Annotated in this window: 56 protein-coding genes and 1 pseudogene (1 of these 57 cut by a window edge); 18 read left to right on the forward strand and 39 right to left on the reverse strand. The window is 33.9% G+C overall.

The window, feature by feature from the left end; translation table 11 throughout:
- The 5 genes from VI621_RS05985 to VI621_RS06005 all read right to left on the reverse strand — a co-directional run.
- Positions 1-121, reverse strand: partial view of an SsrA-binding protein gene (locus VI621_RS05985; RefSeq protein ID WP_324217472.1) — the 5' portion only. Its footprint begins 20 nt before the window's first position; the window shows 121 of its 141 coding nt (coding positions 1-121); its start codon is at positions 119-121; its stop codon lies off the left edge, out of view.
- Between the two features lie 88 nt (positions 122-209).
- Positions 210-434 carry a hypothetical protein gene (locus tag VI621_RS05990; RefSeq protein ID WP_324217473.1) on the reverse strand — a complete coding sequence of 75 codons (225 nt, stop codon included), beginning with the start codon at positions 432-434 and terminating at the stop codon, positions 210-212.
- Positions 435-567: 133 nt separating this feature from the next.
- Positions 568-2,418, reverse strand: a complete 1,851-nt coding sequence (locus VI621_RS05995) for a M56 family metallopeptidase (RefSeq protein ID WP_324217474.1) — start codon at positions 2,416-2,418, stop codon at positions 568-570.
- 4 nt (positions 2,419-2,422) lie between these two features.
- The gene (locus VI621_RS06000; RefSeq protein ID WP_324217475.1) at positions 2,423-2,779 is read right to left on the reverse strand and encodes a BlaI/MecI/CopY family transcriptional regulator; all 357 of its coding nucleotides are present in this window, start codon (positions 2,777-2,779) and stop codon (positions 2,423-2,425) included.
- Positions 2,780-2,891: 112 nt separating this feature from the next.
- Complete coding sequence (locus tag VI621_RS06005; protein WP_324217476.1) at positions 2,892-4,106, reverse strand: MFS transporter; 1,215 nt, start codon at positions 4,104-4,106, stop codon at positions 2,892-2,894.
- Positions 4,107-4,220: 114 nt separating this feature from the next.
- Between VI621_RS06005 and VI621_RS06010 the strand changes: the two genes are divergently transcribed.
- The 4 genes from VI621_RS06010 to VI621_RS06025 are packed head-to-tail and all read left to right on the forward strand — an operon-like array spanning position 4,221 to position 6,854.
- The gene (locus tag VI621_RS06010; RefSeq protein ID WP_324217526.1) at positions 4,221-4,823 is read left to right on the forward strand and encodes a DUF1684 domain-containing protein; all 603 of its coding nucleotides are present in this window, start codon (positions 4,221-4,223) and stop codon (positions 4,821-4,823) included.
- The gene (locus tag VI621_RS06015) at positions 4,823-5,482 is read left to right on the forward strand and encodes a TatD family hydrolase (RefSeq protein WP_324217477.1); all 660 of its coding nucleotides are present in this window, start codon (positions 4,823-4,825) and stop codon (positions 5,480-5,482) included. The genes VI621_RS06010 and VI621_RS06015 overlap by 1 nt, the downstream gene beginning before the upstream one ends.
- The gene (locus VI621_RS06020) at positions 5,466-6,182 is read left to right on the forward strand and encodes a tRNA threonylcarbamoyladenosine dehydratase (RefSeq protein ID WP_324217478.1); all 717 of its coding nucleotides are present in this window, start codon (positions 5,466-5,468) and stop codon (positions 6,180-6,182) included. Before VI621_RS06015 ends, VI621_RS06020 begins: the two co-directional genes overlap by 17 nt.
- A gap of 18 nt (positions 6,183-6,200) precedes the next feature.
- On the forward strand, positions 6,201-6,854 hold the full coding sequence (locus VI621_RS06025) for an HAD family hydrolase (RefSeq protein ID WP_324217479.1): 654 nt from the start codon (positions 6,201-6,203) through the stop codon (positions 6,852-6,854).
- 30 nt (positions 6,855-6,884) lie between these two features.
- Here the strand turns inward: VI621_RS06025 and VI621_RS06030 are convergent, their stop codons facing one another.
- Together VI621_RS06030 and VI621_RS06035 are read right to left on the reverse strand one after the other, a co-directional pair.
- A complete protein-coding gene (locus tag VI621_RS06030) occupies positions 6,885-8,171 on the reverse strand; it encodes a deoxyribodipyrimidine photo-lyase (protein ID WP_324217480.1) in 1,287 nt (428 codons plus the stop codon).
- A 14-nt stretch (positions 8,172-8,185) separates the two neighbouring features.
- A pseudogene (locus VI621_RS06035) lies at positions 8,186-8,658 on the reverse strand (SRPBCC family protein).
- A 138-nt stretch (positions 8,659-8,796) separates the two neighbouring features.
- Between VI621_RS06035 and VI621_RS06040 the strand changes: the two are divergent.
- Complete coding sequence (locus VI621_RS06040) at positions 8,797-9,642, forward strand: DUF2911 domain-containing protein (RefSeq protein ID WP_324217481.1); 846 nt, start codon at positions 8,797-8,799, stop codon at positions 9,640-9,642.
- Between the two features lie 57 nt (positions 9,643-9,699).
- Here VI621_RS06040 and VI621_RS06045 read toward each other — a convergent pair whose 3' ends face one another.
- From VI621_RS06045 to VI621_RS06140, 20 genes are all read right to left on the reverse strand, one after another.
- A complete protein-coding gene (locus VI621_RS06045) occupies positions 9,700-11,400 on the reverse strand; it encodes a sodium:solute symporter (protein WP_324217482.1) in 1,701 nt (566 codons plus the stop codon).
- Positions 11,401-11,538: 138 nt separating this feature from the next.
- On the reverse strand, positions 11,539-14,034 hold the full coding sequence (locus tag VI621_RS06050) for a PIG-L family deacetylase (protein ID WP_324217483.1): 2,496 nt from the start codon (positions 14,032-14,034) through the stop codon (positions 11,539-11,541).
- 158 nt (positions 14,035-14,192) lie between these two features.
- Entirely contained in the window at positions 14,193-14,684 is a 492-nt protein-coding gene (locus VI621_RS06055; protein ID WP_324217484.1) for a hypothetical protein, read from the reverse strand.
- A 264-nt stretch (positions 14,685-14,948) separates the two neighbouring features.
- Positions 14,949-16,679: a hypothetical protein gene (locus VI621_RS06060; RefSeq protein ID WP_324217485.1), complete on the reverse strand. Its 1,731-nt coding sequence runs from the start codon at positions 16,677-16,679 to the stop codon at positions 14,949-14,951.
- A 198-nt stretch (positions 16,680-16,877) separates the two neighbouring features.
- Positions 16,878-18,065 carry an AI-2E family transporter gene (locus VI621_RS06065; protein WP_324217486.1) on the reverse strand — a complete coding sequence of 396 codons (1,188 nt, stop codon included), beginning with the start codon at positions 18,063-18,065 and terminating at the stop codon, positions 16,878-16,880.
- 173 nt (positions 18,066-18,238) lie between these two features.
- Positions 18,239-18,628: a hypothetical protein gene (locus VI621_RS06070; protein ID WP_324217487.1), complete on the reverse strand. Its 390-nt coding sequence runs from the start codon at positions 18,626-18,628 to the stop codon at positions 18,239-18,241.
- Positions 18,615-18,977: a hypothetical protein gene (locus tag VI621_RS06075; protein ID WP_324217488.1), complete on the reverse strand. Its 363-nt coding sequence runs from the start codon at positions 18,975-18,977 to the stop codon at positions 18,615-18,617. The genes VI621_RS06070 and VI621_RS06075 overlap by 14 nt, the downstream gene beginning before the upstream one ends.
- A gap of 10 nt (positions 18,978-18,987) precedes the next feature.
- Entirely contained in the window at positions 18,988-19,275 is a 288-nt protein-coding gene (locus VI621_RS06080) for a YtxH domain-containing protein (protein ID WP_324217489.1), read from the reverse strand.
- Between the two features lie 58 nt (positions 19,276-19,333).
- Positions 19,334-19,984, reverse strand: a complete 651-nt coding sequence (locus tag VI621_RS06085; RefSeq protein ID WP_324217490.1) for a porin family protein — start codon at positions 19,982-19,984, stop codon at positions 19,334-19,336.
- Between the two features lie 19 nt (positions 19,985-20,003).
- Entirely contained in the window at positions 20,004-20,441 is a 438-nt protein-coding gene (locus VI621_RS06090) for a hypothetical protein (RefSeq protein WP_324217491.1), read from the reverse strand.
- 307 nt (positions 20,442-20,748) lie between these two features.
- Positions 20,749-20,973 (reverse strand): hypothetical protein, encoded by a 225-nt coding sequence (locus tag VI621_RS06095; RefSeq protein WP_324217492.1) that lies wholly within the window; start codon positions 20,971-20,973, stop codon positions 20,749-20,751.
- Between the two features lie 79 nt (positions 20,974-21,052).
- Complete coding sequence (locus VI621_RS06100; RefSeq protein WP_324217493.1) at positions 21,053-21,829, reverse strand: MlaD family protein; 777 nt, start codon at positions 21,827-21,829, stop codon at positions 21,053-21,055.
- A gap of 2 nt (positions 21,830-21,831) precedes the next feature.
- Complete coding sequence (locus tag VI621_RS06105) at positions 21,832-22,620, reverse strand: ABC transporter ATP-binding protein (protein ID WP_324217494.1); 789 nt, start codon at positions 22,618-22,620, stop codon at positions 21,832-21,834.
- A complete protein-coding gene (locus tag VI621_RS06110) occupies positions 22,617-23,453 on the reverse strand; it encodes an ABC transporter permease (protein WP_324217495.1) in 837 nt (278 codons plus the stop codon). Before VI621_RS06110 ends, VI621_RS06105 begins: the two co-directional genes overlap by 4 nt.
- Positions 23,422-24,678, reverse strand: coding sequence for an AI-2E family transporter (locus VI621_RS06115; protein WP_324217496.1), 1,257 nt, complete (start codon positions 24,676-24,678; stop codon positions 23,422-23,424). Before VI621_RS06115 ends, VI621_RS06110 begins: the two co-directional genes overlap by 32 nt.
- Positions 24,679-24,867: 189 nt before the next feature.
- Positions 24,868-25,401 carry a mechanosensitive ion channel domain-containing protein gene (locus VI621_RS06120; protein ID WP_324217497.1) on the reverse strand — a complete coding sequence of 178 codons (534 nt, stop codon included), beginning with the start codon at positions 25,399-25,401 and terminating at the stop codon, positions 24,868-24,870.
- Positions 25,402-25,414: 13 nt separating this feature from the next.
- Entirely contained in the window at positions 25,415-25,999 is a 585-nt protein-coding gene (locus VI621_RS06125) for a Maf-like protein (RefSeq protein WP_324217498.1), read from the reverse strand.
- A complete protein-coding gene (locus VI621_RS06130) occupies positions 25,992-26,921 on the reverse strand; it encodes a geranylgeranylglycerol-phosphate geranylgeranyltransferase (protein ID WP_324217499.1) in 930 nt (309 codons plus the stop codon). Before VI621_RS06130 ends, VI621_RS06125 begins: the two co-directional genes overlap by 8 nt.
- Positions 26,922-26,949: 28 nt before the next feature.
- Positions 26,950-27,477: an HAD-IIIA family hydrolase gene (locus VI621_RS06135; RefSeq protein ID WP_324217500.1), complete on the reverse strand. Its 528-nt coding sequence runs from the start codon at positions 27,475-27,477 to the stop codon at positions 26,950-26,952.
- Positions 27,461-28,234: a Rossmann-like and DUF2520 domain-containing protein gene (locus VI621_RS06140; protein WP_324217501.1), complete on the reverse strand. Its 774-nt coding sequence runs from the start codon at positions 28,232-28,234 to the stop codon at positions 27,461-27,463. The genes VI621_RS06135 and VI621_RS06140 overlap by 17 nt, the downstream gene beginning before the upstream one ends.
- 267 nt (positions 28,235-28,501) lie before the next feature.
- Here VI621_RS06140 and ccsA point away from each other — a divergent pair, with 267 nt between their 5' ends.
- Positions 28,502-31,636 (forward strand): cytochrome c biogenesis protein, encoded by a 3,135-nt coding sequence (gene ccsA, locus VI621_RS06145; protein WP_324217502.1) that lies wholly within the window; start codon positions 28,502-28,504, stop codon positions 31,634-31,636.
- A gap of 71 nt (positions 31,637-31,707) precedes the next feature.
- Here ccsA and VI621_RS06150 read toward each other — a convergent pair whose 3' ends face one another.
- Together VI621_RS06150 and VI621_RS06155 are read right to left on the reverse strand one after the other, a co-directional pair.
- Positions 31,708-32,493, reverse strand: coding sequence for an anti-sigma factor (locus tag VI621_RS06150; protein ID WP_324217503.1), 786 nt, complete (start codon positions 32,491-32,493; stop codon positions 31,708-31,710).
- Entirely contained in the window at positions 32,494-33,024 is a 531-nt protein-coding gene (locus VI621_RS06155; RefSeq protein ID WP_324217504.1) for a sigma-70 family RNA polymerase sigma factor, read from the reverse strand.
- Between the two features lie 180 nt (positions 33,025-33,204).
- Here VI621_RS06155 and VI621_RS06160 point away from each other — a divergent pair, with 180 nt between their 5' ends.
- Complete coding sequence (locus tag VI621_RS06160; RefSeq protein ID WP_324217505.1) at positions 33,205-33,795, forward strand: glutathione peroxidase; 591 nt, start codon at positions 33,205-33,207, stop codon at positions 33,793-33,795.
- Between the two features lie 60 nt (positions 33,796-33,855).
- Here VI621_RS06160 and VI621_RS06165 read toward each other — a convergent pair whose 3' ends face one another.
- Positions 33,856-34,353, reverse strand: a complete 498-nt coding sequence (locus tag VI621_RS06165; protein ID WP_324217506.1) for a GNAT family N-acetyltransferase — start codon at positions 34,351-34,353, stop codon at positions 33,856-33,858.
- Positions 34,354-34,473: 120 nt separating this feature from the next.
- Here VI621_RS06165 and menD point away from each other — a divergent pair, with 120 nt between their 5' ends.
- The 4 genes from menD to ygiD all read left to right on the forward strand — a co-directional run bounded on the left by menD (position 34,474) and on the right by ygiD (position 38,508).
- On the forward strand, positions 34,474-36,135 hold the full coding sequence (menD, locus tag VI621_RS06170) for a 2-succinyl-5-enolpyruvyl-6-hydroxy-3-cyclohexene-1-carboxylic-acid synthase (protein WP_324217507.1): 1,662 nt from the start codon (positions 34,474-34,476) through the stop codon (positions 36,133-36,135).
- A gap of 88 nt (positions 36,136-36,223) precedes the next feature.
- On the forward strand, positions 36,224-36,565 hold the full coding sequence (locus VI621_RS06175; RefSeq protein WP_324217508.1) for a DUF2853 family protein: 342 nt from the start codon (positions 36,224-36,226) through the stop codon (positions 36,563-36,565).
- A gap of 126 nt (positions 36,566-36,691) precedes the next feature.
- Positions 36,692-37,540, forward strand: a complete 849-nt coding sequence (locus VI621_RS06180; protein ID WP_324217509.1) for a CvfB family protein — start codon at positions 36,692-36,694, stop codon at positions 37,538-37,540.
- Positions 37,541-37,674: 134 nt separating this feature from the next.
- The gene (gene ygiD / locus VI621_RS06185) at positions 37,675-38,508 is read left to right on the forward strand and encodes a 4,5-DOPA dioxygenase extradiol (RefSeq protein WP_324217510.1); all 834 of its coding nucleotides are present in this window, start codon (positions 37,675-37,677) and stop codon (positions 38,506-38,508) included.
- 4 nt (positions 38,509-38,512) lie between these two features.
- Here ygiD and VI621_RS06190 read toward each other — a convergent pair whose 3' ends face one another.
- Positions 38,513-38,941: a PH domain-containing protein gene (locus VI621_RS06190; RefSeq protein WP_324217511.1), complete on the reverse strand. Its 429-nt coding sequence runs from the start codon at positions 38,939-38,941 to the stop codon at positions 38,513-38,515.
- A 67-nt stretch (positions 38,942-39,008) separates the two neighbouring features.
- Between VI621_RS06190 and VI621_RS06195 the strand changes: the two genes are divergently transcribed.
- From VI621_RS06195 to VI621_RS06225, 7 genes are all read left to right on the forward strand, one after another.
- Positions 39,009-39,851: a 1,4-dihydroxy-2-naphthoyl-CoA synthase gene (locus VI621_RS06195; RefSeq protein ID WP_324217512.1), complete on the forward strand. Its 843-nt coding sequence runs from the start codon at positions 39,009-39,011 to the stop codon at positions 39,849-39,851.
- A gap of 81 nt (positions 39,852-39,932) precedes the next feature.
- Positions 39,933-40,448 (forward strand): PH domain-containing protein, encoded by a 516-nt coding sequence (locus VI621_RS06200; RefSeq protein WP_324217513.1) that lies wholly within the window; start codon positions 39,933-39,935, stop codon positions 40,446-40,448.
- On the forward strand, positions 40,448-41,950 hold the full coding sequence (locus tag VI621_RS06205; protein WP_324217514.1) for a PH domain-containing protein: 1,503 nt from the start codon (positions 40,448-40,450) through the stop codon (positions 41,948-41,950). Before VI621_RS06200 ends, VI621_RS06205 begins: the two co-directional genes overlap by 1 nt.
- Positions 41,951-41,992: 42 nt before the next feature.
- A complete protein-coding gene (menA, locus tag VI621_RS06210; RefSeq protein ID WP_324217515.1) occupies positions 41,993-42,913 on the forward strand; it encodes a 1,4-dihydroxy-2-naphthoate octaprenyltransferase in 921 nt (306 codons plus the stop codon).
- Positions 42,914-42,930: 17 nt separating this feature from the next.
- Positions 42,931-43,608 (forward strand): metal-dependent hydrolase, encoded by a 678-nt coding sequence (locus VI621_RS06215; RefSeq protein ID WP_324217516.1) that lies wholly within the window; start codon positions 42,931-42,933, stop codon positions 43,606-43,608.
- Positions 43,609-43,714: 106 nt separating this feature from the next.
- Positions 43,715-44,917, forward strand: coding sequence for a tetratricopeptide repeat protein (locus VI621_RS06220; protein ID WP_324217517.1), 1,203 nt, complete (start codon positions 43,715-43,717; stop codon positions 44,915-44,917).
- 56 nt (positions 44,918-44,973) lie between these two features.
- Positions 44,974-46,023, forward strand: a complete 1,050-nt coding sequence (locus VI621_RS06225; RefSeq protein ID WP_324217518.1) for an o-succinylbenzoate synthase — start codon at positions 44,974-44,976, stop codon at positions 46,021-46,023.
- Here the strand turns inward: VI621_RS06225 and VI621_RS06230 are convergent.
- The 8 genes from VI621_RS06230 to VI621_RS06265 form a co-directional block, all read right to left on the reverse strand.
- Positions 46,020-47,108 carry an AI-2E family transporter gene (locus tag VI621_RS06230; RefSeq protein WP_324217519.1) on the reverse strand — a complete coding sequence of 363 codons (1,089 nt, stop codon included), beginning with the start codon at positions 47,106-47,108 and terminating at the stop codon, positions 46,020-46,022. The two genes, VI621_RS06225 and VI621_RS06230, sit on opposite strands and share 4 nt — an antisense overlap.
- 92 nt (positions 47,109-47,200) lie before the next feature.
- Positions 47,201-47,674: a nuclear transport factor 2 family protein gene (locus VI621_RS06235; RefSeq protein WP_324217520.1), complete on the reverse strand. Its 474-nt coding sequence runs from the start codon at positions 47,672-47,674 to the stop codon at positions 47,201-47,203.
- Positions 47,675-47,815: 141 nt separating this feature from the next.
- Positions 47,816-50,239 (reverse strand): phenylalanine--tRNA ligase subunit beta, encoded by a 2,424-nt coding sequence (pheT, locus tag VI621_RS06240; RefSeq protein ID WP_324217521.1) that lies wholly within the window; start codon positions 50,237-50,239, stop codon positions 47,816-47,818.
- Positions 50,240-50,524: 285 nt separating this feature from the next.
- On the reverse strand, positions 50,525-51,388 hold the full coding sequence (locus VI621_RS06245) for a bestrophin family protein (protein WP_324217522.1): 864 nt from the start codon (positions 51,386-51,388) through the stop codon (positions 50,525-50,527).
- A 27-nt stretch (positions 51,389-51,415) separates the two neighbouring features.
- Complete coding sequence (locus VI621_RS06250; protein ID WP_324217527.1) at positions 51,416-52,726, reverse strand: TolC family protein; 1,311 nt, start codon at positions 52,724-52,726, stop codon at positions 51,416-51,418.
- Between the two features lie 4 nt (positions 52,727-52,730).
- Positions 52,731-55,826, reverse strand: a complete 3,096-nt coding sequence (locus tag VI621_RS06255) for an efflux RND transporter permease subunit (RefSeq protein ID WP_324217523.1) — start codon at positions 55,824-55,826, stop codon at positions 52,731-52,733.
- 1 nt (position 55,827) lies between these two features.
- Positions 55,828-56,895 (reverse strand): efflux RND transporter periplasmic adaptor subunit, encoded by a 1,068-nt coding sequence (locus VI621_RS06260; protein WP_324217524.1) that lies wholly within the window; start codon positions 56,893-56,895, stop codon positions 55,828-55,830.
- Between the two features lie 136 nt (positions 56,896-57,031).
- A partial coding sequence (locus VI621_RS06265; protein WP_324217528.1) for a hypothetical protein occupies positions 57,032-57,207 on the reverse strand: 176 nt, incomplete at its 5' end.

Consider the following 57,207-nt stretch of genomic DNA (forward strand, 5'->3'; position numbering starts at 1 on the left):
TTACATAATATTTCCAGCCTATAATTGCTTTTTGCCATTTTTTGGCTTTGGCTAAATCCAATCGCTGTTTGGTGAAACTCGGTAAAATGAGTTTGTTTATTTTAGCTAAAATTTTGAACATAAGGTTATTATTTTAAACAAAGGTATAAAAAAAGACTGTTTCGTTTGAGACAGTCTTTTTCGATTTTATTATTTTCAATTCTATTGCTTTAGCTCTTATCCTCTTTATTATTTGCGATCGCAAAATTTCTTGACTTCTTTTCATATACTGCATACGATTTGTCACTTGGATTGACAATCACGGTTTTAACGGTAATTTCATCGCCTAACTTGAAACTTCTGGATACCATTTGGTAATCTAAAAGAAACTCGCCACAAAAGTAATTTCCGTTTTCATCTATTTCTATAATTCCTGTATAAATTCCTTTTGACATAATGTTTCTTGTTTTATGCAAAACTAGTCAATTTCCTTTTTATAACAAAAATAATCATGATTGCCTGTTTCCTGAGGATGTTATTTTATAAAAAAAAGACTGTCTAAACAATAGACAGCCTTTTGGTGTTTTATTATTTTTGTTTTTTGAGTTCTGCTTTTGCTTGTTCTAATTCTAATTTGGATTTTTCCATTTCCAATTTAGCTTTCCTCATTTCCTCTTTGGCTTGTTCCATTTCTTTTCTGGCTTGATCCATTTCAGGTTTATTTCTTTCCATTTCTATTTTAGCCCTTTGTATTTCTTTTTTAGCTTTCTCGATTTCGGGTCTTTGTTTTTCCATTTCTATTCTCGCCATTCTCATTTCATCTTTATTTCTTTTCGTCTTTAATATGGTGAAATCTTTTTTGTCTTTTGTTATTATTTCAATAACATTCTCCCCATCTTTATCGTCTCCGGTTTTATTTCTTATTACATTAACACTTTCGATGAAATTAGGGTCAACATCAGATAAGTCTTCTAAATCTGCATCAACTTTTTTTCCATTGATGATAATGATTGGTTTTTCGTTTTTTCCGTTTCTGATCAACATTTTTTTAACCATCTTTGGCGCTCCTGGAATGTTCGGTACGTCTGGAGCGTTCGGTGCGTTCGGAACGTTTGGTGCATCCGGAACATTTGGTGCATCCGGAACATTTGGTGCATTAAGAGCGTCTGGCGAATCTGGGATTGGAGGTTCGGGAACATCAATATCCACAATATCATCTTCATTAAATGAAAATTCAAAATCTTTATCCTCATTTTGAGAAGATATTTTCATTTCTTTTGGCGAACCAAAGCCTATTTTATTATCACTTCTATAAAAATGAATTGGTTTTATTGGTTCTTTTCCTTCTATTTGAGAAACGCCTTTACTTCCATTTTTATCTTTATATTCCACTTTAATTGCTGTGATTTCGCCGTTGGAATTTCGTTTGATTTTTGAAAATTTTAAAATTATGCCATGTTGTTTTTTTATAATTTCGGCATCTTTTTTCATTTCTTCATCCGTAGAATTTTTGTTGATATCCACGTAAATTACATTTCTTGTTTTTGTAATTTCCTGTTTGGCATTTAATTTCTCTTGCGCGATTACTTTCACCTGAAAGAAAATTACAAAGGCAGCTAATACCGGAAGCATTAAGGCATACTTCCAGGAATTCCTCTTTTTTGATTGATTTTTGTTTAACATAACGATTCGTTTTTTGATTAATGATTGATAAAAATGATTGGTGATGGCAACACAATTTTCGTGTGTTGTTATTTTTAAAAGCGTGATTTGATAGGCTTTTTTGTCGGCTATTTTTTTAGAAGCTTCGCTGTCGGCAATGAATTCTAGATTTTGTAAGATGGCTTTTTTATACAACCAAACAAAAGGATTGTACCAGAATGCAACACAAAATAATCTCGAAATCAAAACGTCAACAGTATGATTTTGTGAACTGTGCACTTTTTCGTGTTCTAATATATTGTCTAATTCGGACTGACTGTATAAAGAGGAATTGTAAACGATATAATCGAAATAGGAAAAAGGAGAAACGTTTTCGGCCACATCAATGAATTTAAAATCAGCTTGTTGCTGAATGCTTTTCCCTTTTAGAACTTTGGATAAGCTATAAAAATCGAAAGCAAATTTCAATAAAAAAACTGCTATACCAATAGCATACCCAATTCCCAAAACCAGATACCAATTGATTTCGAAAGTTTCTTGTTGGTTGGGAGTTGACATAGGAATATTTGACCATCCTAAATTTGTGGGAGTAGGTTCTATCCAAATTACTTTTGTAAAAACGATTATTGGCAGGATGACTGAAGTAATTAAACCGGCCAATAAAAACCAACGATTACTGGTGAAGAATGTTTCTTTTCGTAATAAAAAATAGTAGGCCAAATAAAACATTACGATTAAGCCGCTGGACTTGATGAGATAAATAAATAGCGTTTCCATAGCTTTACTTTTTTTCAATCATGGCTAAAATCTCCCGTAATTCTTCGGCTGAAATCTTCTCTTCTTTGGCAAAAAATGATACCATATTTTTGTATGAACTATTGAAATAATTATCAATTGCCGTGTTCATGAAACGTTTTCTGTAGTCTTCTTTCGAGATTATCGGGAAGTATTGGTGGGTGTTTCCAAAAGCATTATGAGACACATAACCTTTCTCTTCCAAATTACGCACAATGGTTGAAAGGGTGTTGTAATGGGGTTGGTCCTCAGTTATTTCTGCCATGACTTCTTTTACAAAAGCTTTTTCAAGCTTCCATAAAATATGCATGATTTCTTCTTCTTTGTTGGTTAACTTTTGCATGGTTGTAAGATTTAAAACAAACTTACAACTATATTTTTAGTTACGCAACTATAAAAGCAGTTGTTTAACTAAAATTTAAGTTTTAAAGAAAAATTAAGGAGAGAAATAGCCATTAATTGGGATCTGTTTCCAATAACCTTTGCAACCATATACAACAACCGGCAGCAACAATTCCGAAACTTCCCATCACAAACCAATTGATTTGGTAACCAAAATGACCAATGACTTCCATTCCCATCTTCGAACTTACGATGTGTGCCATGCTAAAACTCATCGTGTACAAAGCCATATAGCGACCTTCGTGACCGCGTGGCGCTCTGCTCATGGCAAAAGAATTCGAGAAAGGGAAAGCAAACATTTCGCCAATAGAAATAAAAATCATACTAATAACTAAAATTCCCGCCCATAAATTAATCATTAAAGAATAAAAACTGATGGCCATTAGCAAAGAACCCCAAAGAATAATCTTTAATTTTTGGACTTTTTTTCTTTCAAAATAACTCACAATCGGCATTTCCAGTGCGAAAATCAATAATCCGTTCAAGGTCATTAATAATCCTGTTTGTAATTCGGTTAGGCCAAACATTTCATGATGGTATAATGGCAAAGCCGTAAAAAGCTGAAAGAAAATCATCGCCGTTACAAAACTTATGAAAAGGAAAACCCAGAATATTTTGTCTTTAAAAACGGATGCCACTTCCAATTCTTTGGGATGAAAATCCAAATGAGCCGCTTTTTTCTTTTCTTTTACCAATAAGGCAAAGATCAAAATCGCTAAAATACAAGAAGAACCATCAATCCAAAATAAACCTTTGTAACCGATTCCCATAATAATTAATCCACCCAAAGCCGGTCCAGCGGCAAATCCAAGATTAACTGCCAATCGTACTAAAGTCAAGGCACGCGTTCTATTTTCAGGTCTTGCATAAACACCAAGCGATACGAACATAGCAGGTCGAAACATGTCGGCCAAAACCATAATGCTAAACATTCCGATGCATAATCCCCAAAAGGAAGTGATAAATTGGATGACAAAAAATAACAATCCGCTGGTAAATAAACTAAAAACCATCACTTTATAAAACCCAATTTTATCCGATAATTTTCCGCCTAACCAAGAACCCAACATCGATCCAAAACCGAATGCAACCATGATCCAGCCCACCTCTCCATAAGAAAAATGTAAATCTTCCTTTAGATATTTAGACAAAAAAGGCAAAACCATCGTTCCTGCTCGATTGATGAATGTAATAATGGTAAGTATCCAAATTTCTCTCGAAAACCCTTTAAAATTATTGATATAGCGGTAAAAAGCGGTTTTGAGCATTGATTTTGACTTGTGGAGTTACAAAGCCGTAAAGTTACAAAGTCTGGACATAAATTTGAATTAAATTAAACGTTTTGTCTTTGTCTTTTAGTTATTTTTGCAAAAATAAAAATGATGAAAACCAGTTTAAATATATTCTTTCTTCTCGTTTCATTTTTTGGCTTCAGCCAGGAAAAATTTGAGGTGTCTTCTGTTGAAGCTTTTCAAAAAGAACTGAATCTTGAATTTGCTGATTCAATAAAAAGTCCTTTAACAGGGGAAGACAGGCTTCAATTCAAAGCATTGGATTTTTTCCCGATAGAAGAACGTTTTTTTGTTACAGCCAAATTCGTTAGAACAAAAAAAGAGAAACCTTTTGAAATGAAAACATCAACAGAGAGAAAGCCTTTATATGTAAAATATGGAGAATTGTCCTTTTCTATTGATGGGAAAGCTTACAAATTGAATGTTTACAGAAATATAGCTTTGTCTCAAAAGAAAGAACACAAAGATCATCTGTTTTTACCTTTTTCAGATTTAACTTCAGGAAATGAAAGTTACATAGGCGGAAAATATATCGATTTGAAAATTCCGAAAGGCAATACGATGATCATCGATTTTAATAAATCCTACAATCCGTATTGTGCCTATAATCACAAATATTCCTGTCCGATTGTGCCTTTGGAAAACGATTTGAATATTGAAATTAAAGCAGGTGTTAAGAAGTTTCACGACTAATGCAATTCTTTAATTTACATACACACAAATTCACGAATCAACCGGATGTGTTGGAATTGGTCAATCAATATCCACAAGATTTTGTTGAAAATATTCCGTTTTATTCCATCGGAATTCATCCTTGGTATATTGTGGAAGAACAGATTGAAGCCGATTTGCAACTGATAGAAAGTAAATTACAGGAAAAAAATTGTCTGGCTATTGGCGAATGCGGATTGGATAAACGCATAGAAATCCCATTGGACTTACAGCAGTCAGTTTTTGAAAAGCAATTGGCTCTAGCCGAAAAATACCAAAAACCAGTTGTGATTCATTGCGTTGCCGCTTTTCAGGAAGTGATTGAAATCAAGAAACGATTAAATATTTCGGTTCCAATAATTATTCACGGATTTTCGAAAAATGAACAGATTGCCAAACAATTAATTGCCAATGGATTTTATCTTTCATTTGGAAAATATTTATTGCGAAATCCGGAATTGGAAACCGTTTTTCAAAGTATTCCAAATGATAAATTTTTCTTGGAAACCGATACGGTTGAAGAAACTATTGACGAAGTATATGCTTTGGCAGCAAAATATAAAAATATCGATATAGAGTCATTGCAAAATATAATACAACAAAATTTTAATACGATTTTCAAAGATGGCAGAATGGACTGAAAGAGCGGAACTTTTATTTAAAGCGGAAGGTTTAGATAAATTGCGAAATGCGAATATATTAGTGGTTGGTTTAGGTGGCGTTGGTTCTTTTGCCGCTGAGTTTTTAGTGAGAGCAGGAGTAGGAACCATGACCATTGTTGATGGTGACGTAGTGGATATTACGAACATTAACAGACAATTGCCAGCTTTACATTCAACAGTTGGTCAAGCCAAAATCGCAGTTGTCGGTGATCGTTTGATGGATATAAATCCGGAATTGAAACTGACATGCGTGCAGGAATTTCTTTCCCCGGAACGTGCTTTCGAAATAGTTTCGGAAGATTTTGATTATGTCTTGGATTGTATTGACAGCATTACTCCAAAACTGAATTTGATTATTGCCGCCAAACGAAAAAGGGTAAAAATAATTTCAAGTATGGGTGCTGGCGGAAAAATGGAAGCTTCAAAAGTGAAAGTGGCCGATATTACCAATACTGTAAATTGCTTTTTGGCAAAAACAATTCGAAGACGATTGAAAGAAGTGAAAATTGATAAATTAAAAGTCGTTTTTTCATCAGAAATTCAAGATGATGCGAGTTTAAAAATGACCGATGGTTCCAATTATAAAAAATCTTTTTACGGAACAAACAGTTATATGCCCGGATTATTCGGATTATATGCTGCCGAAACCGTGATTAGACATTTACTTAAAAAAGAATAAACTTAGCAATTCAAAAAAATGATAAAGACTGTAATTTTCGATATGGATGGTGTAATTGTTGACACGGAACCGGTTCACCGCTATGCCTATTTTCAGCATTTTGATGAATTAAATATTCCAGTAACTGAGGAGATGTTTACTTCATTTACAGGAAATTCTACCAGGAATGTTTTTCAAAGAATTAAGACCATTTTCAATTTAGAAGATGAGGTAGAAGACTTAATTCAAAGAAAAAGAGCCATTTTTAATGATGCTTTCGATTACAAAGAAGATTTGGAATTACTGGAAGGTGTCGAAAAATTAATCAAGGATTTACACCAAAACGGAATGCAGCTAATATTGGCTTCATCGGCTTCAAAAGTGACGATTGAGCGCGTTTTTAAACGATTCGGATTGCATCAATATTTTACCCATATCGTGAGTGGAGAAGATTTTCCGAAATCAAAACCACATCCCGCTATTTTTGAGCATGCGGCCTCGTTATCGATTGCATCAAAGGAAAACTGCATCGTCATTGAAGACAGTACCAATGGAATAATAGCGGCAAAAGCAGCCGGAATTTATTGCGTTGGGTACAATAGCATTCATTCAAAATTACAGAATTTATCGGAAGCAGATATTGTGATAAATCATTTTGAAGAGTTGAGTTTTGAAAAAATCACTCAATTGTAATTTGATTGAACTGATTTATAAAACTGAGTATTACGCAACTGCTTCTTTATAAATTTTCAAGCAACGCTCTCGTGCTTCTTTATGATCGACAATGGGTTTTGGATACGAGAATTCCTGTAATTCTGGAATCCATTTTTTGATGTAAATTAAGTCTTTATCAAACTTTTTAACTTGTTCCGTTGGATTAAAGATTCGGAAATATGGAGCGGCATCCACGCCGCTTCCCGCTGCCCATTGCCAATTCCCGACATTACTGGATTGTTCATAATCCAATAATTTAGTGGCAAAATATGCTTCGCCCCAGCGCCAGTCAATCAGCAAATGTTTACACAAAAAACTTGCTACGATCATTCGCACGCGATTGTGCATGTGCCCGGTAGCATTCAGTTCCCGCATTCCGGCATCTACAAAGGGATAACCAGTTTTTCCGTCGCACCATTTTTGAAATTCGTCTTCGTTATTGTTCCATTTTATGGTATCGTATTTTGGTCGGAAACTTTGTATATTGGTATGTGGAAAATGCCACAGAATTTGCATGAAAAACTCTCTCCAAATCAATTCATTTAAAAAGGTTTCATTTTCATCCTGAATAGCTTTTGCCACTATTTTTCGAATACTCACCGCACCAAAACGCAAATGGGTTCCCAGCATCGAAGTTCCGGCAATAGCAGGGAAATTGCGAGTATTTTCATAATTATGAATTAATTTTTCTGAGATATTGTAAGGAGCAACTTTAATTTTGGATAACTCGAATCCAATATCATTTAAACTCAAAAAAGGGTAGGAGTGATAGGCAATATTCGACAGTAAATCCTCTGATTTGTAATGTTCCAGTTTTGTTTTTTTGAATTTCTCTTTCCATTTTTTTGAGAAAGGCGTGAAAACAACATAAGGCGTTTGGTCGTCTTTTACGACTTCGCTTTTTTCGAAAATAACCTGATCTTTGAAAGTTGTAAAACCCACATTTTTGGATTCTAAAAAACTTGAAATAATATTGTCCCGTTTTTTGGCATAAGGTTCGTAGTCGTGATTGGTAAACACGATTTCAATCTTGTTTTCTTTTATTAATTTTTCAAAAACAGTAATGGGTTCGTCATGAAAAACTGCTAGAGTTTTTCCGTTTTTTTGCAACTCGGAATCCAATTTGTCCAATAATTCATGGATGAAGCTGACCCGCGCATCGTCTTTTGGGAGTTGTTCCAAAATAGTACGATCGAAAATAAAAATAGGTAAAACTTCCTTTCCGCTATTCAAAGCTTCAAAAAAACCAGTATTGTCATCGATGCGTAAGTCACGTCTGAACCAGAATATATTCATTTTATTAGATTTTTTTAAACGGTTTTAAATTCTCCGAAAAGCTCAATTAATTTATTCTTTCGGTATTCGAAAATCTCATTCAGTTTTGGTTTTACCAAAAAAAGGGATGCGCCATTTGACCCAAAATCCCCATTGGTAATTTGTAATCTACAATATCTTCCATTTCTACTCCGCCGGGAATTTCTCTTATAAAATGTTTATGATGCCAAAGCGAATAAGGGCCAAAACGTTGTTCATCGACAAAATATTTTTGGTGTTCCATATGAGTGATTTCTGTGACCCATTTAGTAGGAATTCCCATTACAGGCGTAACAATATATTGAATAATCTGACCGGCAAACATCGGTCTTTCATCTCCGGATAGTGTTTTAAAGCCCATATAAGGTGGAGTTATAACTTTTAAATTCTTTGGATCAGCGAGAAAATTCCAAGCTTCTTCAAGGGTGATTGGAATGTTTTGTTTGCTGTGTAAAGTGTATACTTTCATTTTATGAATTTTATGTAAAAGTACGATTGTTTATTGTTTAATTAAAAAAGTTAAACATTATTAATTTCAAATTAAGGAATAATTAACATTTTTGAATAACTGAATTTGTAAATTTGAGGACTAACTAAATATTTAATTATGAAAAAAATAATTATTGCTTTAACAATTTTGATGACAACTTATGCTTCACAAGCACAAGTAAAAACACCCCAAGCCAGTCCAAAAGCCGTTGTAAATCAAGTTGTCGGTTTAACAGAAGTGGAGATTGATTACTCAAGACCAAGCGCAAGTGGAAGAGCTGTTTTTGGAGATTTAGTTCCTTTTGGAAAACTTTGGCGAACGGGAGCAAATGCAAACACAACGATTTCATTTAGTGAGGATGTTGTTATTGATGGTAAAACATTAAAAAAAGGTAAATATGCTTTGTATACTACGCCAAGAGCTGATAGTTGGGAGATAGTTTTTTATTCAAATACCGATAATTGGGGAAATCCAGAAGTTTGGGATGAAACAAAAGTTGCTTTAAAAACCAATGTAAAGCCAGAAACTTTAAACAGAAATATTGAAACATTTACCATTGGCATTAACAATTTAGATAACAATTTTGCACATTTAGAATTGAGTTGGGAAAAAACATTGGTAGCTGTAAAGTTTGATGTTCCAACGCAAAAAGCGGCAATAGCGAGCATTGAAAAAGCTTTGGCCGGACCAACTGCAGGGGATTATTATTCATCAGCACAATATTATTTCCAATCTAACGGAGATTTAACAAAGGCGTTGGCTTATGTAAATAAAGCTTTAGAAATGAATAAAGACAAGCCATTTTGGTACAGCAGATTGAAATCGTTGATTCAGGCTAAATTAGGGGATAAAAAAGGGGCCATTGAAACCGCAAAATTATCTCTTGCTGCTGCGAAAGCAGCAAAAAATAATGATTATATTAAAATGAATGAAGACAGTATTTCAGAATGGAGTAGGAAATAATAGTTTTTTAAAGTTTTAAAAAAATCCCGTTTCGTCATTTTGAAACGGGATTTTTTTTTATTCTGTTTGAAGATTATCTTTTCTGAAAACAATCATCTGGAGTATAACTGATAATATTATGGTGAGCATTGCCCCAATAAAATTGAGCCATAAAAAACTCACAACATCCATATAAAAAATATAAAATATAGTCAATTGAGAGATTACGGCTCCACAAAAAATAGCTTTAGCCTGTACATATTTAACATAGAAACCAACCAAGAATATTCCTAAAACGGTACCGTAAAACACAGAACCAACGATATTTACCAATTGAATTAAATTTTCGAAAAGGGTCCCGACGCAGGCAAAAAGAATAGCAATTATTCCCCAAAGTAAAGTGAAAAATTTAGTGGCATTTACAAAATGCTTTTCGGATTTATCCTTAGAAACATTTCGTTTATAGATATCAATCGCAGTTGTTGAGGCCAAAGCATTTAACCCCGAAGCTGTAGAAGACATAGCTGCCGATAGTATTACGGCAAGCAATAATCCGATAAGTCCTTTAGGTAAATAGTTTAGAATGAAGTGAATAAAAACATAATCCTTGTCGTTGGTTTCTGCTTTTTTATCAGCTTTTGTAATGAGTTCTTTGGCTTGATCGCGCAAATCTTTTTCTTTGCCAGAAATCGCAATTAGTTTGTTGCGTAAAATTGGATTGTCATAATTCTGATTAAGATGATCGATATACAAAAGATTAAATTCTTTCTTTTCTTCGGATAAATCGCTTAGTTGTTTTTCAAGTTTATGATATTCTGCTTTATAAGGCGACTTTTCAATTGCTATTTTGTTGTTTGGATTGAAATTTAAAGGCACAGTATTAAATTGAAAAAACACAAATACCATAACACCGGTTAGTAAAATGAAGAATTGCATCGGAACTTTCAAAAATCCGTTCATGATTAATCCCATTTGACTTTCTCGAATAGACTTCCCGGATAAATAACGACCAACCTGAGATTGATCTGTTCCAAAATAGGAAAGTGCCAGGAAAAATCCACCTGTAATTCCGCTCCAGAAAGTATAACGTGTTTCCGGATCAAAGGAAAAATCGACAATATTCATTTTGTCATTAGCGCCAGCAATATGCATGGCATTTCCAAAGCTCATATCGTTTGGCAATAAATGTAATATCAGGAAAAAAGTAACAAACATTCCGAACATAATCACAAAAATTTGTTGCTTTTGAGTCACGTTCACTGCCTTTGTTCCTCCGGTAAAAGTATAAATGATGACTAATGTGCCGATGATAATATTTAGATGGGTTAAATTCCAACCTAATATAGAGGAAAGTATAATTGAAGGTGCATAAATTGTTAAACCAGTCCCTAAACCACGTTGGACTAAAAAAAGTATAGCCGCTAGGGAACGTGTTTTTACATCAAAACGCTGTTCGAGGTATTCATAAGCGGTGAATACTTTTAATTTGTGATAAATAGGAATAAAAGTGGTGCAAATGACTACCATGGCGATTGGTAAACCAAAATAGAATTGGACAAATCCCATTCCGTCGTGATAGGCCTGGCCGGGAGTAGACAGGAAAGTTATCGCACTCGCTTGTGTTGCCATTACCGAAAGACCAACGGTCCACCAAGGCGTTTCATTATTTCCTAAAATATATTCTTCAACGTTTTTGGCACTTCCTCTGGTTTTCCAAACGCCATAAATAACGATGAATAGCAGTGTTACTCCGAGTACAATCCAATCAATTTGCTGCATAGTTTAGGAGAATATTTGCATGATTAAATAAAAAACTAAAATATATATGGCATTGGATAACAGAACCCAAGTGTAACTTTTTTTCCAGATAGTTGATTTATCGTTGTTCATTTTGAAATGTTTTTTTGCTCTTAAATTTTATTTAACAGAAATCATATTTGCCATTAATCGGAATGCTCCTGAAACACCTTCTGGTAATTCTCTAAAGAAACTTAAACCGGTATAAATATAATGTCCTTTGCCATATTTTGCCACTAGCAATACTCCGTTTTTTGGAGCTTCTCCTTTGTCATTTGAGGATAAAATAGGAGTGAAAGCTGCATCCCATTCGCTTGGATAATATAAACCTTGTTCTTGTTTCCATCCATCAAAATCTTTTGATGTGATTTTATTTGGATAATTTAGAATTGAATGTTTAGGAGTTAAAAATCGTACTTCTGCATTTTCTTCTGTTACTCGATCACGAGAAATTTTCAGAGAATAAGGAGCTATGTTTTTAGTCACTAAATCATCTGAAGTGTTATATTGAACAATCATGGTTTTTCCTTCTTTGACAAAATCTAACAAAATATCTTGTTTTAAAGCCAATATCTGAATCGTATTGTAAGCTCTGATTCCAGTTATGATAACATCAAAAGGAATTAGATTTTCTTTTGAAATTTCTTCGGGTTTTAGGATAGCAACTTCATAGCCCATTTGAGTTAAACTCTTTGGAACTTCATCGCCAGCACCCATAATATAGCCAATTTTTTCGTTACCGGTTTTTATATCCAATTTGATGAATTTGGCTTCCGAAGGTTTCAGAACCTGTTGTTTCGAAATGTGTTCGTAGTTGATATTAATTTGTTCTTTATCAAAGCGTTTTCCGTTAATTATTGCAATGCTTTTCATTGTAATTTCATCTGCAGTTTTTGGTGGCGTAACTTCGAAATAAACAGTCTGTTCTTCTCCTTTTTTATTCAATGTAAAAGGGATTGTTGTTGGATTAACTTTCCAGTTTTCAGGTAATTCTAAATGTAAATCACCTTGGATGACGTCTTTTCCAGCTTTGATTTTTATGCCAATAGTTTTTGATCTTCCATTATTAAAAATGGCCACTTTATCCAAAATACTTGTCGTTACATCCGGAACAATATCTAATGGATTATAGACTTCGCCTTTCACATCGTCATTATATTTAAAAATAATATTTCGTTCAAAAGGAATAGAAACACCATTTATAAAAATAGTAAATGCTGCTTTTATTTCACGGATAACATCAGGAATTCCGATATTTTTTTGATTCTCCACGCGATACATCCCGACTGTTCCTTTTTCTTTTAACCAATAGGCATTGGTATATTCTATTGTCGAAGGCAATTGGATTTCGATGTTAATGTTATGTAGAATGTTATTTTTCAATTCAATATTTTGAACATTGTTTTTCTGCTCCGGAAAAGTTGTAATACTCATTAATTGCATTGGAATAGCACTTCTATTGATAGCTTCCAATTTTAATTTAACAAAACTGTTTGGCGCAACACCTTGATTTTCGGCTACACCTTCAAGATATAATCCTGAACAAGCGGCAATTATTTTTTTAATTTCCTCAGTTTTAATGGTTTTCCAACGTTCCTCTTCTAAAGATTCTATCATAGAATACGCTTTCACTAAATTTGGAATACTCGCAGATGGATTTTTGAAATCAAAAGTTGCCTGAACTTCATTCAATAATTGTCCGATTGCATTTCCATTTTTTACACGGTTCCAAGTCGTATCAATTCCTTCAAAAATGTTGGTTTTATCTTTTGCAGTTTCCCCTTTGATAAGTTCTAAATATTCTATTTCTTCACCACGACTTCCTGTACTTCCAAAACCTTGCGATTGATGACGACTGCGACTTAATGCGGCGATTTCCTGATTGGATTTCCCGATGGATTGATAATAAACACCAGTTTGAAGTTGAATTAAATTAGATTTATCTGCTTTTTCAAATTTTTCTTTGCTTCCATAAAACCACCAAGAAGTATTGAATAACATGCGCTTAGGTTGCCATGATTTTACTAAATTTAACTGATTTGGAAAAGCTTTCGGATTATTCGCCAAATCGAAACTTTCCAAACTTAGCATTGCCGAAGCGGTATGATGTCCGTGAGTGGTTCCAGGGGAACGATGATCGAAACGATTGATGATAACATCGGGCTGGAATTTTCTGATAGCCCAAACTACATCGCTCAAAACCTGTTCTTTGTCCCAAATGCGCAAAGTTTCCTCAGGGTTTTTTGAATAACCAAAATCATTAGCACGCGAAAACAATTGTTCTCCTCCATCAATTTTTCTGGCTTCAATGAGTTCCTGGGTTCTAATAACACCGAGGAGTTCTCTTAATTCCGGGCCAATTAAATTTTGACCACCATCGCCACGAGTTAATGATAAATAACCTGTTCGAGCTTTCTTTTCATTTGATAAATAAGAAATCAAACGGGTATTCTCATCATCGGGATGTGCTGCGATATACAATACGGAACCTAGAAAATTTAACTTTTGAATTTGATTGTAAATATCAACAGCGTTTGGTTTTGAAGGCTGCTGTGCCAATAGTATTTGAAAAGAAAAAAGAAATAATAGAAGAGATAGAATGTACTGTTTTTGCATTTTTTAAAATTTTATTTGCAATCACTTCAAATGTAACAATTAAATCAATTTTGAGAAATGTTTTTCATTTTCTTTAACAAAAGGATGAGGAGAATTGATATAAACTAAAAAGGGAGAACCTGATGGCTCTCCCTTTTTTTATTTATATGCAATAGGAATTAATTTTTTCCTTTTCCATGACCGTTTCCGTTGTTACCTTTACCGCCACCTTTATGACCTCTATTTCCATTGTTACCATGATTTCCATTGTTTCCACCATGGTTGTCATGTCTTTTGCCTATTGATCTTTGAGGACTACCTTTATATCCTTTATAATATTTTACTTTATGTTTTTTATAATAGGTATATGGTGCCGGACCATGGTAATCATTAAGAACTACTTTATAACCATTGTATAAATCATAACCTCTATACTGTCTTGGTAAATATCTTGATCTTACCCATTTTCCTCCACCAAAATAAATAAATTGACTGGCTCTTACATCATAATAAGATTCTACATCTGGCAAATAATAGTAATCTACTTCTGAATAACCAACAGGACCCCATGATGGAGGCGAACCTAAGTTTACATTTACGGAAACTTGTGATTGCATCGAGCTTGATACCAAAAGTATTATTCCTACGGCGATTAATTTTAATGTTTTCATATTTCAAAATTTAATTAATATTCAATATATATTTACTGTTCAAGTTAATATCTGATTTGTAATAGCCAACAACTGTGCCAAGATTTTTATTAGTCTTCAATTAAGTTTAAAGATTCATGCTTTAATAACATATTCATCATTAAATAAAAAGCCTGATTATTTTATCTTTTCCTGTTGTAACATTAGGGTAAAGATGAAAAATAATCAGACTAATGGTGTTATACAATTATCGTTATTAATTGTATAATTCACACTTCAAATGACTTATCTATAGATAACAGTTTGTGGTTTAGAAATTTCAAAATCCTGAAAACCAAAGTCTTCTGAGTTGATAGAATTGGTTTTAAATATATTGTCACCGCTTCCTGGAATCACAGGATAAAAGGCAAGTGATAATTGGAAAGAACTAAAAACTAAATAGTCGTTTCTAATGATAACTCCAACTCCAAACTGGGAATATGCTTTACTTTTTTTAAACCCGGATTCTGCATTTCCTAACATTCCAATTGTATAATTTGCATAAGGATTGAATCGGAATCCCCAAATATTATAAGGAGAGTAGGATTGTGTCTGAAAAGTAAAGAGAAATTTTTTGGTACCATATAAGGTATTGGTATTAAAGCCAGGAATTCCATTTCCCTCATTTATGGTTAGCCGATCGGCATTTGAAGCCAGGCGTTTATTTCCAATTATAAGTTGTGATTTTACAAATTGCCGGAATTTCCAGTCACCAAGTTCAAATAGATTAGTAAAATAATTGGCCTGAGCAGAAAAAGCATTTTGTTCTAATTTTGAATGATTAAAGAAAGTTCCGTATTCAAAATTAGAGCTCAAATAACCCCATCTATAATATTTCCCTAAGGAAACCCTCGCGCCAAGATAAAGCCGTCCAATATTGTTTTTTTTCTGATAGCCACCTGTAATTCCAAAGACTCTTCCCACGGGAACATCTTCAATAATACGATAATTAAAAAGGAATTTATCTTCGACGTATTGTCTCGAAGAGATTCCGATTCCAAATAAATAGAAGTTTTCGCTTGAAAAAACATTCAGACTGTCATAAGCAATAGTAGGGCTTTCGAGATAATTAATTTTTAATAACCGGCCCGCAGTTATTAAATTGGTTGTTCGAATATCTACTGAATTTCCTTTGAAAAGACGAATCGCATCTCCGGCCCAAAAATCCTGTGTATTGTATTTGAAATTTTGTTTTGCATATACATTACTGCTGTCCGGCAGCATCTCGGTTCTAAACTGCTGGTCAAAATATATTCCGGCACCCCATTTTGCAAAAGGCGAAAAAAACGGACGATCAATATTGATACTTTTCCCGTAATTATCATCTAAATCAATTTGATAACTTAATGTAGTTTTAATGTAAGAGTTTAAAATATTTGGAATAACATATTTTGTACTATACGCAGTTTGGCCATCTTCATATCTTTTTTTGTAATTGTTTTCAAATTGGTGACCGGTTCCTAAAAAATTACGTTCATTTAAATCTAAAGCAATTTTAGTATTCGAACCGGAAATTTCCGGAATTAAACTCCATGAATCCAAAACTCTGATATAAACATCAACAGAATCTGAATTTTTAGAAATTAATTTTGGAGTAATTGCAATCGCACGGATATATTTTTGACTTCTGATTAAACGTTCGGTTTCTTTGACTAATAAAGAATCTAAAGGCTTATTTTTTTTAAAAAGCAATAGATTCCTAATTGTGAGTTTTTTAGATTTGGCATGAAGATGATTCCCTGCTTTTGACATGAATTTTTTAGGATGAGCAGTTGTGTCCGTTTCTGAAAAACCAAATGGATCGAGGGTAACTATATTGATGTTTCTAATGATTTTGCCTTCAAAAGTCCGGAATCTTTTTCGTACTACTTTTGCTTTTGTTTTTCTCTGTTTTGCTCTAATAGGTTCAAAAACTAAACCGTGCATGAACTTCGTAAACTTATTTTTTTTGGAATAAGTCTGGATATCTTTGTACATCTTTGAACTGTCTTTTTTTGTCTCAACTACTTGTGAGAAAGAAAACTGACAACTGCAGATTATCAAAAGAAAAAGAATAAATTTTTGTTTTTGAAGCATTTATAAAAATGTCTTTATAATGGTTTAATAAATTAAAATGGGTTCTGATTTTCTTCAGGATATTTTTATTGTAATTTTATTTTTAGAATTTTATCTTCTTCATTTCTCATCCGTTTCGGTAGTGGTTTCTGTAAAAATGGGTGCTTTAACATCGGTAATAATTTGGCTGGTTTCACTTGATGATTCCGAGTCAAAAAGCGGTAATTTTATGTTGTGCCAAGTATATGTTTTTGGCAAATCATCACCCATTAAATAGCCCCAAGGTTCTAAAGGTTCAATTCTGTCGAAAATTACTTTTAGTATGGCAATAATGGGAATTGCCAAAAACATGCCAGACACGCCGGAAATGGCTCCGCCAATAATAATTCCAACAATAGATGCAAATGCGTTAATCTTAACTTTCGAGCTAACAACTAGTGTTACAAGCAGATTATTATCAATAAGTTGCACAATCACAATCACAATAATAACCCCTAAGATTAATGATAAGTCGGGCGAGCCAGTAAGTGTGGCAACAATACTTAATAATCCGGCAAACAAAATTCCAATGTAGGGAATAAGGTTTAGCAGTCCTGTGATTATTCCTAATACGATGGCATATTTCATCCCAATAATCATAAAACCTATTGTTGTTAATGCAGTAACTGTAAGCATCTGAATAATCAGGCCTATAATATAGCTTTGGATTGAAACTTTTATTTGAAATAAAATGTCTTTCAATTTTTTATGATGTTCGGGTTTGAATAATTTAGATAAAAACTTTATGAAATGGGTTCTGTATAAAAGAAATAGGAAAGTGTAAATGGGAATTAGGGTTAAATTCAAAAGTGTACCCGTAAATGACATTAATGTACTTCCAATAATATTTTTCCCTGTTTCTATGGAGTTTTTCGTGGCATCATCAATTAGTTTTTTTTGTTCTCCTTTACTTAAATTGAAATTATCACGAACCATTTCCTGAATATTACTAAAATGTATCGAAAGATTGTTTTTTATCGTATCCCAATCATTTGCAATATCACTAATCTGCCATGATATAAAAGTTAAAATTCCTATTACGACCAAAATGAATAAAAATACAGAAAAAATTACGGCAATAACATGAGGAAATCGTAGCTTCGATTTTAAAAAATGAGCCACGGGTCTCAGTAAAATGGCAAAAAGTAATGAAAGTAAAATGGGAATAACGATGCTCTGTCCAAAATATAAGATGGTAAAAATAGCCATCAAACTGACTAATGTAAAAGCTAATTTTGCGTAAAAAGGAAATCTTAACGTATCGTTCATAAAGCTGATTTTAAAAAGCACTAATTTACAAAATTTAAATGTAGTGAATTTTAATAAAAACCGAATAATAAGCGATTGTTAAGTCAACTATTTTCCAATGGTTTTAATATTTATATATGAAACGGGAATGAATTCTAAATGTAGATTAATAAAATCTAAAACAATATTTTATTTTAAGATTTTATTTTCATTTTTGTTAAAACATTTTTCAAAAATGATATTCCAGAATCTTTTATGGCTTCCGTATTGGTTGATGTTACTTTAGAAATTCCGGTTTGCACCAGTGAGGCAACAACTTTATTTAACAAACCACCAGATGCACCCACAATTAATGAATTGGATAATAATCCGGTTGCGATTCCTAAGGATCCCTTCACAATTTCATTTTTAAAAATAGGGGATGAGAATGTATCGCTAATTTTATCTTTGATAATATTCATCGGGTTCAAACTGGAAACAGTGAACTGGAAATGTTCTTTTAACAAAGTTCCTTCAGAGGCATGAATGTTTTCTAAAAGTGCAATTGCTTCCGCTAACGATTTTGTGTCTTTAATTACCTGCATTTTCCTTTTCTTTAAAAATTTGATTAATGATGTAATTATTGAAAGTTTTTTCTAAATAAGGTTTTCTAATTATAAATAATATAATAGCGAGAAAAGCATAAAAACCTGCAACAGCAAAAAAACCATAATACGATTTTCCTAAAACATCGCCAATATATAAGGCAATGCCAATGGTAAATAATATGAAAAATAAAGCAATAATAACAAAAACAACAATGCGTGATGCTAATGATGCAAAAACATCAGTAGATTTATCAATGGCTTTCAATTTATATAGTTCAATACTGGTTTTACCGTATTGTTCTATTTTATCAATAAGCATTTCTATTAATATTACTTTATCTTTCATAAGTTTAAAATTATTTTACTGAATTTGCAGTATTTTCAAAAGATTTTTTAGTGTTTTGTGCTAAATCTTTTCCTTCTTCATAATAATTCAATCCTTCACTCTTAACTGTTTCCAATTTAGAATTCAATTTGTCAATTAAATCATTGTATTTGGTTTTCAATTCCTCTGCAGTGTCTTTTCCTTTGGTAACAATTTTTTTACGAGTATCTGTACCTTTTTCTGGTGCAAATAAAATCCCTAAAATTGCGCCTGTTGCTAATCCTGCTAATGCTCCTAAAACTACTTTTCCTGTATCCATGATGTTTATTTATTAAGAATTAATTTTAAATTATTGTTTTTAATTGTTTACTTTTTTATTAGAATGCATAACCTAATGTAAGTTGTAATACCTGATTTTTATATCTTGGTTTTGTTGAATCGCCATCGCTATCAGATTTGCTGATATCCCATCCTGCACGAGCTGAAATGATAAAATCACTAAGATTTACATCAGCACCAACTACAAATCCAAAGATGTTTTTCTTGTAATTGTCACTATTAATATCATCTTCCTGAGTTGTTGATGTATTACCGTTGAAGTCGTTTTTGGTCTCCAACAAATAAGAATATTGCGGCCCAGCAAGAATGGTAAGGTTGTCTATCGGTTTTAATTGCAATTGTAAAGGAAGATCTAAATACGTTGTTGTTCTCGTATATTCATAACTTCCCAAAATGTTGCTTCCGGTTGCTTTATATCCTTTTTGAGAATACATAACTTCAGGTTGAAAACCAATATATCTTCCTAATGGAATTGATAAAAATGCTCCACCGGCAAAACCAGTTTTGTTTTCCGCTACAAAGTCATTGCCTTCTTCATCATAAACATTAGATAAATTGACACCGGCTTTAACTCCAAATTTAAAACCCCCTCGAGAATCAGATGAAGTTGTGCTTGTTTCTTGAGCTAAACCATTAGCACTAGCTAAGATAGCAAAAATTATTGTAACTGAACTTAAAATCTTTTTCATATTTTTAGTTTTTTTAAAATTATTTTTTAGCGTTGAATTCGTTAAATTCTACTTCAAGTTCATTAATTTTATAATCTAAATCTGTTTTAAAAGCTTCCCAGGTTTCTGCAGTATATTCAGAATAATTATTCAATTTTGTTTCTAACTCCCTGTTTTTTTCTTCAAGTTGAACCACTTTTTGATTATACTTGGCTTTCTCATTTGCATTTCCGTCAATTACTTTGACTTTTAAATCTGCAATTTTCAATTCGTTATCTGTAATTTTTTTATCAATTTTCATTTTAAATGCTTCGTAATCTGCAAGAGAATCTTGTTCTGCTTCAATTAATTCTTTTTTTGCATTTAAAACATCTTCCTGTGCATCATCGATTTTTTCTTCATTATTTTTGCAGCTGGTTAAAAAGGTTAACGAGGTAAAAGCAAGTAAAGCGAAGAATGTTATAGTCGATTTTTTCATTATAAGTGTTTTTTAATTAATTAAAGTAAATGTGAGTTATTCTCTACATTACAAAGATGCGAAAGAATCAAAACTAATTTGTTACACTTTTTTTCCTATAAGTTACAATATTCACACATTTGTATTTTTAGCTTTTTATTTTAAAAAAAAGTCCTGCTATTTTCTTCTGTTAAAGAAGAAAATAGCAGGACTAACTGTATTTAAATGGATTACTTTGAGATCTTTAAAAAACCAAGCAGTCACAATATAATTTCAATGTTTTGAATAGAATTCAAGAAGATTGAAATGACTTGGCATGTAAATCAAATTATAGCAAAGGTTTCTTTTTTGGATGCTCCAGAATATATTTTTTCAAAAGCTGATCTAATGAATTATAATATTTCTGAAGATGTTCCGAATCCATTTCAGGGTTTTTTTCAACAGGAATTGTATCTGGCATTTCAGACAAATATTTTGACAGTTCCGGATATTTTTCCTGAATCAACGTGGTGATTTCAAGAATTTTGGCATTTAAATCTTTTACGCTTTGCATGACAGTATCTTTAAAAGGTTTGACAAATTATTTAATTCTTATATAAAAGTACGGCTTATCTGATTACTAAATTTATTTATTAGTTTTTTTCTTCAGCCTCTTTTTTGGCTTTTTCAGCAGCCTTATCTGCGGCTTTTTTTGCTTTTGCTGCTTTTTCCTCAGCGTCTTTTTTGGCTTTTGCTGCCGCTTTTTCTTTTTTATTGAAATAACCTTTTAAAAGGAAATTATGTTTGGCTGCTTCCATGTTTTCATCCAAACCTTTGGTACTCTTTTTTAGATTAAGAATAGTCTGGTCTATATTTTCAGCCATTCCTTTATCCTGGATTAATCTTCCCAAAGTTCCTTCTCCTTTGTTTATTTTTATCAAAATATCATTGATACCGTCGGTTGCCATAGCTGCGTTATCAGCGGTGATCTGAAGACTTTTCATAATAGCATCAGTTTCCACTGGTTCAGAGGAAGCAATTAATTGTCCGTCTTTTACAACTACGGTTGACGAATCGCCTTGCGACAGGACAACTACTTTATCGCCAATAATTCCTTCGGATCCAATTCCGGCCTGAGTATCGGTCTTAATAAATTTCTGTACTTCTTTTTTGATAAGCATTTCAACTTTTACCGTTGAATCATTAATAATTACAATATTATCAACCGTTCCAATATTAATTCCAGAGAATCGAACCATATTTCCGACTTGTAAACCACTTACATTTCGAAAGTCAGCTTTGAGTTTGAAAACTGGATCAAAGAGATTTTTTTGTTTTCCGATAATGAAAATTCCTAAAACGAATAATGCAATTCCGGTAATAATGAACAATCCTAGGCGAAATTTGAATGCGGGTGTATGTGATTCCATTTTTATATCTTGTTTAAGTTAATTGTGTTTTGATTTTGAAAATATGAGTTGACTAATTCATCCGAAGTATTCTCGAATTCCTCGAGATTTCCTTCTTTATAAACTACTCCATCCTGTAACATTATAATTCGATTGGCAACGGTTCTGGCGCATTCTATATCGTGAGTAATGATGATGGAAGAGGTTTTATATTTCTTTTGAATATCATTGATCAGTAAACTGATTTCATGAGAAGTCACCGGATCTAAACCCGTTGTTGGTTCATCATAAAGAATTATCGAAGGATCGACAATTATGGTTCTGGCCAGACTGATTCTTTTTTTCATTCCTCCGGAAAGTTCCGATGGCATTTTGTACATCGAATCAGGCAAACCAACATTCTCCAGTACTTCTTTTACTTTATCCTCAATTTCTTTTTCGGACAGGTCTTTTTTTATTCTTCGTAAAGGAAATTCCAAATTTTGTCTTACCGTCATTGAATCATACAAAGCACCACTTTGAAAAAGAAAACCAACTTGTTTTCTCATTTCATCCAATTCTTTGCTTTTTAAGCTGTTTACCTCTTCTCCAAGCACATTGATTTGGCCTTGATCAGATTGTAATAAACGAATGATACATTTAATTAAAACGGATTTCCCAGTACCTGATTTTCCAAGTACAACCAGATTTTCTCCTTTATAAAGTTGTAATGAGATGCCTTTTAGCACTTCAAGACTTCCAAATTTTATCTGAAGATCTTCAATATTGATTACCGCTTCTTTTTCTTTATTTTTTTGTTCTGAATTCATCATAAGAGGTCAGTTATTTGAACTGCAATTAAATCTACAATAATTACTAGTAGAGAGGCCATTACTACTGCTGAATTGGCTGCAATACCTACGCTTTCTGTACCACGACCGGCATTAAAACCTTTGTAACAACCTACAAAACCTATTACCGCTCCAAAAAAGAATGATTTGATAACAGCTGGTATGAAATCCATAAATTCAACATTCCCGAAAGCCTGTGAGATAAATAAAACGAAACTTACATCTCCTTTTATATTGGCTCCTCCCCAACTGCCTAAAATACCCAAGGCATCTGCATATATGGTTAACAAAGGAATCATTAAAGTTGCAGCTAATATTCTGGGCACCACCAGAAATTTTACCGGATTGGTCGAGGAAACTTCCATGGCATCAATTTGTTCAGTCACACGCATAGAACCTAATTCGGCACCCATACTTGAACCTATTTTACCAGCACAAATTAAAGCCGTAATTACTGGTCCCATCTCTCGGATAATTGAAATAGCGACCATTCCCGGTAACATGGTCACAGCGCCAAAATTCACTAAAACCGGACGTGATTGTATCGTAAGCACCAATCCGATAATAACTCCTGTAATAGAGATTAGCGGAAGCGATTTATTACCAATCTGGAAACACTGATGAAGGAATTCCTTAAATTCAAATCCTCTTGAAAAAGTGTTTTTAAAGACATCAACCACGAATAGTGTTACATCAGAAACATTATTTAAAAATAGAGTGAATTTATTTTTTCTATGAATTGTATTTTCACTTAAATCTATTGTTTTCTTTCGGGCGTATGCTTTAATCTTCTTTATCGGTACCGTTTTTTTCATTTTTTGCTGCATTGTTTTCGGTTAAAATCGTATTGGTTTCCTCTTGAATCGTATTGGTTTCCGTAAAAGTAGGAACTGTAATTTCTGCTGTTATAGTAAAGGTATCATTTGATTTTTCATAATCATAATCGTACAAAGGAAATTTAATTTTATTCCAGACATATGTTTTGGGTAAATCATCACCCATTAGATAGCCCCAGGGTTTTAAATATTCGATCCTGTCGAAAATTACTTTTAGGATAGCGATTATCGGAATGGCTAAAAACATCCCGGCAACCCCGGCAATTGCGCCGCCGATGATAATTCCAACAATGGAAACAAAAGCATTTATTTCAACTTTAGAATTTACAATCATAGGAACAAGTATATTATTATCAATCAATTGCACTATTATATTCACAACGATCACACCAATAACGATTGATAAATCCGGTGTGCCGGTTAGTGAAGCAATGATGGTTAAAATCCCTGCAAACATAATTCCTATGTAAGGAATCAGGTTTAGGATTCCTGTAACGATACCCAATAAGATAGCATATTCAACACCGATGATCATAAGTCCCAAAGTCGTTAAAACTGAAACCGCAATCATTTCTATAATCAGTCCAACAATATAACTTTTTACAGCCATTTTGATTTGAGTTAAACAATCATGTAATTGAGCGTGCTGTTCTTTTTTGAATAATTTGGAAAAAAACAACATGAAATGCGTTCTGTACAAAAGAATCAAAAAGGTGTAAATCGGTACTAAAATTATGTTTAAAAGAGTATCAGTAAAAGAGATTAAAGTGGTTCCAAGCATTTCTTTACCTTTTTCCATGGAATCCTCCGCCGCGTCATCAAGGTATTTTGCTTGTTCTCTTGAACTTAAATTAAAATTTTCTCTGATAAATTGTTGAATATTTCTAGCGTGAATTGAAATGTTTCTTTCGATTTTATTAAAATCATCCGCTATATCACTAATTTGTAATGATATGAATGCAAAAACACCTAAAATTATTAATACAAAAAGGAGTACTGTGATTATTGCAGCCAAAACATGAGGGAAATGCAATTTATTTTGAATGAAAATTACGGTTGGTCTTAGTAATATCGCAAATAAAAAGGCCAGCATAATCGGATTTAATATATTCTGTCCAATATAGAAAACATAAAAAACACCAATTAAACCCACTATAATAAAGGTAAGTTTAGCGTAAAACGGAAATTTTAAGACTTCATTCATAACATTTTTGCATTTAAAATATAAATTGATTTTCTTTTAATAAAAATCTATAAATGCAACATACAAAGATGAAAACTTAATGGTCGTTAAGTGTTATAAAATTTTTATTTAAATTTACATAATTCACACTTTTAATGTATAATTGATATGTTATGATAACATATAATGAGGATATTTCTAATAGAATAATTAGTCTACGAATTCTGTTTCATCAAAAGAATGGTTTTTCATGATTGAAATTCCTTTTTGTAAAAGCAGATTATTAGGATAGGTGATCATTTCGCCATCTTTGGTTTTTAAATACACATGAAAGGCGCGAATATCTTCTATTTCGGCTTGGATAGGGAAATCTTTATCATGAATCCGAATGATATCACCAATTTTAAAAGGAAACGAAAAAAACAATATAATTCCGGAAGTGATGTTACTCAAAATAGACCATTGGGCAAACATGGCAACACCAACAACAGTAGTAATGGAAGAAAGAGCAATGAAAATATCTTTGGTCTGAACGCCCCAAATAATGATAAGGGCAAATATAGCTAGGATATTAATCAGCAAATGAATGTATTTGAGCACCAAATTGGTCCGATGTTCAATAATTTCAGTTGATTTAGCATACCGTCTCACTAATTTTGAAACGATAATTCGTAGTGAAATCACTAGAAATATCAAAATTCCAGTGTTAATGATCTCTGCGGTATAATCGTTTATAAAAGCCATGTTCTTTAATAAGTTATGCTAAATTACTCAAATATTCATACACTTTATGAACAGGCATTCCCATAACATTGGCGTAAGAACCTTCAATTTTGGAAACACCGATAAAACCTATCCATTCCTGAATGCCATAAGCGCCGGCTTTGTCATACGGCTTGTAATTTTCAAGATAATATTGAATGCTTTCATCACTCAAATCATTGAAAGTGACTTTGGTAGTTTCCGAAAAAACTTCCACTTTGTCTTTTGTTTTAAAGCAAACTGAAGTAATCACTTTATGGGTTTTATTAGATAAAGATTTTAGCATGCTAAAGGCATCATCATAATCTTTTGGTTTTCCCAATGCTTTGTTTTCATGCCAAACAATGGTGTCACTTGTAATCAGAATTTCTTTTTCATTCAATTCCCCTTCAAAAGCATCACTTTTTAAAACAGCTAAATAGTCTGTAATATCTTCTTCAATGAGATTCGGAGGATAAATTTCGTCAACCTCTTTCAACCGGATTTCGAAATCCAAATCCAAATCCCTGAAAAACTGCTGTCTTCTTGGTGAACCTGATGCCAGGATGATTTTATATTCTTTCAAAATGGTACTAAGCATGATGTTTCATGTTATAATTGATTACTAAAATAGAAAGAATTCCGAAAAACATGATCCATTTTAAAACCACGCTCAAATGATTGAAATCTTTTGGTTTCTCGGCCGACCAAATCTTAACGGTGAAATAAAGCAGCGGACTTAAAATGAAAATTAACCCGTAAATAGTACTCATCAGTAAACCATTGGCAAATAAATAAGCATTGATATAATAAAGAATCGCAATTATCGGGATAAAACTCAGTGCAAAAACAATTTTTGATGTTCTTGCAACGCCAAGTATTATTGGTAAAGTGCTCATTCCCTGATTATAATCCCCATTAACATCCTCAAGATCTTTTACGATTTCACGAATAAAATTAATAATAAAAGCAAAAATGGCATAATCTATAAGAATCCTAAACAGGATGGCCATAACGGGTCTGTTTTCTTCGTAAGTTGCAGGAAGTAAGTTAAATACACCTATGAGGAGAACACTGGTTGAAAGCAGTAATGCAATAATAATATTCCCAATCAATAAACTTTGTTTCATGCTTGTGGCATAAAAATAAAGGGTGGCGGCAATCAGGATAAAAACTGCTGCAAAGCTTGGTCTTTGTATGACATTGGATAAATAAAAACCAATACCAACACCAATTATATTTAAAGCCACATAATAATTATAAGCATTACTTTCCGAAATCTGTTTACCAATAATTACATTATTAGGTTTATTTTCACCATCAGTATCCTGATCAAAAATGTTATTGATGATGTATCCGGCAGCCGCAATACAAACAGTGGAAATTACAAACAAAACATATTGCCAGTCGGCCAGAGCCAATGGAACATTTTGTGATTTCAAAAAGCCGTATCTAAAAATAAGCTGCATTAATGCCAGCATCAAAAGGTTTTGGTAACGTATTAGTTTCAAAAAGTGAATCATCGTATTGTTTAAAATTTAAAAATAAGTATTAATCGTGTTTTCCATTATAGTACAAGTGCCATTTCCCCTGAACTTTCATGACTTGCTCTATAACATCCCGAACAGCGCCTTTACCACCGTTTTTATGTGAAATATAAGTTGAAATCGCTTTTATTTCAGGACTTGAATCTTGTGGGCAAGTAGGCAAACCTACCAATTGCATCACATGATAATCCGGAATATCATCGCCCATGTAAAGCACTTGCTGTGGTTTAATGTCATATAATTCAACATACTCCTTAAAAGTTTCTACTTTATCCGGTGTAGCCAAATAAATATCAGTAATCCCTAAATTCCTAAGGCGAATTTTTACACCATCATTGTTTCCGCCAGAAATAATACAGACATTATAACCGCTTTCGATGGCGGCTTTCATCGCAAAACCATCGCGAATATTCATAATCCGAAGCATTTCTCCGGTAGGTGTAATATGCACAGAACTGTCCGTAAGAACGCCATCTACATCAAAAATAAATGTAGTAATGCCATTCATAATTTCCTTATAACTTTTCGCCATTATTTTGTATGGATTGTGTTAGTATTTTGTAAATATTTTTTTGATTTTCATCAGATAAAAACGATAAATGAGCATTAATTGTTTCATTATCATTGCGTTTAGCCGGTCCGGTTTGCGCCTCTATTGGTGAAAGCGTCATTACTTTATCTGCTGTTTCCTGAATTAAAGGTTTTAAGATGTCAAACGGAACCTGATTTTCGGTACAAATATCATTTCCAATTTGGTACAGGTGATTCACAAAATTATTTACAAAAACCGCAGCAATATGCAATGCTTTTCTTTGTTCGGTATTGATGGCAAAAACGGAATCTGAAATCGTTTTAGCCACTTTTTCCAATAATTGAAAATCAGTTGCATTTTCACTTTCCAGACAAATGGGAATGTTTCTAAAATCGACCGCTTTGTTTTTGCTAAATGTTTGCAACGGATAAAAAACGCCTTTCCGATTGTTGTCATCTAAATTATCCAATGCAACACTGCCAGATGTATGCGCCACCAAACGATTTTTAAATGGCAATTGAGAAGAAACTTCCGCAATGGCATCATCAGAAACAGCAATGATATACAAATCAGCTTCTGCTAAATCATTAAAATCATTTGTAATTTTATCCGAATCGAGTAGGTGAGCCATACTTTCTTTTTGTCTTGAAAATACTTGAATCAACTCAAATTCAGCTCCCGAATTTTGGGTATTTTGGAAAGCGGCAATCAAATGCTGCGCTACATTTCCGGAACCGATAATACTCAATTTTATCATTTGGCTAAAATATTAAAAAAAAACCTCATTTCTAAATTTGAAATAAGGTTTAAATTTTCTTTAGAACTGTTTTTTGTAATAATCAGTTTTATTGGCTTAATGTTTGACGACTTTGAGAAAAAACCTATTTTCTAAATTGTTATACTACAGAATTTTCTCAACATGGATTAATTCTTAATTAACTCTTAAATCAGCCAGAAACGATACAATCAATCAACATTTTTTAGTTACTTTTGTGACACTTAAAAAATATATAATTCCACACCCATGGATAAAAAAATATTCTCCTTTTTGTTCTCTACACGATTAATGGCTTTTTTGTTTTTATCATTTTCAATAGCAATGATTTCCGGAACTTTTATCGAAAGCAAATACAATACTGATACCGCTCGAATTTGGGTTTATAATGCCTGGTGGTTTGAAGGAATCATGTTGGTTTTTGTAATCAATTTCATTGGAAATATCAAGCGATACAATTTGCTTAGGAAAGAAAAATGGGCAACCTTAATATTACATCTTTCATTTATATTTATTATTACAGGTGCATTTATTACGCGTTACATCAGTTATGAAGGGATGATGCCAATTCGAGAAGGCGCAACAGAAAATCAGGTTTATTCCGATAAAACGCATCTTACGGTTTTTGTAGATGGCGATTATAAAGGGCAAGCCCGTCGCAGAATTTTCGAAAAATCACTGTTGCTTTCTCCGGTAACCAACAATAATTTTTCGATTTCTGAAAAATTCGATAAAACGCCATTCAAAATAAGGTACAAAAACTTCCTTATGGGCGCTACAGAGACCATCAAAGAAGATGCAAAGGGAGTCTTACACCTAAAAATGGTCGAATCTGGTGACGGAACAAGACATGAACATTATTTGAAAGAAGGCGAAGTTCAAAATGTTCACAACGTTCTTTTCGCATTAAATAAATACACAAAAGGAGCTATTAATATTACTATTGCTGACGGAATTTCTACGATTCAAACTCCTTTTGAAGGGGAGTTTATGAGAATGGCGGACAAAATGAAGGGCAAAGTAATTAAGGATTCTCTACAGCCTTTAATGATGCGCTCGTTATATAATGTAGGCGGATCGCAATTTGTTTTTCCTGAACCTGCTATCAAAGGGGTTAAAGCTTTTATGTCAAAGAATGATTTTAAAGCTAAAAATCAGGATGATGCTTTAGTGGTGACCTTAGAAGCAGAAGGAAAAGAAAAGGAAATTACATTAGTTGGTTCTAAAGGAAAAATTGGAGAACCACAAATGGTCAAAATCGGAAATTTAGAGTATACTCTTTTCTTTGGAAGTAAAGTATATACATTGCCTTTCAAAATTAGACTAAATGATTTTATTGCAACCAAATATCCCGGGACAGAAAAAAGTTATGCGGCTTTTGAGAGTCAGGTTACGGTTCAGGATTCTTCAAAAAGCTTCGATGCGAGAATATTCATGAATAATGTTTTGGATTATAAAGGGTTTAGATTTTTTCAGGCCTCTTTTGACCAGGATGAGAAAGGAACCGTTTTATCGGTAAACCATGATTTCTGGGGAACCTGGATTACTTACATTGGTTATTTTGCATTATTTTTTGGAATGATGGCGATTATGTTTACCAAACATTCTCGTTTTGCAGATTTAAAACGAAAACTGGAAGTTGTGAAAACTAAAAAATCAAAGTTAATCACTGTATTATTATTGTTGTTAAGTTTTAGCGGATTTGCCCAAAACCATAAGGAGAAAGCAATTTCGGTAAAACAAATCGATTCTATAATTCAAAAATACAAAGTTTCTGAAGCGCATGCTGAAAAATTTGGAAGACTGGTTGTTCAGGATGTAGGTGGTAGAATGAAGCCCGTAAACACTTTTTCATCTGAATTATTGCGAAAAGTGAGTCACAAGGATATGTATAATGACATGAATTCCGATCAGGTATTTTTGTCAATGACACAATTTCCTAATGCCTGGTTTGAAATTCCATTAATTTATATAAGCAAAGGGAACGACAGCATTCGTAAAATTATTGGTATTGATGCTAAACAAAAACTGGCACCTTTCATTGCTTTTTTTGATGAAAAAGGAAATTATAAATTATCTCCTTACTTAGATGAAGCCTATAAAGTAGCTAATCCAAATCAATTTCAAAAAGATTTTGTTGAAACTGATAAAAAAGTCAATTTGCTAAATTCTGCTTTAAGCAGAAGCATTCTGAAGATTTTCCCTATTCCGAATGACCCAAATAACAAATGGATTTCTCATTTAGAATTGAATCATGCAGGATTAAAAGGGATGGATTCTACTTTTACAGCACAAATTTTGCCTTTGTATCTGCAATCGCTTGAAACCTCAAACTCGAAAAATAATTATAAGGAAGCGGATTTCTATCTGGAAGGAATCAAGAAATACCAAAGGAAATTCGGTAGCAAAGTAATTCCAAGCGAAGAAAAAATTTCGTCAGAAGTTTTGTACAATAAGTACGATGTTTTCAAGAGATTGTTTTATTTGTATATGTTAGCCGGGATTTTTATGTTGATTTTAACTATTGTAAAAATCTTCAAGGAGAATAAATTCATGGCCGTTTCAGTGAATATCATGCATGTAATAATAGGATTGTTATTTGCAGCACATACTTTAGGTTTAATCGCGCGTTGGTATATTTCAGGACATGCGCCATGGAGTAACGCCTATGAATCTATAATCTATGTAGCTTGGGCAACGATGTTCTTTGGATTGGCATTCGATAGAAAATCAAAATTAACAGTGGCGTCATCCGCATTTGTTACAGCAATGATTTTGTGGGCAGCGCATATGAACTGGGTTGATCCAGATATTGCGAACCTGCAACCCGTTTTAAATTCTTATTGGTTGATGATTCACGTTGCGGTAATTGTAGCGAGCTATGGTCCATTTGCATTGGGAATGATTTTAGGATTGGTTTCTTTGATTCTGATTTTCTTTACCAATGAGAAAAACAAAGAAAAAATGGCGTTGAACATTAAAGAAATCACCTATATCAACGAAATGGCTCTAACGATTGGTTTGATTATGCTTACCATCGGGAATTTCCTTGGCGGACAATGGGCCAATGAAAGTTGGGGTCGTTATTGGGGTTGGGATCCTAAAGAAACCTGGGCTTTAATCAGTATTATGGTCTATGCCTTTGTGATTCACTCTCGATTTGTTCCAGCGTTAAGAGGAAAATGGGTCTTCAATCTAATGAGTATTTATGCTTTTATCTCTATTTTGTTTACTTATTATGGGGTAAATTTCCACCTGGTTGGATTGCATTCTTACGCTAGTGGAGAAGCCAATTCATTAGACTGGATTTGGATGTCATTATTAGCGATTACTATTATAGGAGCCATTACGTATCCAAAATATAGAAAACATTATAAGAAATAATTGAATATTAAAGTCATAAAAAAAAGGTTCAACTTTACGGTTGAACCTTTTTGCTTTTATAATATTGTGAATTATACTTTTCCTAAAGTATACAATTGTCCCATTGTAGGAGTAAGGCTTCCGCCGGTTGGCTCCAATGTAATTCCAAAAGCTTCGGCATCGCCAGTTTTACTAACTTCGAAAACCTTTTGAGCATCAGCAGTGAAATTTTCCAATAATCCGATACTTGTTGGCGTAAGCGGATTTAATTTTAATGCCCAAACCTGATAAACCATTCCTTCCGGCGGTTCCGGTAATCCGGCGGCATCTATATAAACCACTTGGGTTTCTTTGTTCCAATACACTTTTGCGGAAGCATTAGGATCCACCGTTTGGCCAGCAAGATTCACAACCGTATTTTTGTTGTCACGAATTACAGCCAAAGTTGATTCACTTTGTTTGTTTTTCAATTCCAAGTTAACAACGGCTTCCTGCAATTTCGATTTTTCTCCCGAAATAGTCACTATTTGTGTATTAGTCTCATTCATTTGATTGTATTGGTATCCAACTCCCGCCAATAATAAGATTGCCGCGGCCCAACCAGTATAGGTTAACCAATTATTCTTCGGTTTTATATCAATCACTTTTCCGTGTTTGATTTCTAATTTTGATTTTATTTTTTCAAAATTATCCGCAGAGAGAAAAGGAGAAAAACTGGTAGAAAGATTAATGATTGCTTTTTCTATCGCAATAATTTCATCGTTAATTTCTTTATTGTTTTTCGCCATTTGGTTCACCTCTTTGTTTTCGGTTTCATTTAATAAACCGTAAACGTAAAGCTCCAAAATCCCTGATTCTATATAGGTGTTCGTTTCCATTTATACTTGTAAAAAGTTTCTTAAATCATTGATGCAATTTCTATTCTGAGTTTTTACGGTTCCCAACGGAATTTCCAACTCATCGGATGCTTCTTGCTGTGTGTATCCTTTAAAGAATAACAAATTGATGATTTGAATGCATTTTGGTTTTAGTTTTTTTACAAACTCCTGAATTCCTATGGTATCAATTTTGTTCGTGAGTTTGTTGCTGTCATCCAATAGATGTACGAAATTATCAGACGATAGGTTTTTTTGACTGTTGTTATAACCTTTAGAACGCAATTTATCGATAGAAGTATTTCGGGCAATATTAAGTATCCAGGTATAAAATCGGCCTTTACTTTCGTTATAGCTGTCGATGTTTTTCCAAATTTTCACAAATACTTCCTGGAGCACATCTTCGGCTTCTTCTTTGTCTTTTACAAGATTACTAATAACGGCAAACAAACTTTTGGAATACATGTCATACACATGCGTAAAAGCACGATCGTCTTTTGTCAATATCAACGGTAATAGTTCTTCTTGAGTCATAGTAAGAGTTTAGTAAATACAAACTTAAACTAATCTGTCTAAAAATAAAAGAAAATAAATTTCTCAATGGATATAAGTAGAAACTGACTCATTTATATTTAACAAAACTTTAAATCAAATGACAATTTATCAATTCGATTAAATGACTGCTTTTGACTACTTTTATAAAAAAATATAAATATGAAATCAATATTGATTGCTGCTTGCAGCGTACTATTTTTGTTCAGTTGCCAAAATCAGGCGCAAAGCAAAAAGGCTATTAATGCAAATTCTAAATCCACTGTTATGACTAAAGAAAGCATCCATCAATTTAAAGTAAAAGATTTATCCGGAAATGAATTTGATTTTGCTTCGCTAAAAGGGAAAAAAGTACTGGTTGTTAACACCGCGTCAGAATGCGGATTAACGCCTCAATACGAACAATTGCAAAAACTGTATTCGGAATATAAGTATAAAAATTTCGTTATTGTTGGTTTTCCGGCTAACAACTTTGGTTCACAAGAACCGGGAAGTAATCAGGAAATTGCCACTTTTTGTCAAAAAAATTACGGGGTAACTTTCCCGATGATGGAAAAAATTTCTGTAAAGGGAGATGATATGAATGAAGTCTATCAATTCCTGACTCAAAAAGCAAAAAATGGTTTAGAAGATTCTGAAGTACAATGGAACTTTCAAAAATATTTATTAAATGAAAATGGTGAATTGGTAAAAGTAATTTCTCCAAAAACATTGCCTACAGATGCAGCAATTGTAGATTGGATTAAAGGCTAATTTTCAGATGAAAGTAAGTATTAAAAAAGAGATTTTTGGGAAACCGGAAATCTCTTTTTTTTATTCTAAAATCAACTGCATCAACGATAAATCCAGCCATTTATTAAATTTGAAACCTACTTCGCGACAGATTCCAATTTCGTGAAACCCAAATCTTTTATGGAAACCAATACTGTCTTTATTATCCGCGTCTATGGCACCAATCATGGTGTGATAACCGTCTGTTTTGGCTAATTTGATCAGTTCAGTCAATAGTAATTTTCCGGCTCCTTTTCCGATAAATTCTTGTGCCACATAAACAGAATGTTCCACCGTAAATTGGTAGGCATCTTTTTGACGAAATGAACCATAAGAAGCAAAACCAATTACTCCTTTTTCAAATTCAGCCACAATTATGGGTAAGTTTTTGGCTTGTTTTTCTTCAAACCACAATTTTTGGGTTTCAAATTCACGAGGTTCATAATCATAAATCGAAGTGCTGTTAAGTATCTCGTGATTAATGATTTCCAATATCGTATCTAAATCGGCAAATACAGCGGGTCTGATTTTTATTTTCATTGTAATTGTTTTATTTCCAAAGCTTCATTCAAAGATAGAAAATTTTTGCTCAGTTTTTGTAGGCAAAATGCTTAAAAACAGTCTCAACTTTGTACCTTTATACTATATCAAACAAGAAAAATGATTTATCCTAAAATACCTTTAGCGCAAAGCATTATCCAAATATGTCTGGCCAAAGGACTAACCCATATCGTAATTTCTCCGGGATCCCGAAACGCGCCTTTAACCATTGGTTTCGTCAATAATCCGGAATTTCATTGTTATAGCATTGCCGATGAACGTTGCGCTGCCTTTTTTGCCATGGGAATTGCCCAGCAAATCAAGAAACCGGTCGCTGTTGTCTGTACGTCGGGTTCGGCATTGTTGAATTATTATCCCGCTTTTGCAGAGGCTTTCTACAGCCAGATTCCTTTGGTGGTTATTTCGGCGGACCGACCTCCTGAAAAGATTGATATTGGCGATGGACAAACCATTCGTCAGAAAAATGTATTTGCAAACCATTCTTTATATAATGCGAATTTAACTGAAGAAGCGTCGTTTGAAAATGATTCTGAAATTAATGAAGCCATCAATAAGGCTGTTGCTAAAAAAGGCCCCGTTCATATCAATGCTCCTTTTGAAGAGCCATTGTACCAAACGATTTCCCATCTTTCTGTTGATGCATTGATTTCGCCTTTTGATAAAATATATGATGACCTTTCAGTTGATGATATTATAGCCTTTACCAATATTTGGAACACTTCAGAGAAGAAATTGATTTTAGTTGGCGTAAACGAACCTGATGAAATCGATGAGGATATTATTGATTTGTTAGCCAAAGACACTTCAGTAGTGGTGATGACCGAAGCGACTTCAAACCTGCATCATAAAACATTTTTGAATAATATTGATACGATAATTACGCCTTTTTCAGAGGAAGATTTTGAAAATTTCAGACCCGAAATCCTGATTACTTTCGGCGGAATGGTAGTTTCCAAAAGAATAAAAGCCTTTTTGCGAAAATACAAGCCGCAACACCATTGGCATATCGATTCTTTGAGGGCCTATGATACTTTTGGATGTTTAACGAAACATTTTGAAGTCAATCCAAATGATTTTTTCAATCAATTTTTACCTTTTACTAAAGTAATAGAAAGTAATTATCATTCCGATTTTCAGAAAATTGCAGCATTGCGAGAAACGAAACATCAAAAATATTTGACTACTGTTCCTTTTTCGGATTTTAAAGTTTTTGAACAAGTGATTCCTTCTTTGCCAAAAGGTTCTATGTTGCAATTAAGCAACAGTTCCGCGATTCGATATGCACAATTATTCGATATAGATCCATCGATTACTGTTTTTTGTAACAGAGGAACTAGCGGGATTGACGGCAGTACATCAACAGCTATTGGTGCGGCTTTCGCCAAAGAAAAGCAAACCGTTCTCATCACGGGAGACATCAGTTTTCTATACGACAGCAATGCCTTGTGGAACGAATATATTCGAAAGAATTTTAAGATTATTTTGATTAATAACGGAGGTGGAGGGATTTTTAGGATTCTGCCCGGACATGAGGAAAGCGAAGTATTCAACAAGTTTTTCGAAACATCTCATTGCTTAACTGGTGAACAATTGGCCAAAATGTATCATTTTGAATATTTTACGGCTAGTGGAGAAGCAAGTTTAGAAAGCAGTTTGGTAGATTTTTACAACCAAAATGACAGACCAAGTATTTTAGAGGTTTTTACGCCTACAACTATAAATAATTCAGTTTTGTTGGACTATTTCAAACATTTAACATGATTTTAGTACGAAAATAACAGTGTGATTTTAATTAATTTATTAAATTTGAGAGAAGTTGATTTAATAACAATACATTAAAATTTAAATTATGAGTAAAAGAGATGAATTAATTGTAAAGTACGCAGCAGATTTAAAAGAAAAATGTGGAGTAACGCCAAACATGGATTTGTTGACAAAAGTGACCGTAGGTTGTGGCCCTTCTATCTATAATGCAGATTCCTCGACGGTTTCGGGTTCTACTAAAGCAGAATTGGATACTGTAAAAAACAACTTTTTAATTAAAAAATTAGGACTGAAAGACGGCCCGGATTTAGATAAAGGAATTGACACGGTGATTGAAAAATACGGTCGTTCCAACACAAGTAAATACAGAGCTGTAGTTTATTATTTATTGGCAGTTCATTTCAAAAAAGAATCGGTTTACAATTAATAAAAAGCCATTTATAAAAATAAAAACGTTTCAGAAATGAAGCGTTTTTTTTTATGAAATAATTTTTCGTTTTCCCATTTTCAAACTTTGTACCTTTGCACCCAGAACCATTGCACCTCAAAAGAAATGATTGAAATAGGAAAATACAATACGCTTACCATTTTACGTGATACCAAAGTCGGTTTGTTTTTGGGAAATCCAGAAAAAGATCCAGAAGGAATACATGATATACTTTTACCGAACAAATACGTTCCAAACGAATTTGAAATAGGAGAGGAAATCATCGTTTTCGTTTATTTAGATCACGAAGAACGTCCCGTTGCCACTACGCTGGAACCTTATATATTATTGAATGAATTTGCGCTTTTGCGTGTAAATTACGTCAACCAAATCGGTGCATTTATGGATTGGGGAATGGAAAAAGATATTCTGGTTCCGTTCAAAGAACAGGCGCGTCCGATGGAAAAAGGGAAGCGTTATTTGGTTTATCTTTATATGGATGAAAAAACCAATCGTTTGGTAGCATCCAGTAAAACCAACCAGTTTTTGAAGAATGATACAATTACGGTTGAAAAAGGAGAAGAAGTGGATTTAATTGTTTCACACATTACCGAATTGGGGATTAACGTCATCATCAACGAACAGCATAAAGGGTTGTTGTATAAAGATGAAGTTTACGATGATGCCATTCGCACAGGAGACCGTATGCGCGGGTATATCAAAACAATACGACCTGATAATAAAATAGATGTATCGCTTCAGATACAAGGGTACGAAAGTATCGAACCGAATGCTAAGAAAATTCTTGACGAACTCAGAGCCAACCGTGGTTTCTTGCGTTTGAACGACAACAGCCATCCGGAAGATATCAAAACGGTTTTAAAAATGAGTAAAAAAACCTTCAAAAAAGCGATTGGTGCTTTATATAAAGACAAACTGATCGAAATTAAAGAAGACGGAATTTACCTGCTATAAATCACCTCCTTTATTAGTTAAATTTTTTGTAAACAGGATTATATCCTGAAATTTAACTATACATTTGTATATACAAATATTGTATTGAAGTGAATAGATCTGAATTTATAAAAACTATAATAGGAGGCACAGTTATGGCATCATTACATCCGTTTTATAATTGGACACACGATTTAAAAGAAGAAGATACAAAACATCCGGTTTTATTTATCGGGCACGGTTCGCCGATGAATGGAATTGAAGACAATGAATTTTCAAGGACTTGGACCAAATTTGGCAATGAAATTCCAAAACCCAAAGCAGTTTTAGTGATTTCGGCACATTGGCTAACAAGCGGAACTCATATTACTGCCATGGAAAATCCCAGAACCATCCACGATTTTGGAGGTTTTCCACAAGCACTTTTTGATGTAGAATATCCTGCAAAAGGAAGTACTGAACTTGCAAAAGAAACTGCAAATTTAATTCATACAACAAATGTTGGTTTAGACCATGATTGGGGTTTAGACCACGGAACCTGGACCGTTGTAAGACATATGTATCCCAATGCGGATATTCCGGTTTTGCAATTAAGTATCGATTATAATAAACCGCCACAATACCATTTCGATTTAGCAAAACAGCTAAAAGCCTTGCGCAAAAAGGGAGTTTTAATTATCGGAAGCGGGAATATGGTACACAATCTTCGAATGGTGGCTTGGGATAAACTTCAGGAACCGGAATTTGGTTTTGATTGGGCCATTGAAATGAATGCGATTTTTAAAGAAAAAATAGGCAATCGTGATTTTCAGTCTTTGATTGATTACGAAAAACTAAATACAGCGGCAAAACTCGCTATTCCAACGCCGGATCATTATTATCCTTTGTTATATTCAATCGCTTTGCAAGACGATAAAGACGAAGTGAGTTTCTTTAATGATAAAGCCGTTGGCGGTTCGTTGACGATGACTTCGGTTAAATTAGGATAAGAGTTTATGTTATTTCAATTTTCGGATTAATTCTTAATAACGCTTCAAGAAATTCTTTTTTCTCTTTTGGCGAAATATAAATATCATCGAATTGATTGTAATAAACAATTAATCCATTGATGTCTAAACCGGGTTTCATGGTCACAGGGACAATCCAGCCGGAATGATTTTTTATTTTTCTGATTTTATCAATTTCAATTTTACCACGAAACGGACCTGAATAATAATACAGTTGATTTTGCTTGAGGACATATTTGGTGTCCAATAAAATCCAAATTAATGATGCAATAATTGGTATAATGATCGCATAAAAGATATAAATTGATGATTCAGTTTCCTTTTTTGGAATAAAAAGAGTTACGGTTAATAAAAGAACCAGTATCCAAAAGAAAGTTAGGTTAAACCTGTTTTTGGCGGAAATAAAGGTTTTCATCTTTTTAAGTTTTGTTTATTAGAAAAATCTAAAAAATGACTTATTTTTACGCTAAAATAACACAATTATGAATACCATAAACTGGAAAACGGTAAAAGAATTTGAAGATATAACCTATAAAAAATGTGATGGCGTAGCGCGTATTGCTTTTAACCGTCCAAATGTCAGAAATGCATTTCGACCAAAAACTACCAGCGAATTATACCAGGCTTTTTATGATGCTCAGGAAGACACTTCTATCGGAGTAGTTTTATTATCCGGTGAAGGACCTTCAACCAAAGACGGAATTTGGTCTTTTTGCAGCGGTGGCGATCAAAATGCACGCGGACATCAAGGCTATGTTGGAGAAGATGGACAACATCGTTTGAATATTCTTGAAGTACAACGATTAATTCGGTTTATGCCAAAAGTAGTTATTGCAGTCGTTCCAGGCTGGGCAGTTGGCGGCGGACACAGTTTACACGTGGTTTGCGATTTGACTTTAGCAAGTAAAGAACATGCGATTTTCAAACAAACTGATGCCGATGTAACCAGTTTTGACGGAGGTTATGGTTCGGCTTATTTAGCAAAAATGGTGGGACAGAAAAAAGCACGTGAAATTTTCTTCTTAGGAAGAAACTACTCTGCTCAGGATGCAATGGATATGGGAATGGTAAATGCTGTAATTCCTCATGAGGAGTTGGAAGATACCGCTTTTGAATGGGCTCAGGAAATTCTGCAGAAATCACCAACATCCATTAAAATGTTGAAATTCGCCATGAATCTTACTGATGACGGAATGGTAGGGCAACAGGTTTTTGCAGGCGAAGCCACACGTTTAGCCTATATGACCGAAGAAGCTAAAGAAGGCAGAAATGCATTTTTAGAAAAAAGAAAACCGAATTTTGGAAAAGATAAATGGTTGCCATAAAAAAGGGTTCAAAGTTTAAGGTTTAAAGTTGTTTGGATTATGAACTTTAAACTTTTTAAACATTAAATTAAAATTTATAAATTGGAAAACTTTACAAACGAAACCATAGATACTACCCAACTTCCAAAATTTGAAGAAGTGCAATTCACGGCTTTGCATCCTAATTACTGGATTGTAACTTTGATAAATTTGCTTATTTTCTTTTTAATTCTGGGAACAGGAGTTGGAATGGCGTTATTTTTTAATGAACAACTTTCAGAATTTAGATTTGGAATTATCATCGTTTTTATAGTTTTGATGCTTCTTATTGTTTTGTTTTCAAGAATCAGTTTCCGAAAAAAAGGTTTTGCTTTCAGAACTCATGATGTACTTTTCAGAAGTGGAATTATTGCTTCGAATACTGTCGTAATCCCTTATAATAGAGTACAACACGTAGCTTTACATGAAGGATTTATTTCCAGGTATTTTGGATTGGCAAAAATAGAAATCTTTACTGCCGGAGGAAGTTCAAGTGATATCGAAATTCCCGGAATTGAAAAAGAGCAAGCCGAAAACATCAAGCAACTTTTGATGGGAAAAATTCAAAAACAACTGTAATGGAAACTAATTTCAGTGCACCGCAACGTCAGTCTCCCATTGGGGTTTTGGTGATGTTTTTTGATACTTTACAGCAATGGGCCAGAGGTTTATGGCCTGTTTTAGTAGTTTGGATTTTCAAGTTTGATGAAATCAATAAAGGATACCTTTTTCTGGGAACAATAACGGTTTTATTGGCAATTGGTCTTGTTGCTTATTTGAAATACCTGAATTTCACCTTTTATTTAGACAATGAAAATGAGGAATTTATAATCAATGAAGGTGTTTTTAATAAAACAAAAACGGCAATCCAACTGAATAAAATTCAGCAGGTCAATATTAATCAATCTCTGATTCAAAGACTAATTGGGGTATATGAATTGGATGTCGATACCGCCGGAAGCACCAAAAAAGAAGGGAAAATTAAGGCAGTATCACACCAGCTGGCTTTAGCATTAAAGACACATTTGTTGGATAATGAAAAAAGTAAAACAGTTTCCGAAGAAGAGAATAAACCAATTACAGATTCAATAATCGACAATCAGCCTTTTATAAAAATCAGTTTTTTAAGTTTATTGAAAGTCGGAGTTACCTCCAATTATATCAAAAGCATTGGTTTGATTCTGGCTTTTTTTGTGACAATGTACGAGAATGGGAAGAATTTTATGCGAAATTCCGATTTTGATGAAAAAAAATTTGATGCTTATATTGACAAAAGTTTAGCCGTTCAGTCTATTGTTATTATTGTGGTTCTGATGCTTTGCGCTATTTTGGTCATTAATTTGATTCGGGTTATCGTAAAGTATTTTAATTTTAAAATTACCAGACAAAGTGGTTCTTTGTTACTTTCATACGGTTTATTGAATGCCAAAAGCACCATTATTAAACCAGAAAAAGTTCAAATAACGACCGTTACCAGAAATTATTTCCAAAAGAAAATGAATATTTTGGAGCTTAAAATCAAACAAGCCACGAGCGGAGAAAAAGAAGAACGTAAGTCAGCACTTGAAATTCCGGGTTGTAACGAACAAGAACGTGACGAAATACTGAAATTACTCTTTCATAAAATTCCGGAAAAAGGAGTTATGCTGAAACCTAATTTTCGTAAGCTTGTTTTTTCGATTTTTCTATCAATAGTAGTACCTTTAACTGGATTTTTTGCTTTAGCGAATTATGCGGTGCCTGAGCTTTTAGAATTTGCTTATTTAACACCTATTTATATCATATTTGTCGGATTAGTGGTTTATTTTGGCTTCAGGAATAACCGATTGTTTGTCAATGATAATTTCATCATCAAACAAAGCGGAGCTTGGGATATTGATAATGAAATTTTAGAGCCGGGTAAAATCCAGGCCATAACAACATCGCAATTATTTTGGCATAAAAAGGCAAATATTGGCTCCATTACGATTCATACGGCTGGAGGAAATGTGGCTTTTAAATTAGGCGATTATGCTAAAATTAAGCAGTATGTCAATCTTTGGTTGTACGAAATAGAAACATCTGATAGTAATTGGATGTAAAAAAAAATTACCGAATCAACAAATTACCAAATCAACAATAATATGAAACATTGGATTGAAGCTGCACGATTAAGAACATTACCATTATCGGTGTCAGGAATAATATTAGGAAGTTTTTATGCGATGTCACAAGCGATGTTCAATTGGAAAATTGTCATTTTTGCTTTGACAACCACTTTAGGATTACAAATTCTTTCCAATTTTGCCAACGATTATGGCGATGGTATAAAAGGTACTGATAACGAAGACAGAGTAGGGCCCAAACGCGCAATTCAAAGCGGTACCATCACGCCTCAAGCGATGAAACAAGCAATGATAATCACTTCTATTTTGACTTTATTGTCGGCTATTTTATTGATTTATTTTTCATTTAAGGAACAATATTTATTATACTCCTTTATTTTTCTTTTCCTTGGGATTTTAGCCATTGCATCGGCTATTCGCTACACGGTTGGTAAATCGGCTTATGGTTATAATGGTTATGGCGACATATTCGTGTTTGTTTTCTTCGGATTGGTAAGTACGTTGGGGATTTATTTTATGTTTTCCAAACAAATTGACTGGTTATTACTTCTTCCGGCAATTGCCATTGGATTTTTAAGCGTAGGTGTTTTGAATTTGAATAATATGCGTGATGAAGCTTCCGATAAGAAAGCAGGCAAGAATACCATTGTCGTGAAAATGGGTGGCGCAAAAGCGAAAATCTACCATTATTTTTTAGTTGTTTCTGCAATGATTTTGGTTTTGGTATTTGCATTTTTAATGGATTTTCACTTTGATCAATATATTTTCGTAGTTGCCTATTTTCCTTTAATGAGTCATTTAATTACAGTTTATAAAAATAAAGTGCCCCGAGCTCTAGATCCGGAGTTAAAGAAATTAGCGATAAGCACCTTTCTGCTTTCATTCTTATTATCTTTATGTTTGATTTATTTTCTTTCCGATTTAATCGTGAACAATTAATAAACTAAAAATCGCTTATGAAAATTACATTTTACGGTCACGCATGCTTAGGAATTGAAGTCAGTGGCAAGCACATTTTAGTCGATCCGTTTATTTCAGGAAATACAAAAGCGGCACATATTGATATCAATCAATTAAAAGCAGATTTTATTCTAATCACGCATGCCCATCAGGACCATATCCTCGATGTGGAGGCGATTGCAAAACGAACTCATGCCGTAATAGTTTCCAATGCTGAAATAGCAAGTCATTACAGCGCAAAAGGATTCAACTGCCATCCAATGAATCACGGCGGAAGCTGGAATTTTACTTTTGGAACCGTAAAATATGTAAATGCCATTCACTCCAGCTCTTTCCCTGACGGAAGTTACGGCGGAAATCCAGGCGGTTTTGTCATCGTGGGCGAACATAAAAACATTTACATTGCCGGAGATACTGCGCTAACAATGGATATGAAACTCATTCCAATGCGCACCAAATTGGATTTGGCGATTTTACCCATCGGAAGCAATTTTACTATGGATGTTGATGATGCCATTATAGCTTCAGATTTTGTCGATTGCGATAAAATTTTAGGCTATCATTACGATACTTTTGGTTACATCGAAATCAATCATGAACAAGCCATCAGGAAATTTTTCGATAAAGGCAAAGATTTAATGCTTTTGGAAATTGGAAAAAGTATAGAGCTGTAATTTTTTCAGGAGCTAATCCCGCTCTCCGCTATATCTTTTCCTGGCTAAAGAAGCCAGAAAAAGGATGCCGCTGCGATCAGGGCTAAAAACTAAAATAATCAAGAAAATGATTAAAAAATACTATTTCATACTACTGCTTACCGCAACAATTCAATCTGTTTTCTCACAACAAGACGGTTATTGGGATAAAGATCGCGTTACATCAAGAGAAATTATCGTAAATGCCAGAGACATCGTAGTCGTAAAGTCCGAAGATTTACCAGTTGGTACCACAGAAATCGTATATAGAATTACTGTTTTGGACGAAAATCAGCAATTGGCCAATAGTTTAGTTTCTGTATTAAAAGCAATTCCGGATCCAACAGGAATAAGTCAGGGTTCAGCCGGAGCGGTATTCCTTTTGTCAAAAGTGGCAGGAAATGACCGATGTAAATATGCCATTTTTACCAAGAATTCATCGGCTCAAGCTTATAGAGAAAATGGGAAAACCGATAAAGCATGTTTATATCAAAATAACCCCGTAAACAAAGATGCTAAAATACTTTCCGTAGATAAATCAGCTTGTTTACAACCCAATACCACCAACATTTGGTTTGCATTCGAAAGTAAAAACTGGATTATGAACCAAAAAATAATTTTGGAAATTGTACCTTGGGTAGATACAAAATTAAGCAGAGGCTGGAATCTTGTCAATAGAAAAAAGATTCTTGACCAGTGCGAAACCACAGAAACGGCCAAAAAACTTCAAAATCCGGACGATTATTGTATTTGTATTTTGGATAAACTGCAAAAAAAATTCAAGTTTCAGGAATTCCAAAAATTAATGGATAGTGAAAAAGCAAAAAGCTTTAAAGATTTTGGCAAATCCTGCCTAACCGAAACAGATGCCGAAAACATCATATATAACAATTTAAGAGAGAAAGCTTCCTATATAGCAAAACAAGGTAATTACGGAGAAGCAATCAATACATTGATGCCTATTTTCGATTCAGGAAAGGCAATGGTTTTAGATTATAATGCTATCGGCACCTATTATATTTTTACCAAACAATATGACAAAGCGATTAAATTCCTGAAAGACGGAGAAAAACTGGACAATTCAGAATTGCTTTTAAAATTGAATCTGGCGCATGCCTATCTGCTAAACAATAATTACAAAGAAGCCAAATCATTTTACAGGAGATACAAATTGCAAAATGTAACTGATAGTTTGAGTTGGAATGAAAAAGTAAAACTGGATTTCGAAGCTTTCAAAAAAGCAGGTTTGCCATCAGATGATTTCAAAAAAGTTTTAAGGGTTATCGACTAAATCCAAAATTCCAATATCACCCTGAGATTGGTCGAAGGGATAAAATTCTAATTCGATTGAAAGCAACTTATCACAAATACATTCTCCATTTCAAGATACCTTCAGGAACTTCCCGTGGAGTTTTAACGGAAAAGGAAACATGGTTTATTGTCCTCGAAAAAGAAGGAAAAAAGGGAATAGGCGAGTGCGGAATTCTCCGAACATTAAGCATTGACGACAGACCCGATTATGAAGAAAAGTTGCAATGGACCTGCGACCATATTCACCTCGGAAAAGATACACTTTGGGAAGCATTAATTGAGTTTCCGTCAATACAATTTGGAGTCGAAATGGCGTTCCAGTCCTTAGCCAGTAAAACCCCATTTTTATTGTTTCCTTCTGACTTTACAAAAGGCGAAAAATCTATCCCGATTAATGGTTTGGTCTGGATGGGAGAACCCGCATTTATGAAGCAGCAAATTGAAGAGAAATTAGCACAGGGATTCCATTGTATTAAACTCAAAATAGGCGCCATAGATTTCGATAAAGAATTACAGTTATTGCACTTTATTCGACAAAATTTTACTCCGGAACAGGTCGAAATTCGTGTAGATGCGAACGGTGCTTTTAATCCAAGCGTTACTTTAATTAAATTGAATCAATTATCTGAATATAAGATACATAGTATTGAACAGCCGATACAAAAAAATCATACTGACAGTATGTCAGAGCTATGTAAATCCACTCCAATTCCTATTGCTTTAGACGAAGAGCTTATTGGCGTGGTTTCATTGGAAGAAAAAGAACAATTATTGCAAAAAATAAGACCTCAATACATCATTTTGAAACCCAGTTTTATCGGTGGTTTTCGGGGTACAAAAGAGTGGATTTCGTTAGCGGAAAAACATAAAATCGGTTGGTGGATTACCTCTGCTTTAGAGAGTAATATTGGTCTAAATGCCATCGCGCAATGGACTTTTTTACAACACAATAAGATGCCTCAGGGATTAGGAACCGGAGGTTTGTTTACCAATAATTTTGACTGTCCTTTGGAAGTTTCACAAGGGCAATTATGGTATAATAAAGAGCGTGATTGGGCTTTTAGTTTTGATGCACTAAATGACTAAGATGGCGGTTTTTTTAGGCTACCATCACCTAAAAGCAAGGACAATATTTTTAAACTTTCAGTACGGTCAGCAATCAATTTTACGATACTAATAAACGGTATAAATAAAATCATTCCGGCCGCTCCCCATAAAATACCACCGGCAATTACCATTACAATGATGACGAGCGTATTAATTTTTAAGCGACTTCCTACTGCAAAAGGGAATATGATATAGGCTTCGAGTATTTGAACAATGCCAAAAACCAATATTACACCCAATGGATGCCACACTGAATTAAATGTGATCCACGCAATAGTAATTGGCAAAAGTGAAGATATCATAATCCCGACATACGGAATAAATGTTAGTATGGAGGCGATAAAACCAAACAGAAATGGATGTGGAATACCAATTATTGCAAGTCCTATGCTATTCAAAATTCCAACTATCAGATAAACCAATAGCATGCCTTTGATAAAATTATAATAAGCGTGAATGGTTTCAACAAGAATTTCGTGAATGATTACTTTTTTTTCTAAAGGGAAAATCTGATATAGGATATTTGCCAGTATTTGTCTGTGAAATAGTATCAGTGCAGAAAAAACGGGAATTATTAAAAAAATAAATATTGATTCTGAAAAAGAAAACACAGTACTCCTTAAGAATGAAATGGTCTGTGATCCGGAATTACTAAAGGAATTTCTGAAAAATGCTTGTTGTCTTTCAATGCTTATTCCAAATTGTTCTGCAAGAAATGCACTCAATTGGGTTGTAGCTTCTAAAAGTTTTGCACGGAGTGTTTGCCATTCTTGTAAAAACTCCACCATTTGCGCGACCAGCAAATAAATAATTGCTCCAAACAAAATTAACACTGTAAAAACGGAGAGTAAGATGGCAATACTTCTATTGATACCTTTTTTTTCCATCCATTTGCAAATCGGATATAGAATAAAGCTAATCAGTAAAGAAAAACTGAGCGGAATAAATAGTGTTTTTCCGAAGTATAACACTATAGAAATTAATGTTATATATTGAAGTATTTCAAGGACAGAAAACTTTCTGTTTGAATGGATTGGAACTGGTGTTTTCGGAATTTGAATCATGAGAGTTTTGAATTATAACCATTATGTTTTTCCTGTTTTTGAGTTCAGTAGTATATTCCGTTTTAACTTCCATAGTACTTATGATAAAGCAGTTAGCTATACTTTTCTTGGTATTTCTTTAACAAATCCCTCGATTGTTCCTGAATTTTTTTCTGTAGGAAAGGAGTCCAGCCCAAAAGATAACCGGGTAATCCCAAAGCTTGTTGCGTCCATTTCCAAACATTGAAATCATCCGTGTGTTTGATAATTAATCCATCCTGGAATTCAAATTTTGCATGAATGACATTCACTACTTTTCTATTTGTTTTACTGAAGTTATAAGTGGCAATCCATTTTGCAGAACCCGATTGATCCTCCGAATTAACATTAGAAAATGCTATTTTCAAATTGCCTTTGCTTCTTGAAATGAGCATTCGCCACATATTAGGGACTTCTTTTCCTTTCAGAATTCCGAAAGCCGGATCTTGAAATTCAATATTGGGATGATAGCATTTTGCCATTGTTTCTGCATCTGAATTTGAAAAGGCAGTATAAAATTTGGTGATTAAATTTTCGTTGGGATTCATATTATGGATTTTTGCTTATTTCAAATTTACGAAATAACTTCAAAAGTATCGATACAATGTATTGGGTTATTAATCAGGTATATGTACAATGAAAAATCCCGATGATTCGGGATTTTTATATATTAATGGGTAGGTTTTATTTTATCGTAAGCTTGCCCCAAGTTCCGTTTCAAAATTATTTTGTAGTTTACCCATTATTTTTTCAATTTGAGTATCGGTCAAAGTTTTAGTATTATCCTGAATTACAAAGCTCACAGCGTATGATTTTTTGCCTTCAGGTAAATTATTTCCCTGATACACATCAAAAAGATTAATGTCTTTTAAAAGTGATTTTTCAGATTGTCTGGCGATGTTATAAATGGCATCAAAAGCAACACTTTCGTCAACAAGCAAAGCTAAATCACGTCGTACTTCCGGATATTTTGGAATTTCGGTAAACTTAATTTTTGTTGAAATTAGTTTTAAAATCAATGCCCAATTGAAATCAGCAAACAAAACTTCCTGTTTAATATCAAAATGCTTTAAAAGTGATTTTTTTACGGTTCCTAATTCCACCAAAGTATCATTTCCAACTACAATGGCAATTCCTTCTGCAAAAACATCTGAGTTTACCGGTTTATTTTGAGTTTTTTCAATTCCTAGTCTTGATAATATAGCATTTACATAGCCTTTAAACAAAAAGAAATCGGATGGTTTCTGAGCAGTTGTCCAACTTTCATTTAATCGGTTTCCGGAAACCAATAAAGTTAAATGCTTTTGCTCCTCGTAACCTGACGGGAATTTATGGTATGATTTTCCGAATTCGAATAGTTTCAAATCCGAATTTCTTCGGTTGATGTTATAAGAAATGGCTTCCAGTCCTGAGAAAAGTAAAGATTGTCTCATTGCCGATAAATCATTGCTCAACGGGTTTAGTATGGTTACATTGAATTCTTCTCTTAAATTTTCTGATAATTTAATGTATTCGGGTGAAGTCAATGAATTGGCCATCATTTCATTAAAACCTAATGAAGTCAATTGATTGGCAACAATATTCTGAACTTTGTAATCTTCAGTTCGAGGTGAGTTTGAAATAGTTGCGTTCAGTTTTTTTGAAAAAACGATATTATTATAGCCATAGACTCTTAGAATTTCTTCTATAACATCAATTTCTCTTTGAACATCCACGCGGTAAGCCGGGATTATTAGCCCTAAACTAGTGTCTGAAACGCTGGTTACTTTTATGTCCAATGAAACTAATATTTTCTTAATTGTTTCTTTTGGAATTTCCTGACCGATAATTTTCTTAACATTATCAAAATTCAAGACTACCGGAAAGTCTTCTATTTTCTTTGGATAAATATCAACAATATCAGATGTTATTTCGCCACCAGCTACTTCTTGAATTAAAATAGCAGCTCGTTTTAAAGCATATGGCGTAATATTTGGGTCAATTCCTCTTTCGAAACGGAAAGAAGCATCAGTGCTTAACGTATGTCTTTTGGCTGTTTTTCGAACAGAAACAGGGTTGAAATAGGCACTTTCCAAGAAAATAGCATTTGTGTTTTCCGATACACCAGAATTTTTTCCGCCGAAAACACCTGCAATACACAAAGGTCCTTTTTCGTCACAAATCATTAAATCTTCTTCGTGTAAAGTTCTTTCGATATCGTCCAGCGTGGTAAATTTTGTTCCGGCAGGAACTGTTTTCACGATGACTTTTCCATTAATTTTAGATGCATCAAAAGCATGAAGCGGTTGTCCTAATTCGTGTAAAACATAATTAGTAACATCGACAATATTGTTTTTTGGCGTTAAGCCAATAGATTTCAATCGGTTTTTTAACCATTCCGGAGATGGTTTTACAGTAATGCCAGAAATGGTAACGCCACAATATCTTGGTGCTAATTTAGCATCTTCAACTTTCACATCGATTTTTAAAGTACGTTTTTCAACTTTAAATTTATTTACCGGCGGTGTAATTAATTCCGAATGATTGATATTTTTTTGGATTAAACCAGCACGTAAATCTCTCGCAACACCCCAATGACTCATGGCATCGGCGCGGTTTGGTGTTAAACCAATTTCAAAAACTTCATCGGTTTCTATATTAAATACTTTGGATGCAGGCGTTCCGGGAACTAAATCGTCAGCAAGAATCATGATTCCGTCGTGACCTTCGCCAAGACCTAATTCGTCTTCTGCGCAAATCATTCCGTGGCTTTCTTCACCTCGAATTTTTCCTTTTTTGATTTCGAAAGCATTGCCTTCTTTGTCATATAATTTGGTGCCAATGGTTGCCACAGGAACTTTTTGCCCTACCGCTACATTAGATGCTCCACAAACAATTTGGATTGGAGTTCCGTCGCCTATATCTACTGTGGTTACTCGCAATTTATCGGCATTGGTGTGTTGAACGCAAGTCAAAACATGACCTACAACAACCCCTTTCAGACCGCCTTTTAAACTTTCATATTTTTCTACACCTTCTACTTCAAGACCTAAATCTGTTAATAAAGAAGCTGTTTCTTCCGATGTCCATTCTGTTTTTATGAATTGTTTTAACCAATTGTATGATATTTTCATTGTATTTTTTTTTCAAGAAGGCAAAGATACTATTAATTAGAGAATGAGCCAATTTGACCCGAGCTTTTTTATAGCGAATTGACGTGGTAAACATTGAAAAAAACGCTATTATTCAACTATTTCAGATACAAAAATGAAAAATCTAATAACCCCCGATAGCAGCGGTATCCTTTTCATTGTGAAAGTAGAATTTTTGTAATCCGAAATGGCTCTCACAATGAAAAGATATAGCGGATAGCGGGAACAAGAATAGTAAAGTGGCCGAAAAATTCGTTTCGAAAAAAATTAAATCAATTCCTCCACGTGTTTTTTTATGTTTTCAGCCATTTTTTTGGTTGGTAAATCATTGGCATCAGTCCCGAAAGGATCTTCGATTTCTTCGGCAATGAGCTCCAAACTGGCCAAAACATAAAAGATAAATGACACTACCGGAATCACAAAATAACCCAAACTAAACACATACCCAAAAGGTAAAGTCAGCACATAAATAAAAATAAATTTTTTGATAAAAGCACTGTAAGAGTAGGGAATAGGCGTGTTTTTGATACGTTCACATGCACCGCAAATTTCGGTAAACGATTGCACTTCTGCATTTAAAATGATTAGCTGATCGCCAGTTATTTTTTTTGAAATGTACAAATCGTTGATTTTTTGAAACAGCATTTTAGCTACCTGATTGGGTTTGTGTTTGTGATGGTCAATTTCTAAATCCATATCGTCGAACAATTGTTTGCCGGTATCAGCGTCGTTTAAATGTTTGTGCAAAATAGATGCATAGCTTGGAATCATTTTTCGAAAATAAATACGGTCTTTCTCATCATGTAACATTACCGATAATTTAATGGCAAAATTCCGACTGTTATTTACTAAACTTCCCCACATTTTTCGCCCTTCCCACCAACGATCATAAGCGGTATTGGTTCGGTAAGCCAATAATAATGAAATTACAAAACCCAACATGCCATGCATAATTGAAATGTTCTTTACGTGGCTGTCCTCTGGTAAATCCCAATACTCAATTTCTAAATAAGCGATTCCAGCGGAATATAGTCCAATAATGAACATCATTGGAATCAGTTTTCGAAAAGTATCTGCTTTGCTTAAATGAAAAATAAAACTAATCCAATCTTTTGGGTTATATGAAGTCATTCGTAGATTTTTGTTTACAAAAATATATTAAAAATTGAGATTTCCAGCCAATTCTTTCAATGCAATTTCTGATAATTTTGCCTGAAATTGAGCATTGCTGTAGCGCACAATAGCATTAATATAATTCAATTGAGCCGTTCTGAATTCTAAAGTAGTTATGGTTCCGATATGGAATTTGTCTAACGTAATAGTTAAATTTTGTTTCGCAATGGCTTCATTTTTTCCATCCAAATCTATCAGCTGAATATTGGTTAGATACGTCTGATAAGCCGTAGCTAACTGTGAATGCAACGCTAGATTCTGCTGGTCGATTAATATTTTGGAATTCTCGATTTCAATTTTGGCGATTTTTTCGTTTCTGTTTTGTGAAAAGCCATCAAATAAATTCAGCGAAGCACTAAAACCATAATTCAATCCTCTGGCAGATGATTCTGTCGTAAAACCAAGACTCGATTGGCTTTCAGAGAAATTATAGCCTGTATTTACTTTTACGGTTGGATATCTTCCCGCTTTTATTTGCTTCAATTGTAATTCTGAAACTCTTTTATTGATGATTTGAGCTTCCAGTTGCGGATTTTGTTTTTCGGCTAAAGCAGTAAGTTCCGGAAGTAATAATTTATCGTCAACAGTAATTTCATCAATTACTTTAAAATCAGTTTTGGCATCTCTGGCTAAAATTTGATTTAGCAAAATCTTGGTATTAGCAAAAAGTTCTTTTTGTCTCAAAAGCGTTGTAGTATCGGTATTTAAATCGACCTGCGCATTCAAAACTTCTAATTTTGATGCTTTTCCGATAGTAAAACGATTTTGTGCCAAGGACATCCTTTGATTGGAAATAACAATCGCTGTGTCCAAAGCTTCTAATTGCTGTTGCTGTTGTACCAAATCATAATAGACCGCATTTGCATCGCTGATTTTAGTTATTATGGTTAATTTTAATTGAGCTTCGCCTAACTTTTGCAATTCTTTTAGCTGGTCGAGTTTTGCAAACATTTTGAATCCGTCAAAAATAGTCCAGTCCAGCCCAACGCCGTAATTTAAACTGTTGTTTTTGGCATTATCCAATTCTGTAACCGTACCGTCCTGACGTGTTTGTGAGCTGTTTTGAATACTGTTATTATCGACAACATTTGCGGTTACTTTTGGAAGCATACCTGCATTTCCAGCGGCAACATTGGTTTGATCTATTTTTAAATCATTGGAAGCAATTTTAATTTCATAATTGTTTTCCAAGGCAATTTTTACAGCATCCTGAATGGTTAAAATTTCCTGAGCATTTGTTTTTGTCATACAAAGGAAAAACAAAATCAGGCTTTGAAATAGGATTTTTGAATTCATCATACTAGTTGTTTTCTTTTTCATATTCTTCGATATGGTCAAATTCAGGATAATGTTTTCGTGCTTTCGACCACATTAAATACATGGCAGGAATTACAAATAAGGTTAAAACCAAAGAGAAAATAGTTCCGCCGACAATCACAACTCCCATTCCGATTCTACTGGTTGAAGCCGCTCCAAGTGATAGCGCAATGGGCAATGCACCTAATGAAATAGCCAAACTGGTCATTAAAATAGGACGAAGTCTTGCTTCTGAAGCTTCTAATATCGCCTCCATTTTCGATTTGCCTTGCTCTCGCAATTGATTGGCAAACTCCACAATCAGGATCCCGTTTTTGGTTACCAAACCAATTAACATCACCGTTCCAATCTGACTGAAAATATTCCAAGTCTGGTCAAACAGCCATAAGGAGAATAAAGCTCCGGCGACTGCCATCGGCACGGTCAGAATAATAATAAATGGATCGATGAAACTTTCAAATTGTGCGGCCAGAATTAAAAATATCAATAGCAAAGCCAATCCAAAGGCGAAAGAAGTATTGGAACTGCTTTCGACAAAATCACGTGATTCTCCACCTAAATCAGTTGTAAAAGTATCATCAAGCACTTTGGCTTTTATTTCATTCATCGCGTCAATACCGTCGCTGATACTTTTGCCCGGAGCAAGTCCCGCAGAAACGGTGGCCGACATATACCTATTGTTATGATACAATTGCGGAGGATTGCTTTTTTCTTCAATGGTTACCACATTGTCCATTTGAATCAGTTCTCCTTTGTTATTTTTTACATACATCGAAGTCAAATCCAATGGTTTTGAACGATCCTTTTGATCAAACTGTCCTATAACTTGGTATTGTTTTCCATTTCTTATAAAATAACCAAATCTTTGACCGCTCAGCGAAAGTTGTAAAGTTTGTGCAATATCAATTACTGATATTCCTAAACTTTCCGCTTTCTCCCGATCGATTGTTACGTTGATTTCCGGTTTATTGAATTTTAAATTAACATCGCTAACGGCAAAAGTTGGATTTTTAGAAACTTCATCCATAAATAATGGAATTTTTGCTTCTAGCTGTTTGAAATTTGGTGCCTGAATAATATATTGAATTGGTAAGCCACCGCGTCGGTTTACAGCGATTGTAGGCTGTTCAATTACAGAAGTTTTGGCTTCAGGATATTGCTTGGTCCATTTGGTTAATTTTTCCGCAATCTCTTTTTGGGAATCTTCTCTTTCGTTAGGCTGAACTAAAGATACACGAATGAAACCGCTATTGACTGATGAAGATCCAAAACCGGGTGAAGTAATGACTAAGCTGACTTTTTTTCCCGGAATTGAGTCGTCCACTAATTTAGAAACTTCTTGCATTAAGCGATCGGTATATTCATAAGAGGAACCTTCGGGTGTAGTCATTCGCATCACAAATCCGCTTCGATCATCATAAGGAGCCGTTTCTTTCTGCAATAAATTGAAAAACAGATAAATCAAACCAAAACACGCAATAAGAATGGGAAAACTTAACCATTTTTTTTTGATAAATCGAGTCAATGCACTGGCATAGCCACTGTTTAATTTTTGAAAATAAGGTTCTGTTCGAATATAAAAATTTGATTTTTTTTGTTCCCCGCCTTTCATTAAATAGGCATTCAGCATTGGTGTTAAAGTCAGCGAAACAAAGGCAGAAATCAATACCGCAGCACCAATGACGACGCCAAATTCCCGGAACAGTCGTCCGACAAACCCTTCAAGAAAAATTACCGGAAGAAATACCGCTGCCAGAGTTACGGAAATGGATATTACTGCAAAAAATATTTCATTAGATCCTTTGATGGCTGCTTCAATGGGAGACATGCCTTCTTCTACTTTTTTGAAAATGTTTTCGGTAACTACAATTCCGTCATCGACAACCAACCCTGTTGCCAAAACAATCGCAAGCAAAGTCAATACATTGATCGAAAATCCAAAAAGCCACATAATAAAGAAAGTAGCAATCAATGAAACGGGAATATCAATTAAGGGTCTGAAAGCAATGGCCCAGTCTCTAAAGAATAAATAGATAATCAGAATTACCAAAAGGATAGAAATTCCTAATGTTTCGGCTACTTCAATAACTGATTTTTTTACAAAAATAGTATTATCAATAGCTATGTTTAAATTAATATCTTTAGGTAAATCTTTTTTTAAACGTTCGAATTCTTTATAAAAAGCGGCCGAAATATCTAAATAATTAGCTCCGGGAAGCGGTACAATGGCTACACCTACTAATGGTGTCCCTGATTGGGTCATTTTAGTTTCCAAATTTTCAGGTCCTAAAGAGGCCGAACCAATGTCGCTAAAACGAACCACTTTTTCCCCTTCGGAACGTATGATTATATTGTTGAATTCTTCGGCAGTAGATAAATTTCCAACTGTTTTAACGGTTAATTCCGTATTTTTTCCGGTTAATTTTCCCGAAGGCAATTCCACATTTTGTTTATTCAAAGCGTCTCTAACTTCCGAAACCGTGCAACCATAGGAAGCTAATTTCACCGGATCAATCCACAAACGCATCGCATATCTTTTCTGACCCCAAATTTGAACGCCACTGACCCCTGGAATTGTCTCCAGTCGCTGAGAAATCACATTTTCTGCATAATCACTTAATTCTAATGCACTTCTCGTATCACTTTGAACGGTCATCGAAATAATAGCGTCACTATTGGCATCCGCCTTAGAAACTACTGGAGGTGCATCAATATCTTGCGGTAAACTTCGTATCGCCTGGGAAACCTTGTCACGCACATCATTGGCAGCTTCTTCCAGATTTTTATCTAAATTAAATTCTATAGTTATATTACTGCTCCCTTGAGCACTTGAAGAAGTTACGTTCCGAATACCATCAATCGAGTTAATGGCTTTTTCTAACGGTTCCGTAATTTGGGACTCAATAATATCGGAATTCGCACCAGTATAATTAGTACGAATCGATACTTGTGCCGGATCAATAGAAGGAAATTCCCGAACGCCAAGAAAACTGTAACCAATTATTCCAAACAATACAATTGCTAAATTGATGACAATCGTTAATACGGGTCTTCTGATACTTGTGGTAGATAAACTCATATTATTTTTTATTCGTTATGGTAATTTTTACAGGCGTGTCTTCTTTTAAAGTCATAACGCCACTGGTCAGAACCGTATCACCGACTTTCAGACCGGAAAGCACTAAAATGGAAGCGTCGGTTCTTGTTGTAGTTTCTACCATTACTTCTTTGGCTTTACCATTGTTCGAAATGAAAACTTTTTTCCCTTTTTGAACCGGAATTATAGCTTCGGTTGGCACTACGATAGCATCTTTGATAATATCCAATGGCAATTCAACATTGGCAAAAGTACCAGGCAGTAATTTTCCATCTTTATTTTCGGCAATGGCACGTACTTGTAAGGTTCTTGTAGCCACAGCAACTTCAGGCTCAATGGCATATACTTTAGCATTATATTTTTCGGTTGAACCTGCGACAGTAAAAGTCAAATTAGAATTCGGTTTTATCTGGCTGACATATTTTTCAGGAATAGAAAAGGTGATTTTTAATTTTCCAATATTGACTAATTTGGCCACTAAAATAGCCGGAGTAATATAGGTTCCGGGTGAAATGGAACGCAATCCGATTTTTCCTGAAAATGGCGCTCTAACCGATGTTTTGGCAATTTGTGCCTTAATCAACTGGCTTTGTGCTTGTGCCGATTTAAATTCAGCCCTGGCAACATCGTATTCTTCCTGGCTTATCGCTTCTTTTTGAAGTAGAAGTTTGGCTCTTCTTTCATTTTCAGATGCCAATCCTTCTCTAGTTGAAACTTGTCTAAGTTGGGCTCTTAACTCCAAATCATTGACTTTAAAAAGCACTTGTCCTTTACTGACATTGCTTCCTTCCTGAAAATAAATGTTTTCAACAATACCCGAAACTTCACTTCGAATTTCAACTTGCTCATTGGCTTCAATAGAACCGGAAAGCGAAAGATTATTGTCAAAAGATTGAGGCTCTACCACAATTCCGCTGACATTCATGGGCTTGCTTTTCCCGTCTTTATCTTTAGAATCATTATTCTCGCTTTTGTTTTCTGTGATTCTGTATGCGATAAAAGCACCAATTCCGACTATTAATAAGGTGTAAACAATGTATTTTATTTTCATTTTTGTAGTTTAAAGTAAGATTTGGAATCAGTATTTTAAGTTAAAAAACAAATTTAAGTTTTAGAAATGGGAATAAAGGAGTTGTTAATTTTTATTTAACGTTTGTACGTACAAATATTAGTTTTCGCTGAGAATATCAACTAATATAGTTCCAAATGTTTTTCTTTTTTGATAATTCAATAAAAACAGCCCTTAAAGAAGTGTGTTCCGGTTTCTCCATGGGAGCATCGTCTTTTAAGATTTTTACGGCATGATGTCTTGCCAATTGCAAAATATCCCGATCCCGAACAATATCAGCAATTTGAAGATTTA

Origin of the sequence: Flavobacterium sp., from assembly GCF_035292545.1 — a bacterium.
In the GTDB taxonomy this organism is placed as follows: Bacteria; Bacteroidota; Bacteroidia; order Flavobacteriales; family Flavobacteriaceae; genus Flavobacterium.

Excerpts from the sequence above, each read along its gene's own strand:
- VI621_RS06120 (WP_324217497.1), bottom strand. The coding sequence starts at position 25,401 with ATGGCTTTTATAAACGATTATACCGCAGAGATCATTAACACTGGAATT.
- VI621_RS06150 (WP_324217503.1), bottom strand. The coding sequence starts at position 32,493 with ATGGAAACGAACACCTATATAGAATCAGGGATTTTGGAGCTTTACGTT.
- VI621_RS06020 (WP_324217478.1), top strand. The coding sequence starts at position 5,466 with ATGGCAGAATGGACTGAAAGAGCGGAACTTTTATTTAAAGCGGAAGGT.
- VI621_RS06065 (WP_324217486.1), bottom strand. The coding sequence starts at position 18,065 with ATGAACGATACGTTAAGATTTCCTTTTTACGCAAAATTAGCTTTTACA.
- VI621_RS05990 (WP_324217473.1), bottom strand. The coding sequence starts at position 434 with ATGTCAAAAGGAATTTATACAGGAATTATAGAAATAGATGAAAACGGA.
- VI621_RS06215 (WP_324217516.1), top strand. The coding sequence starts at position 42,931 with ATGAAAATTACATTTTACGGTCACGCATGCTTAGGAATTGAAGTCAGT.
- VI621_RS06005 (WP_324217476.1), bottom strand. The coding sequence starts at position 4,106 with ATGCTCAAAACCGCTTTTTACCGCTATATCAATAATTTTAAAGGGTTT.
- VI621_RS06230 (WP_324217519.1), bottom strand. The coding sequence starts at position 47,108 with ATGATTCAAATTCCGAAAACACCAGTTCCAATCCATTCAAACAGAAAG.
- VI621_RS06190 (WP_324217511.1), bottom strand. The coding sequence starts at position 38,941 with ATGAAAACCTTTATTTCCGCCAAAAACAGGTTTAACCTAACTTTCTTT.
- VI621_RS06030 (WP_324217480.1), bottom strand. The coding sequence starts at position 8,171 with ATGAATATATTCTGGTTCAGACGTGACTTACGCATCGATGACAATACT.
- VI621_RS06100 (WP_324217493.1), bottom strand. The coding sequence starts at position 21,829 with ATGGAATCACATACACCCGCATTCAAATTTCGCCTAGGATTGTTCATT.
- VI621_RS06070 (WP_324217487.1), bottom strand. The coding sequence starts at position 18,628 with ATGCAGGTAATTAAAGACACAAAATCGTTAGCGGAAGCAATTGCACTT.
- VI621_RS06165 (WP_324217506.1), bottom strand. The coding sequence starts at position 34,353 with ATGAAAATAAAAATCAGACCCGCTGTATTTGCCGATTTAGATACGATA.
- VI621_RS06015 (WP_324217477.1), top strand. The coding sequence starts at position 4,823 with ATGCAATTCTTTAATTTACATACACACAAATTCACGAATCAACCGGAT.
- VI621_RS06245 (WP_324217522.1), bottom strand. The coding sequence starts at position 51,388 with ATGACTTCATATAACCCAAAAGATTGGATTAGTTTTATTTTTCATTTA.
- VI621_RS06260 (WP_324217524.1), bottom strand. The coding sequence starts at position 56,895 with ATGAAAATAAAATACATTGTTTACACCTTATTAATAGTCGGAATTGGT.
- VI621_RS06250 (WP_324217527.1), bottom strand. The coding sequence starts at position 52,726 with ATGAATTCAAAAATCCTATTTCAAAGCCTGATTTTGTTTTTCCTTTGT.
- VI621_RS06010 (WP_324217526.1), top strand. The coding sequence starts at position 4,221 with ATGAAAACCAGTTTAAATATATTCTTTCTTCTCGTTTCATTTTTTGGC.
- VI621_RS06050 (WP_324217483.1), bottom strand. The coding sequence starts at position 14,034 with ATGCAAAAACAGTACATTCTATCTCTTCTATTATTTCTTTTTTCTTTT.
- VI621_RS06045 (WP_324217482.1), bottom strand. The coding sequence starts at position 11,400 with ATGCAGCAAATTGATTGGATTGTACTCGGAGTAACACTGCTATTCATC.
- VI621_RS06060 (WP_324217485.1), bottom strand. The coding sequence starts at position 16,679 with ATGTACAAAGATATCCAGACTTATTCCAAAAAAAATAAGTTTACGAAG.
- VI621_RS06130 (WP_324217499.1), bottom strand. The coding sequence starts at position 26,921 with ATGATTCACTTTTTGAAACTAATACGTTACCAAAACCTTTTGATGCTG.
- menD (WP_324217507.1), top strand. The coding sequence starts at position 34,474 with ATGATTTATCCTAAAATACCTTTAGCGCAAAGCATTATCCAAATATGT.
- VI621_RS06255 (WP_324217523.1), bottom strand. The coding sequence starts at position 55,826 with ATGAGTTTATCTACCACAAGTATCAGAAGACCCGTATTAACGATTGTC.
- VI621_RS06235 (WP_324217520.1), bottom strand. The coding sequence starts at position 47,674 with ATGAATCCCAACGAAAATTTAATCACCAAATTTTATACTGCCTTTTCA.
- pheT (WP_324217521.1), bottom strand. The coding sequence starts at position 50,239 with ATGAAAATATCATACAATTGGTTAAAACAATTCATAAAAACAGAATGG.
- VI621_RS06125 (WP_324217498.1), bottom strand. The coding sequence starts at position 25,999 with ATGCTTAGTACCATTTTGAAAGAATATAAAATCATCCTGGCATCAGGT.
- VI621_RS05995 (WP_324217474.1), bottom strand. The coding sequence starts at position 2,418 with ATGGAAACGCTATTTATTTATCTCATCAAGTCCAGCGGCTTAATCGTA.
- menA (WP_324217515.1), top strand. The coding sequence starts at position 41,993 with ATGAAACATTGGATTGAAGCTGCACGATTAAGAACATTACCATTATCG.
- VI621_RS06090 (WP_324217491.1), bottom strand. The coding sequence starts at position 20,441 with ATGAAAAAATCGACTATAACATTCTTCGCTTTACTTGCTTTTACCTCG.
- VI621_RS06160 (WP_324217505.1), top strand. The coding sequence starts at position 33,205 with ATGAAATCAATATTGATTGCTGCTTGCAGCGTACTATTTTTGTTCAGT.
- VI621_RS06135 (WP_324217500.1), bottom strand. The coding sequence starts at position 27,477 with ATGGCGAAAAGTTATAAGGAAATTATGAATGGCATTACTACATTTATT.
- VI621_RS06205 (WP_324217514.1), top strand. The coding sequence starts at position 40,448 with ATGGAAACTAATTTCAGTGCACCGCAACGTCAGTCTCCCATTGGGGTT.
- VI621_RS06220 (WP_324217517.1), top strand. The coding sequence starts at position 43,715 with ATGATTAAAAAATACTATTTCATACTACTGCTTACCGCAACAATTCAA.
- VI621_RS06085 (WP_324217490.1), bottom strand. The coding sequence starts at position 19,984 with ATGAAAAAGATTTTAAGTTCAGTTACAATAATTTTTGCTATCTTAGCT.
- VI621_RS06080 (WP_324217489.1), bottom strand. The coding sequence starts at position 19,275 with ATGGATACAGGAAAAGTAGTTTTAGGAGCATTAGCAGGATTAGCAACA.
- VI621_RS06040 (WP_324217481.1), top strand. The coding sequence starts at position 8,797 with ATGAAAAAAATAATTATTGCTTTAACAATTTTGATGACAACTTATGCT.
- VI621_RS06195 (WP_324217512.1), top strand. The coding sequence starts at position 39,009 with ATGAATACCATAAACTGGAAAACGGTAAAAGAATTTGAAGATATAACC.
- ygiD (WP_324217510.1), top strand. The coding sequence starts at position 37,675 with ATGGCATCATTACATCCGTTTTATAATTGGACACACGATTTAAAAGAA.
- VI621_RS06115 (WP_324217496.1), bottom strand. The coding sequence starts at position 24,678 with ATGAATGAAGTCTTAAAATTTCCGTTTTACGCTAAACTTACCTTTATT.
- VI621_RS06055 (WP_324217484.1), bottom strand. The coding sequence starts at position 14,684 with ATGAAAACATTAAAATTAATCGCCGTAGGAATAATACTTTTGGTATCA.
- VI621_RS06175 (WP_324217508.1), top strand. The coding sequence starts at position 36,224 with ATGAGTAAAAGAGATGAATTAATTGTAAAGTACGCAGCAGATTTAAAA.
- VI621_RS06105 (WP_324217494.1), bottom strand. The coding sequence starts at position 22,620 with ATGATGAATTCAGAACAAAAAAATAAAGAAAAAGAAGCGGTAATCAAT.
- VI621_RS06155 (WP_324217504.1), bottom strand. The coding sequence starts at position 33,024 with ATGACTCAAGAAGAACTATTACCGTTGATATTGACAAAAGACGATCGT.
- VI621_RS06095 (WP_324217492.1), bottom strand. The coding sequence starts at position 20,973 with ATGCAAAGCGTAAAAGATTTAAATGCCAAAATTCTTGAAATCACCACG.
- ccsA (WP_324217502.1), top strand. The coding sequence starts at position 28,502 with ATGGATAAAAAAATATTCTCCTTTTTGTTCTCTACACGATTAATGGCT.
- VI621_RS06000 (WP_324217475.1), bottom strand. The coding sequence starts at position 2,779 with ATGCAAAAGTTAACCAACAAAGAAGAAGAAATCATGCATATTTTATGG.
- VI621_RS06075 (WP_324217488.1), bottom strand. The coding sequence starts at position 18,977 with ATGAAAGATAAAGTAATATTAATAGAAATGCTTATTGATAAAATAGAA.
- VI621_RS06025 (WP_324217479.1), top strand. The coding sequence starts at position 6,201 with ATGATAAAGACTGTAATTTTCGATATGGATGGTGTAATTGTTGACACG.
- VI621_RS06110 (WP_324217495.1), bottom strand. The coding sequence starts at position 23,453 with ATGAAAAAAACGGTACCGATAAAGAAGATTAAAGCATACGCCCGAAAG.
- VI621_RS06140 (WP_324217501.1), bottom strand. The coding sequence starts at position 28,234 with ATGATAAAATTGAGTATTATCGGTTCCGGAAATGTAGCGCAGCATTTG.
- VI621_RS06180 (WP_324217509.1), top strand. The coding sequence starts at position 36,692 with ATGATTGAAATAGGAAAATACAATACGCTTACCATTTTACGTGATACC.